The organism is Geodermatophilus sp. SYSU D01119 (assembly GCF_054049975.1).
Genome location: NZ_JBJGYL010000001.1, coordinates 170,149 through 227,819 on the forward strand (window position 1 = coordinate 170,149; position 57,671 = coordinate 227,819).

At 76.5% G+C, this 57,671-nt stretch carries 42 protein-coding genes and 1 tRNA gene (2 of these 43 only partly in view); 9 read left to right on the plus strand and 34 right to left on the minus strand.

The features are described from left to right. The 9 genes from ACI79X_RS00850 to ACI79X_RS00890 all read right to left on the minus strand — a co-directional run. Nucleotides 1-172, minus strand: the 5' end (the start) of a protein-coding gene (locus tag ACI79X_RS00850; protein ID WP_457023522.1) for an NAD-dependent epimerase/dehydratase family protein. 827 nt of this gene lie to the left of the window's left edge; the window shows 172 of its 999 coding nt (coding positions 1-172); it begins with the start codon at nucleotides 170-172; its stop codon lies beyond the left edge, outside the window. Continuing rightward, nucleotides 169-1,260 carry a Gfo/Idh/MocA family protein gene (locus ACI79X_RS00855; protein ID WP_457023523.1) on the minus strand — a complete coding sequence of 364 codons (1,092 nt, stop codon included), beginning with the start codon at nucleotides 1,258-1,260 and terminating at the stop codon, nucleotides 169-171. The genes ACI79X_RS00850 and ACI79X_RS00855 overlap by 4 nt, the downstream gene beginning before the upstream one ends. Before the next feature lie 106 nt (nucleotides 1,261-1,366). After that, nucleotides 1,367-8,239, minus strand: a complete 6,873-nt coding sequence (locus ACI79X_RS00860; RefSeq protein ID WP_457023524.1) for a DUF4082 domain-containing protein — start codon at nucleotides 8,237-8,239, stop codon at nucleotides 1,367-1,369. Continuing rightward, a complete protein-coding gene (locus ACI79X_RS00865; RefSeq protein ID WP_457023525.1) occupies nucleotides 8,239-9,753 on the minus strand; it encodes a sugar transferase in 1,515 nt (504 codons plus the stop codon). Before ACI79X_RS00865 ends, ACI79X_RS00860 begins: the two co-directional genes overlap by 1 nt. Nucleotides 9,754-9,987: 234 nt before the next feature. Then, nucleotides 9,988-11,052, minus strand: a complete 1,065-nt coding sequence (locus tag ACI79X_RS00870) for a hypothetical protein (protein ID WP_457023526.1) — start codon at nucleotides 11,050-11,052, stop codon at nucleotides 9,988-9,990. Further along, nucleotides 11,049-12,293, minus strand: a complete 1,245-nt coding sequence (locus ACI79X_RS00875; RefSeq protein WP_457023527.1) for an MFS transporter — start codon at nucleotides 12,291-12,293, stop codon at nucleotides 11,049-11,051. Before ACI79X_RS00875 ends, ACI79X_RS00870 begins: the two co-directional genes overlap by 4 nt. A gap of 97 nt (nucleotides 12,294-12,390) precedes the next feature. Next, complete coding sequence (locus tag ACI79X_RS00880) at nucleotides 12,391-12,846, minus strand: adenylyltransferase/cytidyltransferase family protein (RefSeq protein ID WP_457023528.1); 456 nt, start codon at nucleotides 12,844-12,846, stop codon at nucleotides 12,391-12,393. Nucleotides 12,847-12,958: 112 nt separating this feature from the next. Then, nucleotides 12,959-13,546 carry an arsenate reductase/protein-tyrosine-phosphatase family protein gene (locus ACI79X_RS00885; protein ID WP_457023529.1) on the minus strand — a complete coding sequence of 196 codons (588 nt, stop codon included), beginning with the start codon at nucleotides 13,544-13,546 and terminating at the stop codon, nucleotides 12,959-12,961. Further along, nucleotides 13,543-14,976: a polysaccharide biosynthesis tyrosine autokinase gene (locus ACI79X_RS00890; protein WP_457023530.1), complete on the minus strand. Its 1,434-nt coding sequence runs from the start codon at nucleotides 14,974-14,976 to the stop codon at nucleotides 13,543-13,545. Before ACI79X_RS00890 ends, ACI79X_RS00885 begins: the two co-directional genes overlap by 4 nt. 215 nt (nucleotides 14,977-15,191) lie before the next feature. Here ACI79X_RS00890 and ACI79X_RS00895 point away from each other — a divergent pair, with 215 nt between their 5' ends. Further along, nucleotides 15,192-17,381 (plus strand): hypothetical protein, encoded by a 2,190-nt coding sequence (locus ACI79X_RS00895; RefSeq protein ID WP_457023531.1) that lies wholly within the window; start codon nucleotides 15,192-15,194, stop codon nucleotides 17,379-17,381. A gap of 13 nt (nucleotides 17,382-17,394) precedes the next feature. On the opposite strand, the gene ACI79X_RS00900 is transcribed toward ACI79X_RS00895, so the two are convergent. Both ACI79X_RS00900 and ACI79X_RS00905 read right to left on the minus strand, forming a co-directional pair. Next, nucleotides 17,395-18,909 carry a lipopolysaccharide biosynthesis protein gene (locus ACI79X_RS00900; RefSeq protein ID WP_457023532.1) on the minus strand — a complete coding sequence of 505 codons (1,515 nt, stop codon included), beginning with the start codon at nucleotides 18,907-18,909 and terminating at the stop codon, nucleotides 17,395-17,397. A gap of 25 nt (nucleotides 18,910-18,934) precedes the next feature. Then, entirely contained in the window at nucleotides 18,935-20,008 is a 1,074-nt protein-coding gene (locus ACI79X_RS00905; protein ID WP_457023533.1) for a polysaccharide pyruvyl transferase family protein, read from the minus strand. 196 nt (nucleotides 20,009-20,204) lie between these two features. Here ACI79X_RS00905 and ACI79X_RS00910 point away from each other — a divergent pair, with 196 nt between their 5' ends. Continuing rightward, nucleotides 20,205-21,227 (plus strand): glycosyltransferase, encoded by a 1,023-nt coding sequence (locus tag ACI79X_RS00910; RefSeq protein WP_457023534.1) that lies wholly within the window; start codon nucleotides 20,205-20,207, stop codon nucleotides 21,225-21,227. Nucleotides 21,228-21,246: 19 nt separating this feature from the next. On the opposite strand, the gene ACI79X_RS00915 is transcribed toward ACI79X_RS00910, so the two are convergent. The 9 genes from ACI79X_RS00915 to ACI79X_RS00955 all read right to left on the minus strand — a co-directional run bounded on the left by ACI79X_RS00915 (nucleotide 21,247) and on the right by ACI79X_RS00955 (nucleotide 35,754). Beyond that, on the minus strand, nucleotides 21,247-22,203 hold the full coding sequence (locus tag ACI79X_RS00915; RefSeq protein ID WP_457023535.1) for a glycosyltransferase family 2 protein: 957 nt from the start codon (nucleotides 22,201-22,203) through the stop codon (nucleotides 21,247-21,249). Between the two features lie 87 nt (nucleotides 22,204-22,290). Beyond that, nucleotides 22,291-24,351: a glycosyltransferase gene (locus tag ACI79X_RS00920; protein WP_457023536.1), complete on the minus strand. Its 2,061-nt coding sequence runs from the start codon at nucleotides 24,349-24,351 to the stop codon at nucleotides 22,291-22,293. 89 nt (nucleotides 24,352-24,440) lie between these two features. Beyond that, nucleotides 24,441-29,651 (minus strand): PKD domain-containing protein, encoded by a 5,211-nt coding sequence (locus ACI79X_RS00925; protein ID WP_457023537.1) that lies wholly within the window; start codon nucleotides 29,649-29,651, stop codon nucleotides 24,441-24,443. Nucleotides 29,652-29,889: 238 nt separating this feature from the next. Next, on the minus strand, nucleotides 29,890-30,549 hold the full coding sequence (locus tag ACI79X_RS00930; RefSeq protein WP_457023538.1) for a hypothetical protein: 660 nt from the start codon (nucleotides 30,547-30,549) through the stop codon (nucleotides 29,890-29,892). Beyond that, a complete protein-coding gene (locus ACI79X_RS00935) occupies nucleotides 30,546-31,295 on the minus strand; it encodes a CDP-alcohol phosphatidyltransferase family protein (protein ID WP_457023539.1) in 750 nt (249 codons plus the stop codon). Before ACI79X_RS00935 ends, ACI79X_RS00930 begins: the two co-directional genes overlap by 4 nt. Next, a complete protein-coding gene (locus ACI79X_RS00940; RefSeq protein ID WP_457023540.1) occupies nucleotides 31,292-32,578 on the minus strand; it encodes a DUF1972 domain-containing protein in 1,287 nt (428 codons plus the stop codon). The genes ACI79X_RS00935 and ACI79X_RS00940 overlap by 4 nt, the downstream gene beginning before the upstream one ends. A 145-nt stretch (nucleotides 32,579-32,723) precedes the next feature. After that, nucleotides 32,724-34,226 carry a sugar transferase gene (locus ACI79X_RS00945; RefSeq protein WP_457023541.1) on the minus strand — a complete coding sequence of 501 codons (1,503 nt, stop codon included), beginning with the start codon at nucleotides 34,224-34,226 and terminating at the stop codon, nucleotides 32,724-32,726. Between the two features lie 164 nt (nucleotides 34,227-34,390). Further along, entirely contained in the window at nucleotides 34,391-34,948 is a 558-nt protein-coding gene (pth, locus tag ACI79X_RS00950) for an aminoacyl-tRNA hydrolase (protein ID WP_457023649.1), read from the minus strand. 101 nt (nucleotides 34,949-35,049) lie between these two features. Continuing rightward, nucleotides 35,050-35,754 carry a 50S ribosomal protein L25/general stress protein Ctc gene (locus ACI79X_RS00955; protein ID WP_457023542.1) on the minus strand — a complete coding sequence of 235 codons (705 nt, stop codon included), beginning with the start codon at nucleotides 35,752-35,754 and terminating at the stop codon, nucleotides 35,050-35,052. Between the two features lie 306 nt (nucleotides 35,755-36,060). Here ACI79X_RS00955 and ACI79X_RS00960 point away from each other — a divergent pair, with 306 nt between their 5' ends. Next, nucleotides 36,061-36,942, plus strand: a complete 882-nt coding sequence (locus ACI79X_RS00960) for a hypothetical protein (protein ID WP_457023543.1) — start codon at nucleotides 36,061-36,063, stop codon at nucleotides 36,940-36,942. A 15-nt stretch (nucleotides 36,943-36,957) separates the two neighbouring features. On the opposite strand, the gene ACI79X_RS00965 is transcribed toward ACI79X_RS00960, so the two are convergent. The 3 genes from ACI79X_RS00965 to ACI79X_RS00975 all read right to left on the minus strand — a co-directional run bounded on the left by ACI79X_RS00965 (nucleotide 36,958) and on the right by ACI79X_RS00975 (nucleotide 39,556). After that, complete coding sequence (locus tag ACI79X_RS00965; protein WP_073418578.1) at nucleotides 36,958-37,938, minus strand: ribose-phosphate diphosphokinase; 981 nt, start codon at nucleotides 37,936-37,938, stop codon at nucleotides 36,958-36,960. Nucleotides 37,939-37,951: 13 nt separating this feature from the next. Beyond that, entirely contained in the window at nucleotides 37,952-39,439 is a 1,488-nt protein-coding gene (gene glmU, locus ACI79X_RS00970) for a bifunctional UDP-N-acetylglucosamine diphosphorylase/glucosamine-1-phosphate N-acetyltransferase GlmU (protein ID WP_457023544.1), read from the minus strand. Between the two features lie 44 nt (nucleotides 39,440-39,483). Further along, a tRNA-Gln gene (locus ACI79X_RS00975) sits at nucleotides 39,484-39,556 on the minus strand. A gap of 204 nt (nucleotides 39,557-39,760) precedes the next feature. On the opposite strand from ACI79X_RS00975, the gene ACI79X_RS00980 reads away from it, so the two are divergent. Continuing rightward, complete coding sequence (locus ACI79X_RS00980; protein WP_457023545.1) at nucleotides 39,761-40,744, plus strand: acyl-CoA desaturase; 984 nt, start codon at nucleotides 39,761-39,763, stop codon at nucleotides 40,742-40,744. Between the two features lie 32 nt (nucleotides 40,745-40,776). Continuing rightward, nucleotides 40,777-41,400: a TetR/AcrR family transcriptional regulator gene (locus tag ACI79X_RS00985; protein WP_457023546.1), complete on the plus strand. Its 624-nt coding sequence runs from the start codon at nucleotides 40,777-40,779 to the stop codon at nucleotides 41,398-41,400. Nucleotides 41,401-41,407: 7 nt separating this feature from the next. Here ACI79X_RS00985 and ACI79X_RS00990 read toward each other — a convergent pair whose 3' ends face one another. The 8 genes from ACI79X_RS00990 to ACI79X_RS01025 form a co-directional block, all read right to left on the minus strand. Beyond that, nucleotides 41,408-42,367: a 4-(cytidine 5'-diphospho)-2-C-methyl-D-erythritol kinase gene (locus tag ACI79X_RS00990; protein WP_457023547.1), complete on the minus strand. Its 960-nt coding sequence runs from the start codon at nucleotides 42,365-42,367 to the stop codon at nucleotides 41,408-41,410. Next, entirely contained in the window at nucleotides 42,364-43,095 is a 732-nt protein-coding gene (gene rsmA, locus ACI79X_RS00995; RefSeq protein WP_457023548.1) for a 16S rRNA (adenine(1518)-N(6)/adenine(1519)-N(6))-dimethyltransferase RsmA, read from the minus strand. The genes ACI79X_RS00990 and rsmA overlap by 4 nt, the downstream gene beginning before the upstream one ends. 145 nt (nucleotides 43,096-43,240) lie before the next feature. Further along, nucleotides 43,241-44,344, minus strand: a complete 1,104-nt coding sequence (locus ACI79X_RS01000) for a ubiquitin-like domain-containing protein (RefSeq protein WP_457023549.1) — start codon at nucleotides 44,342-44,344, stop codon at nucleotides 43,241-43,243. A 313-nt stretch (nucleotides 44,345-44,657) separates the two neighbouring features. Next, nucleotides 44,658-45,497: a hypothetical protein gene (locus ACI79X_RS01005; RefSeq protein ID WP_457023550.1), complete on the minus strand. Its 840-nt coding sequence runs from the start codon at nucleotides 45,495-45,497 to the stop codon at nucleotides 44,658-44,660. Between the two features lie 26 nt (nucleotides 45,498-45,523). Beyond that, the gene (locus ACI79X_RS01010) at nucleotides 45,524-46,414 is read right to left on the minus strand and encodes a TatD family hydrolase (RefSeq protein WP_457023551.1); all 891 of its coding nucleotides are present in this window, start codon (nucleotides 46,412-46,414) and stop codon (nucleotides 45,524-45,526) included. Then, the gene (metG, locus tag ACI79X_RS01015) at nucleotides 46,411-48,207 is read right to left on the minus strand and encodes a methionine--tRNA ligase (RefSeq protein ID WP_457023552.1); all 1,797 of its coding nucleotides are present in this window, start codon (nucleotides 48,205-48,207) and stop codon (nucleotides 46,411-46,413) included. The genes ACI79X_RS01010 and metG overlap by 4 nt, the downstream gene beginning before the upstream one ends. A gap of 37 nt (nucleotides 48,208-48,244) precedes the next feature. Beyond that, the gene (locus ACI79X_RS01020) at nucleotides 48,245-48,859 is read right to left on the minus strand and encodes a hypothetical protein (protein ID WP_457023553.1); all 615 of its coding nucleotides are present in this window, start codon (nucleotides 48,857-48,859) and stop codon (nucleotides 48,245-48,247) included. Between the two features lie 102 nt (nucleotides 48,860-48,961). Beyond that, the gene (locus ACI79X_RS01025) at nucleotides 48,962-50,476 is read right to left on the minus strand and encodes an amino acid permease (protein ID WP_457023554.1); all 1,515 of its coding nucleotides are present in this window, start codon (nucleotides 50,474-50,476) and stop codon (nucleotides 48,962-48,964) included. Between the two features lie 135 nt (nucleotides 50,477-50,611). On the opposite strand from ACI79X_RS01025, the gene corA reads away from it, so the two are divergent. Further along, on the plus strand, nucleotides 50,612-51,706 hold the full coding sequence (gene corA, locus ACI79X_RS01030) for a magnesium/cobalt transporter CorA (RefSeq protein WP_457023555.1): 1,095 nt from the start codon (nucleotides 50,612-50,614) through the stop codon (nucleotides 51,704-51,706). A gap of 86 nt (nucleotides 51,707-51,792) precedes the next feature. Here corA and ACI79X_RS01035 read toward each other — a convergent pair whose 3' ends face one another. Both ACI79X_RS01035 and rsmI read right to left on the minus strand, forming a co-directional pair. Next, nucleotides 51,793-52,662, minus strand: a complete 870-nt coding sequence (locus tag ACI79X_RS01035) for an endonuclease domain-containing protein (RefSeq protein ID WP_457023556.1) — start codon at nucleotides 52,660-52,662, stop codon at nucleotides 51,793-51,795. A 131-nt stretch (nucleotides 52,663-52,793) separates the two neighbouring features. After that, nucleotides 52,794-53,633: a 16S rRNA (cytidine(1402)-2'-O)-methyltransferase gene (rsmI, locus tag ACI79X_RS01040; protein ID WP_457023557.1), complete on the minus strand. Its 840-nt coding sequence runs from the start codon at nucleotides 53,631-53,633 to the stop codon at nucleotides 52,794-52,796. A gap of 54 nt (nucleotides 53,634-53,687) precedes the next feature. Here rsmI and ACI79X_RS01045 point away from each other — a divergent pair, with 54 nt between their 5' ends. The 3 genes from ACI79X_RS01045 to ACI79X_RS01055 are packed head-to-tail and all read left to right on the plus strand — an operon-like array spanning nucleotide 53,688 to nucleotide 57,377. Further along, a complete protein-coding gene (locus tag ACI79X_RS01045) occupies nucleotides 53,688-55,214 on the plus strand; it encodes a dolichyl-phosphate-mannose--protein mannosyltransferase (RefSeq protein ID WP_457023558.1) in 1,527 nt (508 codons plus the stop codon). 42 nt (nucleotides 55,215-55,256) lie between these two features. Next, nucleotides 55,257-56,543 (plus strand): MFS transporter, encoded by a 1,287-nt coding sequence (locus ACI79X_RS01050; protein ID WP_457023559.1) that lies wholly within the window; start codon nucleotides 55,257-55,259, stop codon nucleotides 56,541-56,543. A gap of 42 nt (nucleotides 56,544-56,585) precedes the next feature. Continuing rightward, entirely contained in the window at nucleotides 56,586-57,377 is a 792-nt protein-coding gene (locus ACI79X_RS01055) for an enoyl-CoA hydratase/isomerase family protein (RefSeq protein ID WP_457023560.1), read from the plus strand. Nucleotides 57,378-57,381: 4 nt separating this feature from the next. Here the strand turns inward: ACI79X_RS01055 and ppk2 are convergent, their stop codons facing one another. Continuing rightward, on the minus strand, nucleotides 57,382-57,671 hold the 3' end of the coding sequence (gene ppk2, locus ACI79X_RS01060) for a polyphosphate kinase 2 (RefSeq protein ID WP_457023561.1). 895 nt of this gene lie beyond the right edge of the window; only the last 290 of its 1,185 coding nucleotides appear in the window; the start codon falls outside the window, past its right edge — the gene reads right to left on this strand; the stop codon is at nucleotides 57,382-57,384.

The following is a 57,671-nucleotide window of genomic DNA, read 5'->3' on the forward strand; positions in this document are numbered from 1 at the left end:
CGGCCCGCAGCGCCCGGTCGAGGTTGGCCAGCCGGCCGCGGACGAGGTTGTCCAGGACGACGACCTCGGCGGCGCCGGCGTCGACGAGCTGGTCGACGACGTGCGAGCCGATCGTGCCCGCGCCGCCGGTGACCAGCACCCGGCTGCCGGCGAGCTCCACCGCGGCGCTCATGCCGGCACCGCCACGGCGACCGGCTCGGCGACGACCGGCTCGACCGGGACCGCCACGCCGCCGGCACGCAGGCTCGCGCTGGCCGCCTCGAGCATCGCCAGCACCCGCAGGCCCGACCGCCCGTCGGTGAGCGGCGGCCGCCCCTCGGTGATCGCCGCCGCGAACTCGCCCATCATCGTGCGCAGTGCCTCTCTCTCGGGGAGGGCCGGGGCGACCATGTCCCCGATCCGGTAGGACACCCGCGTCTGGTTGCGGGCCTCGACGCCCAGCTCGGCGGGGTCGCGGGTCTCGATCGAGCGGTCGTAGACCGCCACCCGCTGCGTGGGGTTGAGGTCGTCCCAGACGACCGTGCGGCGCGAGCCGCCGACGATCGTCGTGCGGACCTTGGTCGGCGACAGCCAGTTGACGTGCACGTGCGCGAGCGCGCCGGAGCTGAGCTCGATCGACAGGTGGGCCACGCAGACCTGCCCGCAGCCGAGCGGGTCGGCGCCGTGCGCGGCCACGCTCACCGGCGTGACGCCGTCGGGCAGCAGCGAGTCGAGGATCGACAGGTCGTGCGGCGCGAGGTCCCAGACGACGTCGACGTCGGCCTGCACCAGGCCCAGGTTGATCCGCACCGAGTCCAGGTACTGCAGCGTGCCCAGCTCCCCGCCGCGGACGAGCTCCCGCAGGTGCGAGACGGCGGGCGTGTAGCAGTAGGTGTGGTCGAGCATGAGGACCAGCCCGGCCTCCTCGGCCGTGCGCACCAGCTTCGCCCCGTCCTCGAGGCTGGCCGCGAGCGGCTTCTCGACCAGCACGTGCTTGCCGGCGGCGAGCGCCGCCATCGCGATGCCGGCGTGCGTGGCGGCCGGGGTGGCGACGGCGACCGCGCCCACCGCGGGATCGGCGAGCACGGCGCCGAGGTCGTCGGTGACCCGCACGGTGCTGTAGCCGCCGAGCACGGCACGGGCCCGGGCGACGTCGAGGTCGCACAGGTACTCCAGGCGCAGGCCGGGGGTCGCCTGGGCGTTGCGCACCAGGTTCGGTCCCCAGTAGCCGGCGCCGATCACGGCGATCCCGACGGGTGCGGTGCCGATGCCTTCGCTCACTGCTGTCTCCCCGTGTCGTTCCTCGACCGGCCGCGGGCCGCGCCAGTCTGGTGTGCTCCCGGCCCCCGCGGGGGGCCTCTCGTCGCGCCTGTCCAGGTCCGCCCGATCAGGTGGTGACGGTCCAGGTCACCGGCCCGGCGAGGTCGTTGCCGGCCGCATCCCGGGCGGCACTCACCGTGACCGTCCAGGTGGTCCCGGGCTCGAGCACCTGTGCCGGCTCGAGCCGGGCGACGAGGGTGCGCGGGTCCCACACGAGCGCGGCGGGGACCTCGGTCCCGTCCGGCCCGGTGAGGGTCATCCGCACGCCCTCGACCGGCTCGCTGAACAGCGCCGTCGCCTCAGGGCCGGTGGCGGTCACGGTCGGGCGTGCCGTGTCGGCCGCGGCGCCGGGCGGCTCGACCGTGGCGGCGACGACGTCGACCCAGAAGGCCGCGCCGCCGGCGGGCTCGGTCGGGAACGCCCCGGCCGGCCCGCGCACGCCGTTGGGCGCGGACGCCCGGTCGGCCGGGGCGGTGAGCGGCCCGCTGGTGCGGTCGGTGGCCGCCCCGCCGGCCGTCTCCGTCCACCGGCCCTCCGGCGCGGTGTGGCTGACGACGTACTCCTCGCCGGCGCGCAGCGCGACCGGCTGCCCGAGGACGGCGGTCTGCCAGCCGGGCTCCGTGATGTCCGCGAACCGCACCGAGGCCAGGCGCTGCCCGTCGGCGGTCCACAGGCTGCCCACGAGCGTCCCCGTGGCGCCGGTCCCGGTGGCGACGCGCAGCGCGGTCACCCAGACGTCGGCCGCGGTGGTGAACCGCGTGCCGAGCTCGGCCGGCGTGGTGTCGTCGACCGCGCGCTCGGGTGGGACGTCGGCCTCGGTGAACAGCGAGACCGGAGCGGGCGCCGGCGCCTCCCCGGTCGAGGGGGCCGGTGCCGACGTCGACGGCGGAGCCGTGGACGAGGGAGCCGAGGACTCAGGCGCCGAGGACTCCGGCGCCGAGGACTCCGGCGCCGTGGTCTCCGGGGTGGAGGACGACGGTGCCGACGTCGACGGAGCCGACGAGGACGGCGGTGCCGTGGTCCCCGGTGCCGTGGTCTCCGGTGCCGTGGTCTCCGGTGCCGTGGTCTCCGGTGCCGTGGTCTCCGGTGCCGTGGTCTCCGGTGCCGTGGTCTCCGGGCTGGAGGACGACGGCTCGCCGGACGCGGCCGGCGCCTCGGACAGCGTCGGCTCCCCCGGTGCCGGGGTCGAGGTGCTGCCCGCCGGCTCCGGCGAGGGCTCCGGTGCGACCGCCGCGGCGGCCACCGGCGGCTCCTGCGGGGTGAACAGGACGTCGACGTGGTAGTTCGTGCTCGTCCCGCGGGTGGGCATCGCCGAGGCGCCGTAGACGTAGACGCCGTTGGGCTCGGTCGCCGTCGCCTGCGGCGCGTGCAGCGGCGCCCGGTCCACTCCCGCCGACTCGAACGCACCCCGCGTGTAGCTGTAGCGCCCCACCTCGGTGTGGTAGCTCGCCGTGTAGGTCACCCCGGCCGCCACCGGCACCGGCTGGTCGAACAGCACCTGCTGCCAGCCGCCCGCGGTCTCGGCCACGAACGTCGCCGTCGCCAGCAACGTCCCGTCCGGCGCCCACAGGCTGCCGGTGTGCGTCCCGGTGTTCCCCGGCCCCTTGAAGAACCGCACCCCGGTCACCACCCCGGAGGTGTCGGCCGAGAACCGGACGCCGAGCTCGACCGGCGACGTGTCCCCGTCGGCCGTGGCCGCGGGCACGTCGGCGTCGGTGAACAGCGTGCACGGGCACCCGCCCGCCGTCGGGGGGGACGCATCGTCCGCCGTGGTGAAGGCCCACGTCACCGGGCTCGCCATGGCGTTGCCCGCACGGTCGGCGGCGGCGAGCGCGGCGGTGTACTGCGTCGCCGGCGCCAGCGGCGAGGACGGGCTCGCCGTCACCCGGGTCCCGGTGGAGTCGAGGCCGACGACGGCCGGCACGGGGCCCGCCGGTCCCGACAGCGAGAACTGCAGCGACGACGCGGTCACCGGCTCCGTCAGCACGGCCGAGACCGGGGAGCCCGTGGGCACACCGCTCGCGCCGGCCGCGGGTGCCGTCGAGCTCACGGACGGAGGGGTCGTGTCCGCGCCGGGCGGCGGTGGCGGCGGCGCGCTGTTCTCGTCGGTCTCGAACACGACGTCGACGTGGTAGTCCGTGCTCGTCCCGCGGGTGGGCATCGCCGAGGCGCCGTAGACGTAGACGCCGTTGGGCTCGGTCGCCGTCGCCTGCGGCGCGTGCAGCGGCGCCCGGTCCACTCCCGCCGACTCGAACGCACCCCGCGTGTAGCTGTAGCGCCCCACCTCGGTGTGGTAGCTCGCCGTGTAGGTCACCCCGGCCGCCACCGGCACCGGCTGGTCGAACAGCACCTGCTGCCAGCCGCCCGCGGTCTCGGCCACGAACGTCGCCGTCGCCAGCAACGTCCCGTCCGGCGCCCACAGGCTGCCGGTGTGCGTCCCGGTGTTCCCCGGCCCCTTGAAGAACCGCACCCCGGTCACCACCCCGGAGAGATCCGTCCGGAAGCGGACACCCAGTTCCGCGGCGGAGGTGTCCGCCGCCGCGGCGACCTCGGGTGTCCTGCCGTCGGGGAAGAGGCTGCAGGGGCAGCCGGCCGCCTGGCCGGCCGCGGTCGTGAAGGAGATCGTGACCGGCGCGGCCAGCACGTTCCCGGCGGTGTCCTGCACCCCGCTGACCGTCGCGGTCACCGTGGTCCCCGGCGGGAGGGACGCCTCGGGGCGGAAGAGCAGCAGCCGCTGCCCGACCGCGGAGACCGTCCCCGGCACCGCCGCCCCCTGGGCCGTCGTCACCTGGACGACCGCCGTCGCGGGCTGGACCGCCTCGTCGAAGGAGAACTGCACGGGACTGGTGACCGCGACGTCGGTCCAGCCGTCGCCGGGCGAGGTCGAGACGACCTGCGGCGGCGTCACGTCGGCCGGCGCGGTGGTCACGAAGACCGCGTCCACCCAGTAGTTGGCGCTGCGGTGGCTGCGCTCGGGGAAGGACGACGCCGGCCCGTAGGTGAAGACGCCGTTGGGTCCGTCCTCGCCGTTCCGCAGCGCGTGCACCGGTGGGTTGCTGCGGCCGTCGGTGGCGAAGCTGTCCACGTCGACGGCGTAGTGGCCGTTCGGCGCGTGGTAGGAGGCCACGTAGGTCGTGCCGGCGGTCACGGGCACGGGGTTGGCGAAGCGCAGCTCCTGCCACCCGGTGGCCGTCTCGTCGACGAAGGTCCCGGTGGCCAGCCGCGTGCCGTCCGAGGTCCACAGGCTGCCGGTGTGCGTCCCGGTGTTGCCGGGCCCCTTGTAGAACCGCACGCCGGCCACCCAGCCGTCGGCGTCGAAGCGCAGACGGGTGCCGAGCTCCACCGCGCGGCCGTCGTCGGTCGCGGGCGTGCCCGGGACGGCGTCGCTGAACAGCGTGCACGGGCAGGCGGCGAGGCCCGCCGTGGTGAACGACCAGGTCCGCGCACCGGACATCACGTTGCCCGACACGTCGGCGACCCCGGAGACCGTGGCGGTGTAGCCGGTGGCGGCCGCCAGCGGTGCGCTCGGGGTGAATCGGACGGTGCGGCCGGCGGGCTGGTAGGTGGTCGTCCCGGGCACCGGCGCGCCGTCGGCGCCGGTCAGCGTCAGGGTCGCCGTCGCCGGGTCGACCGCCTCGCTCATCGTCGCGGTCACGACGGCGTCGACCGGCACGCTGCTCGCGCCCGCCCCCGGCGAGGTGCCGGTCACGGTCGGCGGCAGCACGTCCGGGGCCGGCTGGAAGACGAGGTCCACCCAGTAGTTGGCGCCGCCGGCCGGCTGCGTCGGGAAGCCGCCCGCACCGTAGGCGTAGACGCCGTTGGGTCCGTCGAGGCCGTCGGCGAGTGCGGTGAGCGGTCCGCTGGTCACGCCGCCGGACAGGCCGCCCGAGGTGACGGAGTACCACCCGGAGGTGGTGTGGTAGCTGACGACGTACGTCGTCCCGGCGGTGATCTCCACCGGCCGGTCGAGGGCGGCCTCCTGCCAGCCGCTCGCCGACTCCGACCCGAAGGTCGCGCGGGCCAGCACGCGGCCGTCGGCCGACCACAGCGTGCCGGTGTGGGTGCCGGTGTTCTGCGGTCCCTTGTAGAAGCGGATGCCGGTGACCGTGCCGTCGGTGTCGGCGCGGAAGCGGGTGCCGAGCTCGACGGCGCTGGGGTCGACCACGCTCACGACCGCGGGCACGACGGTGTCGTCCCAGATGCTGCACGGGCAGACGCCGGGCGTCGCCGGGGCCCGCATGGTGGTGAAGGACCAGGTGACCGGGGCGGCCAGCGCGTTGCCGGCGGTGTCCTGCGCCGCACGCACGGTGGCCGTGAACCGGGTGCCCGGGGCCAGCTGCTCGGCGGGGGTGAAGGTCGCCGTCCGGGTGCCGGGGTCGTAGGTGGTGGCCCCGGCGATCGGCGAGCCGGCCGCGCCGGTGAGCTCGAGCCGGATGGTGGTCGCCTCGACCGGCTCGTCGAACACCGCGGTCACCGCCGTGGTGGGGGGGACGCTGGTGCTGCCGTCGAGAGGGCTGCCCGCGGTGGCCACCGGCGCGCGGGTGTCCGGGGGCGCGGTGGCCTGGAAGACCACGTCGACCCAGTAGTTGGTCGCCTGGTGGGTGTTGTCGGGGAAGCCGGGACCCAGCCGGTACACCCCGTTCCCGGCCTGCGGCCCGCCGAGCGCCGTGAGCGGCTCGTTCGTCACGCCGGCGAGCTCGAAGGCGTTGGCGTCCGCGGCGTAGCGGCCGACCGGGGCGTGGTAGGAGGCCACGTACGTGGTCCCGGCCTCGACGGGCACGGCGGACGGGAAGGTCAGCGTCTGCCAGCCCGTGGTGGTCTCGTCGGTGAAGGTGCCGGTCGCGAGGAGCCGGCCGTCCGCGGTCCAGAGGCTCCCGGTGTGGGTGCCGCTGTTGCCGGGCCCCTTGTAGAAGCGCACACCGGTCACGTAGCCGGCGACCTGCGACTGCCAGCGGACCCCGAGCTCGACCGGCGTCGCGTCCGCGGTGGCCGGGGTCCTCGGCACGGCGGAGTCCGGCCAGATGGTGCAGGGGCAGGTGCGCTGCGAGACGGACCCGTCGTACGTCACGGGGGCCGACAGGCGGGCGCTGTCGTCGACGGCGCGGACCTGCAGGGCCAGCGGGCCGGAGGCGGCCGGCGTCCAGGTGTAGGACCACTCGGCCCGCCCCTCCGCGGGGTGCCAGGTGGCGCCGCCGTCGACCGAGACCTCGACGCCGGCGACGACGCCGCCGACGTCGGTGGCCGTGCCGCCGACCGTCACGGGGGACCCCACCGTCACGGTGTCCGCGGCCGGCGGCGCGGTGATGGCCACCGTGGGAGGAGTGGTGTCCGTGCTGGCGGAGGCCCGCCTCAGGTCGCCCTGCAGCGTGGCCGGCTGCACCCCCATGTCGGCGAACAGGTTCACCGTGGCCTGGCGCATCGGCGTGTTGGCCACGCGGCCGGCGCCACCGTGGTCGTCGTCGAGACCCCAGGTCCACTGGATGGTGCCGGCGCCGAAGACGAGCGCGCCGCTGCCCTGGTCGCGGTAGAGGGTCAGGTGGTGGGTGACGGTGTCCGGGGTGAGGGTGACGCCGAAGTCGTCCTGCAGGACGTCGGGCTCGGCGACGTCGACGACCGACTCCGAGAGGCGGGCCAGCCCCGCCGGCCGGAAGCCGTTGTCGAAGTCGGCGTCCCACTCGTAGCCGAGCGTGCCGGCACCGAAGGTGTAGGTCTGGCCCGCTGCCTGGCCGGCGACGGCGGTGTCCCGCCACAGCCGCATCGCGCCGAACTCGGCCGGGACCGCGATCGAGTCCGCGCGGGTGCCGACCCCGTTGCCGTTGACCTTGTACTGCTGTCCGGTGAGCGCGTTCTCGGGCTCGATCCCGGGCTGCCGGAAGCGCGGGTCGCGCCACAGGCCGGTCCACTCGCCGGACGGGTCGGTCCGGCGGCCGTCGAGGCTCTCCTTGTAGGACACCATCGTGCGGTGGCTCTGGCCCGAGCCGTCGATCGAGTCCTCCCAGCGGACCCGCCAGTAGACCTCGTTGCCGCTGAAGAAGGCGAGGTGCACGCCGGCTGCCCGGGCCGCCTCCACGTTGGCCCGCTGCGCCCCCGACCAGTACTCGTCGTGGCCGACCGACAGGAACGTGCGGTGGTTGGTGAGCAGCCCGCCGGAGCGGTGGGTGTCGATCCCCGAGATGTAGGAGACGTCGTAGCCGTTGGCCTCGAGGAACCGGATCATCGGGTACTCGAAGTACTTGAGCTCGCCGGTCTCGTGGCCGGCCAGCGGCCGGTTGTAGCTGACGGCGTAGGCGCGTCCGCCCCGGCCGGGGCCGTCCCCGGTGTAGAGGCTCGCGCCGCCCCAGACGTTGTAGGCGGCCCAGGTGGTGTCGGACGTCTGGAAGACGAGGTCGGAACGGCTGGCGTCGTCACGGACGACGAAGACGATCTGGTTCGCCGTCCCGGTGTCCGACCGCCGCAGGACGGCGGAGTACACGCCCGAGACGGCGTCGGCCGGCACGGCCCAGCTGGCCGACACCGCCCAGTTGCCGCAGTCGACGAGGCCGGTGGCCGGTTCACGCAGGCAGTCGGGCTGGGTCTGCGGGAGCGGGGCGCTCGGGCGCACGGAGTCCACCAGGCGGCCGCCGTCGCCGCCGTACCAGCCGAGCCGGTAGAGGTCGACGCGGTAGTCGGGAGCGTCGGTGCGGATCTTGAAGTCGATCCGCTGGCCGTTGTCGACGCTCATCTCGGTCGCGAAGCCCTCGATGCTGGTGTCGGGCGCCACGTACCAGTCGGTCGTGCCGGGCTTGCTGTTCTCGCACGCCACGGGGTTGACCGCCGGGGCGCAGGGGTCGGCGGCGAGGGCGCGGGTGGGCACGGTGACCAGGCCGACGGTGGCGAGGGCGAGGGCGACCAGGACCAGCCCGATCCGGGAGGGGACGGAACGTGCGCGGGAGGGATCCATCAGTACGCCCCCAGAGGCCGGGCCACCGCCCGGAAGGTCTTCCAGATGATCTGCAGGTCCAGTGCCAGCGACCAGTTCTCGACGTAGCGCAGGTCCAGCCGCACGGCCTCGTCCCAGGTGAGGTCGCTGCGGCCCGACACCTGCCACAGCCCGGTCAACCCGGGCTTCACCAGCAGCCGCCGGGCGGCCGAGTCGTCGTAGAGGGCGACCTCGTGCGGGAGCGGGGGCCGCGGCCCGACCAGCGACATGTGCCCGAGCAACACGTCGACGAACTGCGGCAGCTCGTCGATCGAGTAGCGGCGCAGCAGCCGCCCGACCCGGGTGATCCGCGGGTCGTCGGCGACCTTGAACATCGGCCCGTCACCGCAGCGGTTGCGGTCCTCCAGCTCGGCCCGGCGCTGCTCGGCGTCGGCCACCATCGTGCGGAACTTGAGCATCGAGAAGGTGCGCCCGTCCCGGCCCACCCGCACCTGGCGGAACAACACCGGACCGGGGCTGTCCAGCCGGATCGCGACCGCCGCGCCGAGGAGCACGGGCAGCACCAGGACGAGGGCCAGGGCGGCGCCCGAGCGGTCGATCAGCTCCTTGACCAGCCGCTTCGGCCCGGTGAACACCGGCTCCTCGACGTGCACCAGGGGCAGCCCGATGAACGGGCGCACGTGCATCCGCGGCCCTGCGACCTCCATCAGCCCGGGCGCCACGAGCAGCTCGATGCCGCTGCCCTCGAGCTCCCAGGACAGCCGCCGGAGGTAGGCCGCCGCCGTCTCGCTGGAGCTGGTGACCGCGACGGCGTCGACGTCGAGCCGGCGGGCGACCTCGGCCGCCGACCGCAGGTCCCCCTCGACCGGGACGCCGGTGTCGACCAGCGGGCCCGTCGGCGACCGGTCGGGGACACAGGCCGCGACGACGGCCATCCCGCAGTGGCTGTCGTGGTCGAGCTGCCGCACGAGGTCGGCGACGGCGTTCGACCGGCCGACGGCGACGACGGTGCGCAGGCAGCGCCCGCCGGCGCGCAGCCGGTGCACGACCCGCCGGAGCAGGTGGCGGCCGACCGCGCTGAGGACGACCGCGCCGGGCAGGGCCACCACGACCAGCCCCCGTGACAGCTGCAGGACCAGCGCGTAGGACACCAGGGCCACCAGGGCGAGGCACCCGACGCCGGCCCGGAGCACCGCCCGGTACTCCTCCGTCCCGGTGCCCAGGTACGCGGCGCGGTGGCCACCGGCGAGCGCCACGACCGCCACCCACACGACGGGGAAGACCACCGTCACCAGCAGCGTCGTCGAGGGGACGACCTCCGTGCCGAAGCGCACCACGTACGCGATCGCCCCGGCGAGCGCGGCGGCGAGGACGTCGGCGACGACGGCGGCCAGCCGGTACCGGCGCAGCCAGCGGGGGGCCGGACGGCGCCCCCCGCCGTCGCCGTGCTCGCGCCGCTGCACGCCCCGGCCGCGGGGCCGGACGCCGGCCCCGGCGGAGCCGGAGCGGTCCTGCTCGCGGGAGTCGTGGAGCACGGCGACCGCCCCCTGTCTGTTCAGGTCGGCAGGGGACGACGATGCGCCATCCCCGTTCCTCCCGCGTACGGACAGCGACCGCGAGGCCGGGTCCGCTCACCGAAGCGCGGCACAAGCAACCAGAGGCGGATGACGCAGCGCAACCCCTCTGCGCGCCGTCTCCGCAGGTCAGGACAAAGGTCCCCGGTCGACAGTGGTCAGCCGTCGACGGAGCGTGACGACGCCCAGGACGAATCAGTTCCCAGGGAGGACGACGGACGGTGACGAGGCGTCGGGCACCAGGATGGCGGGCTGCATGTCGCCTCCGGGGTCGGACACCCAGACGTCCGCCTCCCCGCCGTCGTCCAGGCCGCTCGCGATGCCGTACAGGACCCGGTCGCCCCACCAGGCCACCTGGTCGTCCACGGCGCGGCCCTCGGCCAGGCGCGTCCGTTCCCCGGTGGCCACGTCGTAGGTCGTCAGGACGGCCGCGCGGGAGACGGGGTCGGTCTCCTTCATGACGACCGTCGACCCGTCGGGCGACACGGAGGGGCAGGCGCCGTCCTCGGCGACCACCCTCAGCGTCCGCTCGTCGGCGTCGCCCCGGACGAGGTGGCGGGCACCGCCCGTGCCCAGCGTCGCGTAGAAGCCCGGCCCGTCCCCGACGAAGGACACGCCCCAGAAGTTGCGGTCCTCGGCGTCGACCCGGGTGCCGTCGGCCCACGTCGCCGTCCAGGACTCGAGGTTCCCGAGGGGCGCCGGGGCGCCGTCGCGGAGGTCGGTGACCACGGTCTCGGTGGAGAACTGGGCGTCGGTGTAGGCGTGCCCGGTGACGAAGACCGTCGTCGCGGCGTAGCTGCCGTCCGCGGAGACCCGGGCCCGGCTGGGGATGCCGGGGAGGTCGGCCGAGCCGGTCTCCCGGAAGTCGCCGTCGAGGAACACGGCGCGGTAGGCCGGCACGAGCCCCGGCAGCGTCTGCAGGCAGACCGCCGCCCCGCGCGCGGCGGCGACCCGGTCGCAGGCGAGGTCGACCACCGCGCGGGGACCGGACGGGTCGTCGAGCGGGACCAGCGCGACGGACCCCGACGAGGGCCCCGGCTCGGTGCTGCGGACGACGACGTGCGGCACCGCCTGCACGTCCGCGACGGCGAGCCGCTCGCGCCCGGCCTCGTCCACCGCCGCGGCGGCTGCGGCCTCGACGTCGTCCTGCCGCTGCACGAGCAGGTACCCGCCCGTGCCGCCGACGCACAGGACGACGACGGCGAGGAACACGAGCAGCCGGCGGCGGGCGGGCGCGGCGCGGCCCGGGTCGCCGGTCACGACGCCGGCCGGTGGAGACCGCGCAGCGCCCACCGGACGGCCGGCAGCGCGACGGCGAGGGCGACGGCGAACGCGGCGAGCGCCGGCCACTGCCCCGACGCGGTCCACAGGAGGCCGAAGAGCACCGCCGACGCCGACCGGCCGGCCGCGACCGCCGTCTGCACCAAGGCGATGCCCGACGTCCGGACGTCCTCGGGCGACAGCTCGGCGGCGAGCGCGGCGAGCACGCCGTCGGTGGCCGCGTAGTGGACGCCGAGCGCCCCGACCACGAGCGCGACCAGCCACGGCCCGGCGTCCGGGAGCAGCAGCAGCCCGCCGTAGGCGGGCAGCAGCGCCGCGTACCCCGCGAGGAGCACCGGCACGCGGCCGACGCGGTCGGCGAGCCGGCCCAGCGGGACGGCGAGCAGCAGGTACACCCCGGCGGTGCCGACGAACAGCAGCGGGAACAGCGCCGCCTCGACCGCGCCGCGCTCGCGCAGCAGCAGGTAGGCGAAACCGTCGGTGACGGTGAGCAGGCCGAGCACCGCACCGGCCGCGGCCACCCGCCGCACCGGCCGGTCGGCGAGCAGGGCGGTCACCTGCCGCCAGCGCACCGGCGGCGCACCGGCGACCCGGGTCCGCTCGGGGATGAAGGTGACCAGGACCGCGAGGCCGAGGACGGCGAACACCGCGCTGACCAGGAAGAGGCTGTCGTAGTCGCCGGGCAACCACAGCAGCAGGGCGACGGCGACGAGCGGGCCGAGCAGGGCGCCGGTGGTGTCCATCGCGCGGTGCACGCCGAACGCCCGGCCGAGGGCGCCCGGCGGCGCCGCGGCGGCGATGAGCGCGTCCCGCGGCGCGGTGCGCAGGCCCTTGCCGGTGCGGTCGGCGGCGAGGACGGCGCCGATGGCCGCCGCGCCGGAGGCCACCACCAGGCCGAGCTTGCACAGCGCGGACAGGCCGTAGCCCAGCACCGCGGTGGCCTTCGGCCGGCGCCACCGGTCGGCCGCGGCCGCGGCACCGAGCCGGACCAGCACCGACGTCCCCTGGTACAGGCCGTCGACGACGCCGAAGGCGAGCGGCGACAGCCCGAGGGTCAGCGTCAGGTAGACCGGCAGGACCGCCGCGACCATCTCCGAGGAGACGTCGGTGAGCAGGCTGACCGTGCCGAGGGCGAGGACCGTCCCGCCGACCCGCCTGCTGCCGGTCCCGGGCGTCCCGGGCGTCCCGGTCGCCGGGACGTCGCGCACGCTGGCGTACACCGGCCGCCTCCTCCCGCCGCGCGGTCCGGGCGCGGACGGTGCGCAGTATGGGTGCCCCACGGCCGTGCGCGGGAGGTCCCGGCTCCCGCCGCCGCCGTCAGGAGGTCAGGGCGGCCGCGCGCAGGCCGGGGTCGCCGGCCTCGATGGCGGCCAGCGCCCGGCGCAGCACGGTGCTCGAGGTGTGCATCGTGTACGGGAAGTACCGGACCTCGACGCCGACCGAGGCGAAGTCGCGCTCGAGCCGCTCACCCTTGGCCGTCCCGCGCCAGTCGTCGCCCTTGAAGATCACGTCGAACCCGACCTCGCGCCAGGTGTCGAGCTTGTCGGGGACGGTCTCGGCGTGCACGGCGTCGACGCAGCGCAGGCTCGCCACGATCTCCATGCGCTCGGCGAGCGGGATGACCGGCAGCCGGCCCTTGGTCTGCAGCAGCACCTCGTCGGCGACGACGCCGGCGATCAGCCGGTCGCAGTGCGCGGCGGCGTGCCGGAGGATGTTCAGGTGCCCGATGTGGAACAGGTCGTAGGCACCCGGCGCGTAGCCGATCACCGTCATGTCTCCCCCTGAGATGTGCTGACGTCCGTCCAGTCGACCAGCCGAGGTCACTGAGCGTCATCACTCGGACGGGTCGGACCGCACGGACGACACCCGGACAGGCGACCCGGGGTCACCCTCCGTGGCGGGTGAGGACGGCGCCGACGAGCGTGTCGACGGCGCCGGCGACGACGCCGAAGGACTCGGCGTACCGCTCCTCGGCACGCCGGTAGGGGTCCGGGACGTCCGCTCCCCCGGCCCCGCCCGTCGCCCGGGACCGCGCCGCCAGGGCCGGCAGCGCCGCCAGGCGCTCCCCCGGGTCCGCCGACGCACCCGGCCAGCCGGCCGAGGCGACCGCGGCCGCGACGGCCGCCGCGTCGGTGAGCAGCAGGACCCGTCGCACGGCCGCCGGGACGGTGGTCGCCACGGCCGCCCGGTGGTCGCGCGCCATGACCAGCACGAGGTCGGCCGACCGCACCTCCGCCGCCTGCAGCTGCCGGGCCGTGAACGGCGACGGGTCCAGCCCGGCACCGGCCAGCAGCCGCGCCATCGGCGGGTGCACCGGCTCGCCGGCCAGCGCGCGGGTGCCCGCGCTGGCGACCGTCACCCCGGTGCCGAGCAGGCCCGCGGCGAGCAGCAGCTCACCGGCGGGCGACCGGCACACGTTGCCGGTGCAGACGACCAGGACGCGTGCGCCGCCGTCGCGGACCACGGATGTCACCGCGCGGGCGTCCCGGCGGCCACGGGGTCGCCGGCCGCCCCGGCGGGGACGCCGGCGGCCTCGCCGGCTCCGGTGCCCTCGGGCCGGCGGTAGTCGTAGGGCGCCTCGTTGCGGCGCAGCCGGTTGACGACGACGCCGAGGACCCGGGCACCGACCTGGTCGAGCGCCGCCAGCGCCCGGTGCAGGTCGGTGCGGCGGACGCGGCCGGCGTGCGCGACGACGACGATGCCGTCGACCGCCGGCGAGAGGATCGCCGCGTCGGCGACCGGCAGCGTCGGCGGGGTGTCCACGACGACGAGGTCGTAGCGGCCGCGGGCCTCGGCGATCAGCGCCCGCATGGCCGGCGAGCCGAGGAGCTCCGCGGGGTTGGGCGGGACGGCGCCGGAGGTCAGGACGTCGAGGCCGCCGTCGCCCCAGGGCTGGACGAGGTCCTCCAGCGCGGCCTGGCCGCTGAGCACCGTCGTGAGACCGACGGACCCCTCGAGGTCCAGCACCCCGGCCACGGCGGGGCGGCGCAGGTCGGCGTCGACGAGCAGGACGCGCGCCCCCGTCTCGGCCAGCGTCAGGGCCAGGTTGACCGAGGTGCTCGACTTGCCCTCGCCGGGCAGGGAGGAGGTCACGGCGACGACGTGGGCTCCCGCCTCCGCGGGCGCACCGGCGGCGCGGAGGAACCGCAGGTTGGTCCGCAGCTGCCGGAACGCCTCCGCGTGGGTGCTGTGCGGGTCGTCGACGACGACGGCCCGCCGGCCGCCACCCGCCTGCCAGGTGCCGAGCGCACCCAGCACGGGCAGGTCCGTCACCTCCGGCAGGTCCGCCAGGTCGCGCACCCGCGTGTCGAGGACGCTGCGTCCCCAGACCAGGGCCAGTCCGCCGAGCAGGCCCGCGACCAGGCCGACGGCCAGGTGCAGGGGGACGTCGGGGGACGCGGGGCCGTCGGGCACCTCGGCCGGCGCGATCGTCGTCGCCCGCACCGTCGACTCGCCCTCGCCGTCGGTCGGGGCGATGTCCTCGACCACGGCCGACAGCTGGTCGGTCACGGCGTCGGCGATCCGGGCGCTGCGCTCGGGCGAGGGGTCGGTGACCGTCACCTCCACGATCACGGTGTCCACCGGGACGACGGCGGAGACCTGGGCGGCGAGCTCGCGGACGGTGACGTCGAGCTGGAGGCGCTCGACCACGGGCGCGAGCACGACCGGGGCGGTGGCCAGCTCGGCGAAGGACTGGACCTGGTTCTGCGCGTAGGTCGACCCCTGGACCAGGTCGGCGGCCGAGCTGCCGTTGGTCAGGGAGAAGAAGACACCGGCCGTGGAGCGGTAGGTCGGGGTGGTGGCCAGCCCGGTGACCAGCCCCGCGGTGAGACCCAGCAGCCCGCAGACCAGGACCGCCGCCCAGCTCCTCCGGACGACCTCGACCAGCGAACGCCTCTGCACCGCACCCTCCCCCACCCGGTCGCCCCGGGGTCCCGGGGCCGGACCGCGCGCCGAGACGGCGGCGGTCCTCGCCGGTCAGTCTGGGACGCGCGGCGGGTCCCCGACGACGTCCCGGCGGTGGGCGCCACCCGTTGGGGTCAAGCACCGGGCGCCGCGCGCCGATGACCTCCCGACAGGGTGTGCAGCCGCAGGACGCCCGCGGGAGGAGCCAGGACGTGCAGCCGGTCGACCACCTCGCCCTCCTGGCCCGCCGCTGGGGATGGCTGGTCCTCGCCGTCGTCGCCGGGGCCCTGCTGGGCGCCGGGAGCGGTGCACTGGCCCCGCCGGTGTACGAGGCCCGTGCCGGTGTCTACGTCACGGCGGCGCGGCTGACCGGACCGGCCGACCCGGCCCACGCCGCCCGCGTGCGGGACGACGTCCTGCCCTCCGTGGCCGCCCTCGTCGGCGGCGCCTCGGTGACCGCGGAGCTGCGGGAGGACACGAACGTCCTCGACCTGACCGTCTCCGCGCCGGACCCCGACCGCGCCGTCGCCGACGCCCGGGCCGTGGTGGCCGCGCTCGAGGCCCGCGCGGAGGAGCTCCTCGCCGGGGACGACGGGCCGCTGGTGACGGTGACCCTGGTGGACGAGCCGCGCCGCCCCTCCGGTCCGGCGGGACCGGCCGTGCACCCGGCCCTCCTCGGGGGCGCGGCCGGCGGCGCCGCGGCCGTCCTGGTCCTGGGCCTCCTGCAGCTGGCCCGCCCGCGACTGACGACCACCACCGACGTCCTCCGCGAGGCGCGGGTCCCGCTGCTGGCCGAGCTGCCGTCGGGCGGGGGGCTCCGCGCGACCGGGCTGGACCGGCTGCGCTCGGCCCTGGGGGGACCGGCCGGAGCCGGCCCGCTGGTGGCCGGTCCGGCGCCGGCCGCCGGGCGGCTGGCCGCCGAGCTCGGCGGCCGTGCGCTGGGCCCCCGGCACCGCCCCGGGGACGCCGGCACCGTCGTCGCCGTGGTGGACGCGCGGTCGACGACCCTCGCGGAGCTGCGCCGATCGCTGGCCGACCTCACCGGGCGCGGTCTCGAGCCCGCCGGGGTCGTCGTCGACGGGCTGCTGCCACCCCGGCCCGGGCTCCGCGCGCGGCTGCGCGCCGGGCTGCGCGGCGAGGCGTCCTGGCAGCGGGCGGCCCGGCCGGCGGGTGCCGGCGCGGCCGCGGTCGACCGGGCGGTGGCGGGGGCCGCGGTCGCCGCGCTCGGCTTCACGAAGGTCCTGCCCATGGGCCTGACCACCGGCCTGGTCGCCGTCCTCGCCCTCCTCCCGGTCTGGGCGCCGGTCGCGGCGCGGCAGCGGGGCGTCCGGGTGCTCGCGGCCCTCACCGGCGTGGCGTTGCTCTCGGGCGTGGCGCTGGCCCTCCGCGGGACCGGGCGCGGCCTCTCCCTCCACGAGGCGGTCACGGCGGGCGGGCTCGTCGTCACCCTGGCCGGCGGTGTCGGCCTGGTCCTCTGGGCGCGGACCCTCCTGCCGCTGCCCGCGGTCGGCGTCGCCTTCGCCCTCGGCCAGGTGGCCACCGGGCTGCTGCGCGTCGAGGACACCGCCAACGTCTACAAGTTCGCCGTCGCGGTGCCGCTGACCGTCCTCGTGCTGGCGCTGCTCGGCCACCGGCACCGGCCGTGGGTCGCCGCCGCGGCGCTGGGAGGCCTGGGTGTCCTCGCCGTCGCGAACGACTCCCGGAGCCAGGCAGGCTTCTGCGTCGTCGCCGCGGCCCTGGTCCTGTGGCAGGCGCGGCCGGGGACGGCCTCCGCCCGGTCGCCGTGGTCGGGGCTCGCCCTCCTCGGCGGCGCCGTGGCGGGCGGCTACCTGTTGCTCGCCGAGGTGCTGACCTCCGGGCTGCTGGGCGCCGACGCGGCGGCGCGCACCGCGGAGCAGGTGGCCCGGAGCGGCTCGCTGCTGCTGGGCGGGCGACCGGAGTGGACCGCGACCTGGGCGCTCGCCCAGCAGGACCCGCTCGGCTTCGGCCTGGGCGCGGTCCCGTCCTCCGGGGACGTGCTGGTGGCCGAGGCGGGCATGGCGGTGGCCCGCATCCCGACCGCGGAGGGCTACATCCAGAACTACCTGCTCGCCGGGCGCTTCGAGCTGCACTCCGTGGTGGCCGACCTCTGGGCGGCGACGGGTCCCGCGGGGCTCGCGGTCGGGGTGCTGCTGGCCGTGCTGCTCGTGCGGGGCGCCGCGCGGCTGTCCACCCAGCGGCAGGCGCCGCCCCTGGTGTGCTTCCTCGTCCCGCTGTCCCTGTGGTACCTGGCCTTCGGCCCGCTGCAGACGAACGGCGCGCAGGTGGCGGTCACGCTGGGCCTCGTCCTCGCGGCGCTGCCCGCGGTCCGCCCGGAGCCGGTGGACCGCACCCCCTCCCCCGTCCCGGCGCCGCGGGCCTGACGCGGCGGGACCCTCAGGGGCGGCCGCGCCGGCGCAGCCCGGACCGGATCGTCCCCGCGACCTCGGCGGCGTCGGCCCGCATCCGCGGCACGGCCGCGACGAGGACGGCGTAGCCCACGGCACCGGCGAGGACCGCGGCCGCGAGGACGAGCGCGGGCGGGGCGCCCGCGCAGGCGAGGACCGCGAGGTGCGCGCAGCCGGCGACGGTCAGCGTCAGGGCGAGGACCCGCAGCGCGCCGTGGACGAGTTCCCGGACCGGGAGCGGGGTGATCCGCGAGAGCCACCAGAACGACAGCGGCCAGCCGAGCGCCGGCGCCAGCGCGTAGCCGGCGGCCACCCCGACCGGCCCCCACGCGCTGCCGCCGACGACGCACACCACGCGGATCGCCGCCTGCACGAGGGAGTAGCGCAGCAGCGCGCCGGTCAGCCCCCGGGCCAGGTACACCCAGTAGCTGACGAAGGCGAGGGTCTGCAGGACCCCGGCCAGGGCGAGCCAGCGCAGCAGCGGCGTCGTCGACGACCACGAGCCGCCGAGGAACACGGCGGTCACCGGCCCGGCGGCGCCCAGGACCAGACCGAGCCCCGCCACCAGGGTGTAGCCGAGGGCGAGCTGGCCGCGGCGGACCGCCCCGGCGAAGCGGTCGGGCTCGTCCTGGAGCGTGGCGAGGACCGGCAGGGCCACCTGGGTGGTCGGGCCGCGGAGCTGGCCGAGCGGGGTCATGAGCAGCTGGAAGGCCCGGGTGTAGAGCCCCAGCGCCTCCGCGCCGAAGCGGGTCCCGACGGTCAGCGAGTCCGCGTTGTTGCCGAGGTAGCCGACCAGCTGGGTGCCCACCATGGTCCAGCCGAAGCGCAGCAGACCGCCCATCGGCGCCCGCCGGTCCGGGCGTCCCGGCAGCCAGCGCGCCGCGGGCACGACGACGGCGAGCATCACGGCGTACTGCGTGAGCTGCTGGCCGGCCAGCGCCCAGACGCCGGCACCGGACGCGGCCAGCCACACCGCGACGGCGAGCGCGACGACCGGCGACAGCACGTCGGCCAGGGCCAGGCGGGGGAACAGCATCCGGCGGGTGAGGTCGGCCCGGTACTGGGTGGCCATCCCGTTGAGCAGGAAGGTCCAGGCGAGCACCTGGGTGAGGGCGACCAGGTCCGGCTCGCCGTAGAGCGCGCCCAGCAGCGGCGCGCAGGCCAGCGCGGCCAGGGACAGCAGCAGCCCGACACCGGTGTTCAGCCAGAACAGGTTGGCCCGCTGCCCGGCGGTGAGCGTGCGCGCCTGGACCGCCGCCGTCGACAGGCCCATGTCCCGGAACACGTCCGCCACCCCGAGGACGACGACGACCATGCCGAGCAGGCCGTACTCGCGCGGGTCGAGCAGGCGGGACAGGAGCACGACCGACAGCAGCTGGACGCCGATCCGCGCGCCCTGGGCGCCGAGGGTCACCACCGCACCCCGGACGGCCCGCCGGCCCAGCCCCGGCGGCGCTCCCCCGGCGACGGCCCCCGGATCGGCGGTGGCCGGTCCGGCGCTCACCGGGTCCGCGGCCGCGACGCGCCGCTCACAGCACCGCCCGCAGTGCCGACCCGGCGGTCCCCAGCAGGACCCGCGCCCGCTGCCGCAGCGCCGGGACCTCCGCGGCCAGCGGGTGCCCGGTCACGAGGCGGAGGACCTCCTCCTCCGACCGGTCGTCGCGCAGGTCGGCGGCGTAGTGCCACCCGAGGTCGCCCAGCAGCGGGGCGAACTTGCGGGAGTAGGCCAGCGGCACGGCCGGCGTGCCGACCGACAGCGCGTTGAGGCAGGCGTGCATCCGCGAGCCGACGACGACCTCGGCCCCCGCGAGGACCTGCCGGACCTCCTCGAGCGACCGAGGGACGACGACCTCCGGGACACCGCCCAGCCCGGCGGCGAACTCCCGGACGGCCGGCACGTCGTTGTCGTGCGAGGGCGAGTCCAGGACGTGCGCCAGCAGGGTCACCTCCCGGCCCGCGGCGACCAGGCCCCGGTGCAGGCGGGTGACCGTCGCGCGGTAGGCGGCGGAGTCCACGTGCGGGTTGGGCCGCCACAGCAGCCCGGACACGTTGAGCACGACGTCGCGGCGCCGCTCCGGGCGGGGCACGTCGATGGCGAACACGACGTCGGTGGTCAGCGCGCCGACAGGCCGGCCCAGCTCCGCGGCGTAGGCGGCGCTGCGGGAGTCGCGGGCCATCGTGAGGGCCGCGCCGTCCATGCTCCACCGGGCCAGCAGCCGCCCGCGCCTGGTCCGGAACGGGCCGAGGGTCTGGGGGCCCAGCACGAGGGGCACGCCGGCGCGGCGCACCGTGCGCGCCACCGCCGACATCGCGGACAGGCGCTGCAGGCCGTAGATGTCGGCGAAGCTGTCGCCGGAGCGGGTGTCGACGACGACGTCGAAGCCGCGCAGCCACGGCAGCAGACCGCCCCGGCCGGTGACCCACTCGCGGGCCAGCACCCGGGGATCGCCCATGCGGACCGGGGCCGGGGAGTCCCCGTAGTCGGCCGTCACGACCTCCGCGCCCGGCCACGTCCGGCGCACCAGCGCGGCGGTGCCCTCGGCCAGGGCGCGCACGCCGAGGTTCGGCGACCCGGGGGCGGCCCAGAGGACGAGTGCTCGCATGGCGTCTTCCGTCGGAGGGGGCCGGCACAGGAGCGGCCGGCGGGCGACACCCGGGATGGGACCACGGGCCCGCGGGCGCGCGCCCCACCCCGACGGGTGTGCCTCCCCACGACGGGCGAGGCCCCCGCGGGCCCGCGCGCGCACGATGACCGCGTCCCGGCCGGCACCTCCGGCCCCCGACCCGACAGGGAGTCCCGTGCGACGGCTGCGGCGCGACGCCCCCCTGGTCGTGCTCCAGTCCTTCCCGGAGCCCCGGCCGACGACGAACCCCTACCTCGTGATGCTGCGGGAGGCGCTGGGGGCGCAGCCGGGCGTCGAGGTGCTGACCTTCTCGTGGCGCCGCGCCCTGACCGCGCGGTACTCCGTCTTCCACGCGCACTGGCCCGAGATCCTGGTCTCGGGGCACGGCCCGCTCAAGACCGCGGTCCGCCAGGCGCTGTTCGTGCTGCTGCTGCTGCGCCTGCGGCTGACCCGGGTGCCGCTGGTGCGGACCGTGCACAACCTCGAGCTGCCGTCGGGGATCGGCCGGCGGCAGACCGCGCTGCTGCGCTGGGCCGAGCGGTGGACGGCGCTGCGGATCCGGATCAACGAGAGCACCGGGCTCGAGGGTGGCCGGCCCGCGGCGACCGTGGTGCACGGGCACTACCGCGACTGGTACGGCGTGCACCCGCGCGCCGAGCGGGTCCCGGGCCGCCTGGCCTTCGTGGGGCTGGTGCGCCGGTACAAGGGGGTCGACCGGCTGGTCGAGGCGTTCGCGGACGCGCCCGAGGGGCTGACCCTGCGGATCGCGGGCCGGCCGTCGTCCGCCGAGCTCGCCGGGCTGCTGGCCGACGCCGCCCGGCGGGACCCGCGGATCTCGCTGCGGCTGGAGTTCCTGCCCGACGCGGCCCTGGTCGCCGAGGTGACGGCCGCCGAGCTCGTCGTCCTCCCCTACCGGGAGATGCACAACTCCGGCGGCGCGCTGGCCGCCCTCTCCCTCGGCCGCCCGGTCCTGGTGCCCGACAACGAGGTGAACCGGCGCCTGGCGGACGAGGTGGGCCCCGGCTGGGTGTGGACCTACCGGGGGGAGCTGACCGCCGCCGACCTCGCGGGGACCGTCGCCGCGCTGCGCGCCCGCCCGCCCGCGGCGGCGCCGGACCTCTCGCGCCGCGAGTGGGACCTGGCCGGGCGCGGCCACGTGGCCGCCTACCGGCAGGCGCTGGCCGCCGTCCGCGGGTGACGTCCGGCCGCCCGCGGCCTCAGCGGACGGCGGGGACGCGGGCGAACCGCCAGCGCCGCCCCTCGCGTGCGTACTCCTCGTAGACCAGTCCCAGCGCGGCCGCGGCCATCCCGGCACCGCGGAGCAGCGCCCGCAGCCCGCGCGCGCGGTGCCGGGCCGACCCGGTCACCACCCCGCCGGCCCAGCGCGCGCCGCCGCCAGCCACCCGGGCGGCGCCGCCCGCGAGCCCCCGGGCGCGCAGCCGCATCCGCGCCGCGGTCCCGGCGGTGAGCCGCAGGTCCGTGAGCAGCGCGGCGTTGCCGTGGCTCCAGGCGCGGACGAGCACCCAGCGGCGGGTCAGCCGCTCGGCGGGGACCTGGTCGACGACGACCGCCTCGTCGCACCACACGAGCCGGCGCCCGCTCCGGGACAGCGACCGGCTGAAGAGGGTGTCCTCTCCCCCGCCGAGGCCCAGGGCGGCCTCGAAGCGCACGCCGGACCCCCGCACCTGGTCGAGGTCGAGGAGCAGGTTGTTGGTCGCCGCGACCGTGACCGGGCTGCCGGTCGGCAGGGTGCGGCGGACGAAGAAGCCGCCGGCGAGGATCCAGGGGTCGGCCTCGCCCCGGTACTCCGGGACCACCCGCCCGGTGACCGCCGCCGCCCCCGTGGCGCGCCAGGTGCGCAGGAGGGCGGCCAGCCAGCCCGGACGGGGCCGCTCGTCGTCGTCGAGGAAGACCAGCAGCCGGGAGCCGGCCGCCTCGTCGAGCGCCCGGTTGCGCACCGCGGGGATGCCCGGCACCGGCTCGATGACGTGGCGGACGCCCGGTGCCACCGCCGTGACCGTCTCCCGCGCCCCGCCCGCGGGGTCGTTGTCGACGACGAGCACCTCGACGTCGGCGGACCCGCCGGCGGTGACCTCGGCGGCCTGGGCCACGAGCGCCGGCAGGAGTTCACGCAGGTGGTGCGGACGGCGGAAGGTCGGCACGGCCACCGTCACGCGCGGTGCGGTGGTACCCGCCGGCCCCGGGCCCGGCAGCGGGGTCGTCACGTCGGCGATCCCATCAGCCGCGGCGGTCCCCGCGCCTCATCCCCGCGAGCGAGGGGGAGGACCGAACGCCGGGGCGACGGCCGCGGCGAGCCGCTGCCGGTAGGCCGCCGGGGCGTGCCGTCCCGCGGCCACGGCGGCGTCGGCGAGCGCGGCGGAGCGCGCCCGCGGCCAGTCGGCCAGCAGGTCCTCGACCGCGTCGGCCCAGTCGGCCGGACGGTGCGGGTCCAGCGACCGGACGGCGCGGTACCCGGCGGTCGCCTCGACCAGCCCGCTGGTCCCGCTGACCAGCAGCGGCCGCGCGGCGAGCACGGCCTCGACCGCCGTGTTGCCGAAGGGCTCGTCGACCACGGAGGGCACGAGGACGCAGTCGGCCGCGGCGACCTCGGACCAGATGTCGGCCCGGAAACCGAGCAGGTCCACGCGGTCGGCCAGGCCGGCCGCGTCGACGGCCGCGCGCAGGTCGCGCTCGAACCACTCGTAGCCCTCGAAGACCGATCCGAGGAGCCCGAGCCGGGCGTCGACGCCGCGCCGGGTCAGCTCCTCCAGCACGGCCACGGCCACCTGCGGCCCCTTGCGCGGGGACAGCCGGCCGACGAACAGCAGCCGCACCGGCCCCACGACCCGTTCCCGCGCCGGGGTCACCTCGACCGGCCCACCGACGGCGTTGAGGACGACCTCGCTGCGGGCCGCCAGCCGCGGCGCCACCTCGGTGAGGACGTCGAGGCTGAACCGACTGTTGACCACGACCCGGGAGGCCAGGGCCGGCGCCGTCGCGGTGACCCGCCGCAGCAGCCGGGGGGCGCCCCGCTCGGCCTCGTGCACGTGGCAGACCACGGGGCGGCGCGCCAGCCGCGCCAGCACGACCCACGAGGGGATCGTCACGGTGTTGACGTACACGCCGTCCGCCCCGTGCCGGAGGACGAGGCGCAGGGCGGGGACGAGACCGCGGACGGCGTCGGAGAGCAGCCGCGCCGCGCCGCGGGGCCGCAGCGCCGCCTTGCGCAGCACCGGCACGGGGCACCGGACGACCCGGACGCCGCGGGCCTCCAGCTCCTCGACCAGCGGGCCGGGGCCGGGCACGGTGACGGTGACGTCGTGGCCGGCGGCGAGGCCCTCGACGCTCTCGAGCAGCACGCGGTCCGAGCCGTACAGCTCCGCGCCGGGATGGGCCACGAGCACGCGCGGCCCGGCCGGGCGCGTCCGCGGGCGCGGCCGGACGAGGGCGGGCAGCGCGAGGGCCAGCCCCTCGAGCGACCCGCGCAGGACCGCCCACGCCGGGCGGGGCGAGTGCAGGAGCTGGCGCCGGCCGCCCCGCAGCAGGATCTCCCGGCCCACGGCCGGGGTGCGCAGCACCCACGCGAGCAGCTGACGGCGGGAGAGGTTGGCCGCCGCGAAGGCGAGCCGGTTGCGGGCGTTGTAGCGGTAGTACAGGGCCGACTTGGCCCGTCCCCGGCGCGGGCCCTGGGTGCCACCCTCGTCGTGGACGGCCACCAGGTCGGACCGGACCCGCACCCGGCCGCCCGCGGCCAGGACGCGGTGGCTGAGGTCGACGTCCTCCCAGTAGAGGAAGTAGTCCTCCGCGAACCCGCCGGTGCGGTCGACCAGCTCGGCGGAGACGACCAGGCAGGCGCCGGTGAGCCAGTCCTCCACCGGCCCGGTCGACGCCGCGGCACCGCCGCGCGCGCCGGTGCGCCCGTCGCGCAGCCCCAGGGTGGAGCCCGCGAAGACGGTGGCGCCGGTGGAGTCCACGATCCGCGGGGCGAGCAGGGTCAGGGGCTCCGCCCGGCTGGCCGCGTGCAGCTCCGCCAGCACCTCCGCCGACACGGTGGCGTCGGGGTTGAGCAGGCAGAAGGTCGTGCACCCCAGCTCGCGGGCCCGGGCGATCCCGGCGTTGCTCGCGACACCGAAGCCCCGGTTGTCCGGCAGGGCCACGAGCTCCCAGCCGCGCTCGGCGGCCAGCCGCCCGACCGCGGAGCGCTCCGCGGCCGTGCTGGCGTTGTCCACGACGACCACCCGGACGCCGGGGCCGAGCGGTCCGGTGAGGTTGCGGGCGAGCAGCTCGCTGGACGCGTAGTTGACGACGACCACCGCGAGCACGGCAGGGACGGTAACCGCCGGTGCCCCCGGGACCGGCCGGACACGGCCGGGCCCGGGGACGCCCGCCGCCCGCAGGACGGGCGCGGCGGTCACGGGGCCGTGGGGGCGCTGCCGGCCGGGCCGACCCACAGGTCGTCGACCCGGACCGTGGAGCGTGCGGTGGCACTGCCCGACACGTACTGGTGCAGCAGCACCGCGCCCGGCCGCTGCAACCCGGCGGTCGAGTCCGTCCGGGTCAGGGCCCAGGCCGCCGGCTCGGCGGTACCGGCCGCCCACGCCTTGACGCGCAGGGTGGTGGTGCCCGACCCGCTCGTCTCGAACCGGACGGTCAGCGCCTGACCGGGGGTGTGGCCGCCGGGCAGGGTGTAGCCCCCGAGGATCGTCTCCGCGCCGTCGACGGTCCGGACGAGCATGACCTGCACCTCGCCGGTCGACCGGAACCACAGCTTGACGCGGTAGTCGCTCGTGCCGGCCCGCTGGGCCGCCAGGCTCAGGTACGTGCCGCCACCGGTCGGCGCCGACGGCAGGACCAGCGTGGCCTGCACGGCGACGTCGGTGCTGCTCAGGGCGCCCAGCAGCGCCGTCGTGGTCTGGCCCGGCGAGCCGGCCAGGGCCCCCGCCCCACCGCTCACCGAGGCGTTCGCCGCGGGGCCGCCGGTGGTCCAGGCGCCGCCCAGGTCGGCGGTCCCCCAGCCCTGGGCGAGCTCGCGGCCGAAGGCGTCCGCGGCCAGCGCCGCGTCGACGGGCTGCGGCTGCGGGTCGGGCTGGGGCTCGGGCTGCGGCTGCGGCTGGGGAGCCGGCGCGGGCGCGGTCACCGTCACCGCGCGGGTCGTCGTCCCGGTGGCGCCCCGGTCGTCGGTGACGGTGAGGCGCACGGTGTGGGTGCCCGCGGTGGCGTAGGTGTGCGCGGCGGTCGGGCCCGTCGCGGTCCCGCCGTCCCCGAAGTCCCAGGCGAAGGACCGGACCGACCCGTCGGGGTCCGCCGAACCCGAGCCGTCCGCGGTGACCGCCAGCCCGTCGGCCGCCACGGAGAACGCGGCCGTGGGGGCGGCGTTCGCCGGCGGGACGGGGGCGCCGGCCCCGGTGACGCGCACGTCGTCGACCTGCACCGTCGTCGCGGCGGTCGCGCTGCCGGACGTGTAGGCGTAGAGGTACACCGCGCCGGGGCGCTGCAGCTCGGCCGTCGCGTCGGTCCGCTCGAGCAGCCAGCCCGCGGGCTCGGCCGCTCCGGCGCGCCACACCGCCGCCTGCAGGGTGGTCGGGCCGGTGCCCGACGTCGCGAAGCGGACCTCCAGCGCCTGGCCCGGCGTCCAGCCGCCCGCGAGCGAGGTGCCCCCGAGGACGGTCTCGGCGCCGCCGACCACCCGCACGAGCATGACCTGCAGCTCACCGGTGGCGCGGTACCACAGCTTCAGCCGGTAGTCGGTGGTCCCGACGCGCTGGGTGGCGAGGCTCAGGTAGGTGCCGCCGCCGGTCGTGGCCTGCGGGACGGTCAGCGTCGCCCGCACCGAGACGTCGGTCCGGTCGAGGCCGGTCAGCGTCGCCGCGGCGTTCCGGCCCGCGGCGGCCGTCAGCCGGCCCCGGCCGTCGGTGACCGACGTCGTCCCGGTGGTCGTCCAGTCCCCGCCGGTGTCGGCCCGGCCCCAGCCGGAGGTCAGCTGCCGCTCGAAGGCGTCCGCCGCCAGGACGCCGGCCGCCGGCGGCCGGGGCGCGGTGACGGTGACCTGGCGGGTCGCCGTGCCGGTGAGGCCCAGGTCGTCGGTCACCGTGAGCCGCACGGTGTAGGTGCCGCCGGCCGCGTACGCGTGCGTGGCCTGCGGGCCCGTCGCCGTCCCGCCGTCCCCGAAGTCCCACGCGAAGGACCGGATCGACCCGTCGGCGTCCGCCGAGGCCGAGCCGTCCGCGGTGACCGTGAGCGCGTCGGCCGCCACCGAGAGGGCGGCCGTCGGCGCCTGGTTGACCACCACGACGGTGCCCGCGGGCTCGGCGCGCAGGTCGTCGACCTGCAGCGTCATCGGCGCGGTCGCGCTGCCGGAGCCGTACCAGTAGAGGTAGAGGCCGCCGGGCGACTGCAGCCCGGGGGTCCCGTCGGTCGCCGTGAGCGTCCAGGCGGCGGGCTCCGCCGCGCCGGCCCGCCAGACCCGGGCCCGCAGCGCGGTGGTCCCCGTGCCCTGGGCCTCCAGCCGGAGGGTCAGCTCCTGGCCCGCGGCCACCGGGCCGGGCACCTCGGCGGTCCCGAGCACCCGCTCGGTGCCGTCGACGACCGCGACGAGGGTCAGGGTCACCTCGCCGGTGGCCCGGTACCAGAGCTTGGCCCGGTAGTCGCTGGTGCCGACCCGGCGCAGCGCCAGGGAGGCGAAGGCGCCGCCGCCTGTCGGCAGGGCGGGCACGGCCAGGTCGGCCTGCACCGAGACGTCACCGCGGGAGACGCCGGCCAGCCGCGCGGCGGCCGCGCCACCGGGAGCGGCGGTCAGCCGGCCGGTGCCGGCGCTGACGGTGGCCGCCCCGGGGACGTCGGTGACGGTCCAGGCGCCGCCCCGGTCGGCGGTCCCCCAGCCCGTGGTCAGCTCCCGGCCGAAGGCGTCGGCCGCGATCGAGCCCACGCCGGCCGGCGGCGCCGTCACCGTGACCGGGACGCTGCGGGTGCCCGTGGCGCCCTGGGCGTCGGTGACGGTGAGCGTGACGGTGTACGTGCCCGCGGCGGTGTAGGCGTGCGTCGCGGTGCGGCCGGTGCCGGTCGTGCCGTCGCCGAACTGCCAGGCGTAGGAGGCGACGGTGCCGTCGGCGTCGGCCGAGGCCGAGGCGTCGAGGGCGGCGGTGAGGTCGGTGACCGAGGAGGTGAACGACGCCGTCGGGGCGAGGTTCACGGCCGCGCCGGTGCTGCCGGCCCGGAAGTGGTCGGCGACGCGCGCCGCCGGGAGGACCGTCCCGTAGACGGCGACCTCGTCGATGCGGCCGGTGAAGAAGCGCGCGCCGGACCAGGTGCTGTCCCCGCCGATGCGCCAGTAGCCGTAGCCGGGCTGCCCGCCGGTGGTGTCGGTACGGGCCCCGACCTCACGGCCGTCGACGTAGAGGGTCATGCCCGCCGCGCCGACGGTGGCCACGACGTGGTGCCAGCGGCCGTCGTTGTAGGCCGAGGGGCTGGTGACCACCCGCGTGGCGCCCGGCCACAGACCGAAGTTCAGCCGGCCGGAGGCGTCCATGTGGATGGCACGGTCGTGGTTGGCGCTCAGCGAGGTCGCCGAGTTGCCGAACCCGACGATCTTGCCGCCGGCGCGCGTCGTGGTGGAGAACCACGCCTCGAGGCTGAACGTCTGCGGGCCGAGGACGCGGGCCTGCGCGGCCGCGAAGCCGCTCGTGGAGCCGGAGAACACCGCGGCGGTGTCGGCGTCCTGCGCGATGGCGCCCGCGGCCCCCCGCGTCACGCCGGCGTTGACCGTGAGGTCGTTGCCGCCGACCGCGTCGTAGGCGGTGCCGGAGGCCTCGCCCAGCGACCACAGTGCGGTGGCGCCGTCAGCCCGGACCAGCTCGGCCCAGGACCGGGTGGCGGAGGTGCCCGCGGCCACGGTCACCGACGCGGTCGGCCCGGTGTTGCGGTTGCCCTGCGGGTCGACCACGCCGATCCGGTAGGTGTGCGTCCCGGCCGGCACGCCGCGGTCGGTCACCGCCTGCCGCGAGACGTCGTACCAGGTCGAGGACGAGGTGACCTCGGCGATCGGCGTCGTGCCGCCATCGCGGTAAACGCGGTAGGTGAGGTTCTCGTTGTCCGCGTCGGTGCTCTCGGTCCAGCTGATCCGCACGGTGCCGGGGGCGGTGCTGACCAGGGTCGGGGTGAGCCCGCCGGCGGTGGGGCCGACCCGGCCGGGCGCGGTGCCGGTGACGGCGAAGCGCACCAGGCCCTGCTGGGCGGTGCCGTTGGCCTTCGGGAACTCCCCGCCGTAGGACAGGTAGGTGCCGTTGCCGGTGATCGACCAGGCGGCCTGGCTCTGCCCGGTGGCCGTGCCGACGGCGAGGGTCGGGTGCCAGGCCAGCAGCTCCGGCGCCGGGGCGAAGGCGAAGTTGGCGTTGCTCACGGTGAAGCCCCAGCCGTTGCCGGCCGCCGCGCGGCTGAAGGCGGTGGCGTGCCGGTGCACCTGGGGGCTCTGCTCCGGGAAGCCGTCGATGACGTTGGCGCAGTCGTGGGCGTGCGAGGCCAGGTACAGCGCGCCGCCCATCGGGAAGCTGTTGTAGGTGTCACCGCGGCAGCTGCTGGCCCAGACCAGCCGGCCGCCGTCGGCGGTGGCGGCGAAGGCGCTCTCGAGGTTCCCGGGGCCGTAGTAGTCGTAGGCGGTGCCGTAGACCGTGGTGCCGTCGGTGGACAGCGAGTAGACGGCGGAGTTGACGCCCTGGTTGGTGATCAGCTGGTTGACCGCGAAGGGGCGGTTGGCGCCGCTGACCGGGTCGAGGGCGGCCACGCCGGTGGCCACGGCACCGTTCATCGAGTAGAAGCGGCCCGCCGCGACGACCTGGCTGCCGCCTCCGGTGACGGCGAGGGCCAGGACGTCGTTGCTCGTCCGGGCGTTGGCGGCGGTGTCGGAGGTGCCGGGGATCGGCTTGCCGGCGGCGTCGAACAGCGGCAGCCGGTTGCCGGTGGTGGGGCCGGTGCCGGGCACGGGCGCCCAGGGCAGGAGCGCGCCGGTGGCGGCGGAGACGGCGGCCAGGCGGGTGCGGCTGGCCGAGCCGACGGCGGCGAACTGGCCGCCGAGGTAGACCGTGGAGCCGGTGACGGCGATCGCGCGCACCTGGCCGGACACGCTGGGCGCCCAGTTCGCCACGAGCGCGCCGGTGGCGGTGTCGTAGGCGGCGACGCGGTTGCGGACCTGGCCGTTGGCGCGGGTGAAGTCGCCGCCGACGTAGACGCGCCGGCCGTCGGGCGAGGCGGCCACGGTGAGCGCCTGCCCGTTGAGGTCGGGGGCGAAGGAGGTGACCAGCGCGCCCGTGCGGATGTCGTAGGCGAGCAGGTTGTTGCGGGTCGTCAGCTGCGTGCCGGGGGCGGCGCCGGCGGGCCGGGCGGTACCGAACCTCCCGGCGACGTAGACGGTGTCGCCGACCGTCACCTGCGACCACACGACGCCGTCGACCTGGACGGTCGGCAGCGCGTCGGCGGTCACCGTGGCCGGGGTGGCCGGGTCCAGCGGCGCGGGGTCGGCGCGGGCCGCGGCGGGCACCAGCAGGCCGAGGACGCCGGCGACGAGGAGCAGGCTGAGCGCTCCGGCGACGGCGCGCAGGGGTGCGGCCGCACGGCGCACGGGTGCTGACATGTTCGTTCCCCCAGGTCTCGCGGACGGCGCGGAGCCGCCTGTACCGAGAGTGACGATGACAGGCAGTGACCGGCCTGACGATCACCCGATCCGGCGATCAAGCACGTCAGGGGCCCGCCGCTCACCCCGAGGGGTCACTCGGTGTGACCGGCCCCGCCCGGGCCCCGGGCACGACGAACGGCGCCCGCCGGCCCCTCGGGAGGGACCGGCGGGCGCCGGGTGGGTCGACGGGGAGGGCTCAGTCGGCCGGGCCGGTGAACACCAGGTAGGGCGCGCCGGCCTGGTAGCCGACGGCGACGGTCAGCGCGTCGCGGCGGTCCTCCGGGACGGTGAACACGTAGACGCCGACGGCGGACTCCCCCGGGCCGGCCGTGCCGGCGAAGGGAGCGGCCGAGGGGTCCTCGAGCGGTGACGCCGGGGTGGCGTCGGGCCCGGAGGTCACGTCGACGGCGACCGCGTCGAGCGACAGCGGCGCGTCCGTGCCGTTGACGATCCGCACCGTCACCCGGACGGCGGGGCCGGCGACCTGGCCGGGGCCCTGGGCGCTGCCCCGCACCGCCTCGAGGTCCTCGACGGTCGCGGTGACGCCGTTGCCGACGGCGGCCACCTCGGTGAAGGCGACCGGCGCGAGGCTCGGCGGCAGCGCCGTGGCGTCCTCGGTGGGGCCGGTGGGCTCGGGGGTGGGCGGCGGCGCGGGCACCGGGGCGGTGGGCCGGACGACCTCCGTCGGCACGCTGGCCGTCGGGGTGCCCGGGGCGGCCGCGGCGCTGCCGTCGTCGCCGCGGCCGGCCAGCACCACGAGCGCGGCGAGGGCGGCGCAGAGGACCGCGGCCACGGCGCCGGCGACCAGGCGGCGGCGCGTCGGCGGTGCCGGCCGCGCGGCGTCTCGGGGACTCATCGGGGCAGTGCTCCCATCTCGCGGTACCAGCGGCCCAGGGCGAGCACGACGTAGCCGGCCGTGCCGAGGGCGAGCAGCCCGTACGCCCCGAGGAAGACCGCGGGGGCGCCGAGCAGGACGAAGACCAGGCAGAGGACGCCGTAGTCGGTGGGCGCCACGAGCAGCGAGCGCAGCACGCTGGGCCGGTCGTCCGAGCGGGCCGCCCGGGTGCGCACGCCGTGCTGGGCGCGCAGCGCCTCGTTGAGCAGGGTGGCCGAGAAGTGCACGACCGCCACGACGGAGAACGCCAGCGGGACCAGCAGCCAGCCGCGGCCGATCCCGTCCACGCGGGACAGGCCGAGGAACACCGCCAGGTGGATGCTGGCGATCTTGGCGCTGTCGACGACGTGGTCGAGCCACTCCCCCGCCGGCGACCCGCCGCCGCGCAGCCGGGCGAGCTGCCCGTCGGCGGAGTCGAGCGCGTAGCCGAGCACGAGGCAGGCGGTGACCGCGGCACCCGTGGCCCACCCGAGCGGCGCGACGGCGACGAGCGCGATGCCGGCCGCCGTCCAGACGGCGCTGACCGCCGTCACCGCGCTGGGGGTGAGCCCGGCGTGGAAGGCCAGCGCGGCGAGCACCCGGCCCAGCGGCCGGTTGACGAACCGCGAGTAGGCCGGGGCGCCCTGGGCGCCCTTCTGCGCGCCGGCCAGCCGGCGGACGGTCGCGGCGACCGTCTCGCCGGAGGCGGGCAGGACCGCGGCGGTCACTGCTGGCCCGCCGGGAGGGTGCCCCAGCCCGGCGCCGGTGCCGGCACCGGCGCGGTCGGCAGGACCACCACGTTGTCCGGGACCGCCGGGGCGGTCGGGCGGGCCGGGACCGGCGGCGGGGCGAGCGGCAGGTCGGCCGCGGTCGGGCGGCGGCGGCCGCTGGGCCGGCGGCGCGGGACGTCGCGCGCGGCCAGCCGCCGGGCGAGCTCCTCGTAGCCGCTCGCCACCTCGTCCCAGTCGTAGCGGGCGGCGAGGATGCGGGCCCGGCGCCCGGCGCGGCGGGTGCCCTCGGGGTCGGCCTCGACGGCGGCGAGCTCCCGCGCGACGTCCTGGGGCGTGCGGAAGAACCGGCCCGAGTCACGGACGACCTCGCGGTTGAAGTCGACGTCGAAGGCGGTCACCGCGGCGCCGGCGCCGATGGCGCGCAGCAGCGAGGGGTTGGTGCCGCCCACCGAGTGGCCGTGCAGGTAGGTGGCGCAGTGGGCGTAGAGCTGGTCGAGCAGCTCCTGGTCCCAGACGCCACCGAGGAAGCGCACCCGGTCGTCGGCCAGCGCGTGGATGCGGCGGGTGTGGGCGTCGGCGTAGGGCGCCGAGCCGACGACGACCAGCGGCTTGGCGGCGTCGCTGGCCACGTACCCCTCGACGACCACGTCGACGTGGTTCTCCGGCTCGAAGCGGGCGACGGCGAGGTGGTAGCCGCCGGGCTCCAGGCCCAGCTCGGCCAGCCGGTGCGACCCGGGCGCGATGAGCGGGGCGCCGTAGGTGAGCAGCGTCGTCGGGGCGGCGAAGGCCTCGCGGTAGTACTCCGCGATGCCCTCGGCGTCGGCGATGAGGACGTCGGACCAGCGCACCGCCAGCGCCTCGGCCACCCGGTAGTAGCGGCGGCCGACCGGGCCCCACTTGGCGCGCTTCCACTCCAGGCCGTCGACGTGGGTGGCGACGGGGATGCGCGCGGCGCGCAGGGCGGGCAGCAGCGGCGCGTTCGCCGAGTTGAACACGATCGCGGCGTCGGTGCGGTGGGCGACCAGGTGGCGGACCGACAGCGCCGTGTGGCTGAGCGTCTCCAGCGCCCGGCGGCGCGCGGCGGGCAGGTGCACCAGCTCCATGCCGAGGTGCTCGGCCGGCGGCTGCCCCTGCGCGCCCGGCGTCGTCCGGCAGTAGACGACGACGCGGTGGCCGCGGTCGGCGAGCCGGCGGCCCACCTCCTCGACCGCCGTCTCGAAGCCGCCGTACCGCGCCGGCACCCCGCGGGTCCCCACCAGGGCGATGCTCAGCTGGCTCATCGGTTCCGTCCTCGGGTCGGTGGCTGCGGAGGGGTGCGTCGGGCCGGCCCCGGTGCGCAGCCGTCCCTCGATCGTGCGGAGTGCGGGGGTCGCCCCTCCTCCCCCGCGCGGGTGGCGCGGGGGTGAGACGAGGGGGACGGGGCGGTCAGTAGGCGCCGGAGCGGCTGAGCACGGCGCGGAAGGTCTTGGCGACGATCAGCGCGTCGAGGGCCAGCGACCAGTTCTCGACGTAGCGCAGGTCGAGGCGGACCGACTCCTCCCACGACAGGTCGCTGCGGCCGGAGATCTGCCACAGGCCGGTGAGGCCGGGCCGGACGAGCAGCCGCCGGCTGACCGAGGAGTCGTAGCCGGCGACCTCGCGGGGCAGCGGCGGGCGCGGGCCGACCAGCGACATGGAGCCGCCGAGCACGTTCAGCAGTTGCGGGAGCTCGTCGAGCGACAGGCGGCGCAGCCACCGGCCGACGCGGGTGACCCGCGGGTCGGTGCGCATCTTGAACAGCAGCCCGTCGGAGATGTTCTGCGCGCGCAGCGCCTCGATCTGCCGGTCGGCGTCGACGACCATGCTGCGGAACTTGAGCATGGTGAAGCGCGCGCCGTTCACGCCCACCCGCTCCTGGCGGTAGAGGACGGGGCCGGGGCTGTCGAGCCGCACGGCCAGGGCGAGCGCGAGCATCAGCGGGCCGAGCAGCAGCAGGCCGAGCGCGGCGGCGAGCCGGTCGACGCCGCCCTTGACCAGCCGGCCCCAGCCCTCGAAGCGGGGCTGCTCGACCGACAGCAGCGGCAGGCCCTCGAACGGGCGGATGTGCAGCCGGGGTCCGGCGACCTCGATGAGGCCGGGGGCGACCAGCAGCTCCACGCCGGTGCCCTCCAGTTGCCAGGACAGGCGGCGGAGGTACTCGGCGGCGGTCTCGCTGGCCGAGGTGACCGCGACGGCCTCGGCGCCGAGCCGGGCGACGGTCGCGGCGACGTCGTCGAGTCCCCCGACGGGCACGCCGAGCGCGTCGGCGACGCGGGCCCGGCCGTCGGGGGTCACGCACGCGCCGACGATCTCCAGCCCGGCGTATCCCTCCCGCCGGATGGCGCCGGCGAGCTCGACCACCGCGCCGTCCCGGCCGACGACGACCACGCGCCTGGTGGCCGCGCCCCGGGCCCGCATCCGGCGCAGGACGCAGCGGGCGGCGACCCGGCCGGCGAGGGTGAGCACGGTGAGGGCGGGGACGGCGCCGAGGACGAGCGCGCGGCTGAGCTCCAACTGTGCGGCGAAGGAGACCACGGCGGCCAGCGCCAGGAGCAGGAAGCCGGCCCGGCCGACGGTGCGGTACTCGTCGCTGCCGGTGCCGAAGACGCGCTCCTCGTGCGCGCCGGTGCCGAGGAGCAGCAGCGGCCAGGCGACGACGAGCGCGGCGGCGGTGAGGACCAGGGGCGAGCCGGCCGTCAGCGGCAGCGGCGAGGCCAGCAGCACGGTCCCGGTGGCCAGGACGGCGGCGCTCCCGTCGAGCAGGTGCAGCGCGGCGCTGTAGCGCCCGGCCCAGCGGCGGGCGGGGACGCGGCCGACGGCGCGCAGCGGGCGCGCGGTCCCGGGGGCCGGGCGGGGCACCGGCAGGGTCCGGGTGGCCCCCCCGGCGGGTGCGGAGTGGTCCAGCAGCACGTCTCCCCCTCGTCACGCTCAGTGCGTGGGAGAGACGATCGTCACTGACCGTGCATCGTCGCGCCGCCGATCCCGGCGTCACGTCCCCCGACGCACGAGGAACACTCACAGAGCGTCACGGGTGGGTCAATGCGGAGAGTGACCCTTCACCCGAAGGGGAGAGATCAGGTGCGGGGGTGGACCACGTTCTGCGCCGCCTCGAGGCCGTGCGCCAGCAGTTCCTCGGCGGCGTCGGCGGCCTCGGCGACGAGGAGGTCGAGCTCCTTGCGCTCCGTGGCGGAGAAGTCCTTGAGGACGAAGTCGGCGGGGTCCTGCCGGCCCGGTGGCCGGCCGATGCCGACCCGGACCCGGAGGTAGTCGCGCGTGCCGGTGGACCGGCTGATCGAGCGCAGCCCGTTGTGGCCGCCCTCCCCGCCGCCCCGCTTGAGCCGCACCGCGGCGAACGGGATGTCGAGCTCGTCGTGCACGACGACGAGGTCGGTGGCGGGGATCGAGTGGTAGTCGAGCAGGCCGCGCACGGGGCCGCCGGACTCGTTCATGTACGTGGTCGGCCGGGCGAGGACGACGCGGCGGCCGGCCAGGCGGCCCTCGCCGAGCAGCGTGCGGGCCCGCTTGCCCTTCCCCGGGGACAGCCGCGTGCCGATCCGGGAGGCCAGCTCGTCGAGCACCATGGCGCCGACGTTGTGCCGGTTGCCCGCGTAGGACGGGCCGGGATTGCCCAGCCCGACGACGAGGAGGGGTCCCTCCGACGGCGGGGACGCCGCAGGGGCGCCGGCGGTCGCGCCGGCGCCCCTGCGGGACGTGCTCTCGGTCAGCGGGGACCTCAGCTGTTCTCGGTCGACTCGATCGACTCGCCGCTGCCCTGGTCCAGCGGCTCGGGGACGACGTCGCCCTCGCCGACGCCCTCGGCGGCCGGCGCGGACTCCTCGCGCTCGATGCCGGCCTCGGCCTCCGCCTCGGCGAGCTCGGCGTCGAGCTGCTCGGCGGTCGGGGCGGCCAGGACGTTGACGACCAGCGCCTCGGGGTCGGTGAGCACGGTCGCCCCGCCGGCGAGGGACAGCTCGGCGGCGGTGACGCCGTTGCCGGCCTCGCGGCCGGTGACGTCGACCTCGACCGTCTCGGGGATCGCGGTGGCGTCGGCCTCGACCGAGACGGTGTTCAGCTCGACGCTGACCAGGGTCTCGGCGGCGGCCTCGCCCACGACGGCGACCGGGACGTCGACGGTGACGCGCTCGCCGCGGCGGACGACGAGCAGGTCGACGTGCTCGTGCACGCGGGTCAGCGGGTCGCGCTGCACGGACTTGGTGAGCGCCAGGTGCTCCTGGCCGTCGAGGACGACGGTGATCAGGGCGTTGGTGCCGCCGTTGCGCAGGACCGCGGCGAACTCGCGGGCCGGCAGCGACAGGTGGACCACGTCCTGGCCGTGCCCGTACAGGACGGCGGGGATGCGGCCCGCGCGGCGGGTCCGGCGGGCGCTGCCCTTGCCGAACTCGGTGCGGGCCTCGGCGACGAGGCGGAAGTCAGCCACGGTGTGTGCTCCTCAGGTGGTACGGCCGGTGTGCCGGCGGCCGGGCGCGGCACACCTCGCGGGGAGCACACGCACGTCGATCACGGAGTGCGGACGGGCCGCCTCCCTCGCCGGGCGACTGCCCATCCTACGCGACGCCGTGACGGACCCACGCCGTCCGGTACCGGCGGGTTCCTCGATCCCGGCTCTGACCTGCGGGTTCCCTCGCCGGAGGGGGTTCCGCCGGTGGTCGGGCAGCGCTACCGTCCCGCGCGGCGCCGGTCGCCGGACGCCACCGGGACACCCCACACCCCCTCAGGAGGGACCGTGCTCCCCGTCCTCACGCGCGCCCGCGACCGTGCCAGGCGCGAGCTCGTCGGCCGGGTCCCGGCCGCCCGGTCCCTCGCCCACCGGCGCTGGCAGCGGCGGCTGCGCCGGCACGAGCCGCTGCTCCCCTCCCTGCCGCCCGCGCACGCGTCGCTGGTGACCACCCTGCGCGAGCAGGGGGTCGCGATCACGACCCTCGACGGGCTGGGGCTCCCCCGCACCGCGGAGCTCCGCGCGGGCCTCACCCGGCTGGCCGACGGGCTCGCCCGCCGGCCGGCCGACGGCGACACCGTGCGCCCGCCACTGGAGGCCGTGCTGTCCTGTCCCGAGGTGTGGCAGTGGGGCCTGGCGCCGGAGGTGCTCGACCTCGTCGAGTCCCACCTGGGCCTGCCGGCCCGCTACCACGGCGCCGACGTCCGCCGGGAGGTCGCCACCGGCCGCACGGTCGGCGTCCGCCAGTGGCACCGCGACATCGAGGACCACCGGGTGTTCAAGGTCCTGGTGTGGCTGGACGACGTCGACCTCGACACCGGCCCGTTCGAGTACGTCCCGCGCGACGCCACCCGGCGGCTCACCCGGGAACTGCGCTACGTGACCGGCTTCGTCGGCGACGACGACGTGCGCGCCCACGTGCCCGAGAGCGAGTGGCGGCAGGCGACCGGGCCGCGGTGGACGGCGGTGGTGGCCGACACCCGGGCGGTGTTCCACCGGGCGATGCCGCCGCGGCGGCGGGACCGCTACTCGGTGACCTTCACCTGGACGTCGCGCACGCCGACGTCGACGATCCCGGTCCCCCCGGTGGAGGAGCCGCTGCGCTCCCTCGCCTGGCGCGGGCTCGACGAGCGGCAGCGGCGCACCCTCGCGCCCGCGTACGCCCGGTGAGCGCGGGCCCGCTGACTAGCTGGCGCCACCGAAGAGGCTGGTGACCGAGCCGTCCTCGAAGACCTCCTTGATCGCCCGCGCGAGCAGCGGGGCGATCGACAGGACGGTGAGCTTGTCGAACAGGCGGGCCGGCTCGATGGGCAGCGTGTTGGTGACGATGACCTCGCTGACCTGGCTGTTCTTGAGCCGGTCGACGGCGGGGCCCGACAGCACGCCGTGGGTGGCGCAGACGATGACGTCGGAGGCGCCGGCCTCGAACAGCGTCTCGGCGGCCTTCACGATCGTGCCGCCGGTGTCGATCATGTCGTCGACCAGGATGCAGACCCGGCCCTCGACGTTGCCGACCACGCGGTTGGCCTTGACCTCGTTGGGCCGCATGGGGTCGCGGGTCTTGTGGATGAAGGCCAGCGGGACGCCACCGAGGGCGTCGGTCCAGCGCTCGGAGACCCGGACCCGGCCGGAGTCGGGCGAGACGACGGTGATGTCGCGGTCGCCCCAGCGCTCCTTGACGTGGCCGACGAGCAGCTCGAGGGCGAAGAGGTGGTCGACCGGGCCGTCGAAGAAGCCCTGGATCTGCGCGGTGTGCAGGTCGACGGTCATCAGCCGGTCGGCGCCGGCGGTCTTGAACATGTCGGCGACCAGGCGGGCGGAGATGGGCTCGCGGCCGCGGTGCTTCTTGTCCTGGCGGGCGTAGGGGAAGAACGGCGCGACGACGGTGATCCGCTTGGCCGAGGCGCGCTTGAGCGCGTCGACCATGATCAGCTGCTCCATGAGCCAGGTGTTGATCGGCGCCGTGTGGCTCTGCACCACGAACGCGTCGCAGCCGCGGACGGACTCCTCGAACCGGACGAAGAGCTCCCCGTTGGCGAACTCGTAGGCCGCCGTCGGCGTCGGCGTGACCCCCAGGTGGCCGGCGATCTCCGCCGTCAGCTCGGGGTAGGCCCGGCCGGAGAAGAGCATCAGGCTCTTGCTGGTGGTCTGCCGGATCGCGCTCATCGGCTGTGTGCCCTCACTGCTCGGAGTTGGCCGCGGAACCGGCCCCGGCGTCCGCAGGCCCCTGCTGGCCGGCCGCGCCCTCCGCCGCCGCTGCGGCCCGCGCCGCGGCGGTGCCGGGACGGCGTCGTCGCACCCAGCCTGCCACATTGCGCTGTGCGGCCCGCGCCACACCCATGGCCCCCGGCGGGACGTCCTGGGTGATCACCGAGCCGGCGGCGGTGTAGGCGCCGTCGCCCACGGTGACCGGCGCCACGAGCATGGTGTCCGAGCCGATGCGCACCTCGTCGCCGATCGTCGTCCGGTGCTTGGCCACGCCGTCGTAGTTGACGAAGACGGTGGCCGCGCCGATGTTGGCGCCGCGGCCGATGGTCGCGTCGCCGACGTAGGACAGGTGCGGCACCTTCGATCCCTCGCCCACCTCGGCGTTCTTCGTCTCCACGAACGCGCCGACCTTCGCGTCCGCCGCCAGCCGGGTGCCCGGCCGCAGGTAGCTGAACGGCCCGACCGAGGCCCGCGGGCCGACGGCGGCGCCGAGGACGTGCGAGCGCACGACGGCGGCGCCCTCCTCCACGGTGGTGTCGACGAGCGTGGAGTCCGGGCCGACGACGGCGCCGGCGGCCACCGACGTCGTCCCGCGCAGCTGTACGCCCGGCTCCAGCAGCGCGTCCGGGGCCACGGTGGCGGTGACGTCGACCCAGGTGGTGGCCGGGTCGACGACGGTGACGCCGGAGCGCATCAGCCCGTCGAGGACGCGGTCGTTGAGGGTGCGGCGGCGGGCGGCGAGCTCGCGGCGGTCGTTGCAGCCGAGCACGTCGGCGGGGTCCTCGGCGCGGACGGCGGCCACCGGGGCGCCGCCCTCGACCAGCGGGGCCAGCGCGTCGGTGAGGTACTGCTCGCCCTGGGCGTTGTCGGTGGCGAGCCCGGCGAGCACCCGCCGCAGGGTGCCGGCGTTGGCCACGTAGACGCCCGCGTTGACCTCGCGGATCGCCCGCTGCTCCGGCGTCGCGTCGCGCTCCTCGACGATCGCCCGCGGCGCGCCCTCGGCGTCGCGCACGATGCGCCCGAGCCCCGTCGGGTCCTCGACCTCGGCGGTCAGCACCGTGAAGACGCTGCCCGCCTCGGCGTGCGCGCGGGCGAGCTCCGTGAGGGTCCGCTCCCGCAGCAGCGGCGCGTCCCCGTTGACCACGAGCACGGCGCCCTCGAGGTCGGGGACGGCGTCGAGGGCGACCCGGGCCGCGTGCCCCGAGCCGAGCTGCTCGGCCTGCACGACGGCCCGCGCGCCGGGCGCGACCGCGGCCAGGTGCTCCTCGACCGCCTCGCGCCCGGAGCCGACGACCACGAGCGTCTCGCCGGCCCCCAGCGGCGCCGCGGCCGCCAGCACGTGGCCGAGCATGCTGCGCCCGCCGAGCTCGTGCAGGACCTTCGGCGTGGCCGACCGCATCCGGGTGCCCTGCCCTGCGGCGAGGACGACGACGGCGGCGACTGCCTGCTGGGCGCTCACGGGACTCCTCCGACGCTGGGACGCCGGCGGTCCCACCGGCGCTGCTGGGGGACTCGGACTCGAACCGAGACTTCCCGGCTCCAAAGGCCGGCGGGCTGCCGATTACCCCATCCCCCACCGCGGCGCCGCGCGGCACCACACCCCGACGAGCGTAGGGGGCGCGCCCGCACGGGGCACGGCTGTGGTGACCCGGGCCCCACCTGCGGCTCCGCGGCCCGGGCGGCGGGCCTCCCTACGGTGCCGTAGGTTACGGCGCACCCAGCCCAGCGGTCGTCCAGAGGTGTGCGACCGGGCCGGCCGACCCCAGGAGGCAACCGCCCCGTGTCCGCCCCGTCCCTCACCCGGCCGACGGCCTTCCGCCCCGCCGACCCCGACGCCGGCCTCCCGGCCACCGCTTACGGCAAGGAGAAGGGCCACCTCGAGCAGCTGGTCCTCTACGTCTTCGTCGTCGTCCCGTTCCTGGCGCTGGCCGCGATCGTGCCGGTGGTGTGGGGCTGGGGCCTGTCCTGGCTGGACGTCGCGCTCGCCGTGGCCTTCTACTTCGTCCCCCTGCTCGGGGTGACCGTGGGCTACCACCGCTACTTCACGCACGGCTCGTTCAAGGCGCGGCGGCCGCTGCGGATCGCGCTGGCGATCGCCGGCTGCATGGCGATCCAGGGCCCGGTCGTGCAGTGGGTGGCCGACCACCGCCGCCACCACGCCTTCTCCGACCGCGAGGGCGACCCGCACTCGCCGTGGCGCTACGGCACCGACGCGCGGGCGCTGCTCAAGGGCATGTGGCACGCCCACCTCGGCTGGCTGTTCGACCGCCGGCAGACCAACGCCGCCCGCTACGCCCCCGACCTGCTCAAGGACCGCGGCCTGCGGATCACCAGCCGGCTGTTCAGCCTCTGGGCCTTCCTCAGCCTGGCGCTCCCCGCGGTCATCGGCGGGCTGGTCACGCAGAGCTGGGCCGGCGCCTGGACGGCGTTCTTCTGGGCCGGCCTCGTGCGCACCGGGCTGCTGCACCACGTCACGTGGTCGATCAACTCGGTGTGCCACGTCGTCGGCAGCCGGCCGTTCGCCTCGCGCGACCGGGCCACCAACTTCTGGCCGCTGGCGATCCTGAGCGCCGGCGAGTCGTGGCACAACCTGCACCACGCCGACCCGACCTGCGCCCGCCACGGCGTGCTGCGCGGGCAGATCGACATGAGCGCCCGGGTCATCTGGGTGTTCGAGAAGCTGGGCTGGGCCCACTCGGTGAAGTGGCCCGACCCGGTGCGCCTGGCCGCGAAGCGCCGCGCGGCCGAGCCGGCCGCGGCCTGACCGGGGCCCGGCCGGCCGTGGACGCGCACGGCATGCCCCGCCCGCGCGTCCGGATGACGGGCGCGCAGCGGCGCGAGCAGCTCGTCGCGGTCGGCCGGGCGGTCTTCGCCGAGCGGGGCTACGACGGCACGTCCATCGAGGAGCTCGCCGTCCGCGCCGACGTCAGCAAGCCGGTGGTCTACGAGCACTTCGGCGGCAAGGAGGGCCTCTACGCCGCCGTCGTCGACCGCGAGATGCAGCGGCTGCTCGACCGGTTCACCGCCGCGCTCGCCCAGGGCGGCGGCCCGCGCGCGCTGCTCGAGCGGGCGGCGCTGGTGCTCCTGGACTACGTCGAGGGCGACACCGAGGGGTTCCGGGTGCTCTCCCGGGACTCCCCCGGCTCCGGCGCCTACTCCTCCCTGCTCGGCGAGCTCGCCCGGCGGGTCGAGTCCCCCCTCGCCGAGCAGCTCGGCGCCCGCGGCCACGACCCGGCGCTGGCCGGCCTCTACAGCACCGCGCTGGTCGGCATGGTGGCGCTGGTCGGGCAGTGGTGGCTCGAGCACCGCTCCCCCGGCAGGGAGGAGGTCGCCGCGCGGCTGGTCGACCTCGCCTACTCCGGGCTGGCCCACCTCGACCCCCACCCGGTCCTGCGGACGACGGGCGGCGCCCCGGCCTGAGGCGTCCTCAGCCGACGAGGCGGGCGCCGGGCACCGGCCCGTGCACCACGCGGACGGTGCGGAACACGCCCTCCCCGGCCAGCACGGCGGCCAGCCGCAGCGCCGCGTCCTCGCCGTCGGCGAGCGCGGCGACGGTCGGGCCGGAGCCGCTCACCAGCGCCGCCGCGGCGCCGGCGTCGGTGGCCGCCCGCAGCGCCCGCCGCAGCGCCGGGCGCAGCGAGATCGCCGGCGCCTGGAGGTCGTTGGCCAGCGCCGCCGCCAGGGCCGCCGCGGGCCCGCTGCGCAGTGCGGTGAGCACCGGCTCCGGCGAGGGGGTGTCCGTGCCGTCGGGGACGCGGCCCGCGGCGCGCAGCCGGTCGAGCTCGGCGTAGACCGCCGGGGTGGACAGCCCGCCGTCGGCGATCCCGAGCACCCAGTGCCAGGGCCGGCGGGCGAGCACCGGGGTGAGCTGCTCGCCGCGGCCGGTGCCGATCGCGACCCCGCCGGCCAGGCTGAACGGCACGTCGCTGCCGAGCTGCGCGGCGAGGGCGGTGAGGTCGCCGCGGGTGGCGTGGGTGCCCCACAGCGCGTCGAGGGCGACGAGGGCGGCCGCGGCGTCGGCGCTGCCGCCGGCCAGCCCGGCCGCGGCGGGGATGGTCTTGTCGACGGCGATGGCGGCGTCGGCGGGCACCCCGGCGTGCTCGGCGAGCAGCTCGGCGGCCCGCCAGACGAGGTTGCGCCGGTCGGTGGGGACCGGGTCGGGCCCGCCGGCGCCCTCGCCGGTGACGGTGACCGACAGCCCCTCGCCCGGCCGCACCGTGACGGTGTCGAGCAGGGACACGGCGAGGTACACCGTCTGCAGCGCGTGGAAGCCGTCCTCGCGCAGCGGCCCGACCGCGAGGGAGACGTTGACCTTCGCCGGCGCGTGCGCGGCGACGGCGCCGTCGCCGCGGGTGTGGCCGGGCCCGCCCGGCGAGGACCAGCTCACGGCCCGGTCACCGGGGCGGTCGCCGCCAGCCGCGCGAAGTCGGCGACCGAGAGCCGCTCGCCGCGGGCGGCCGGGTCGATGCCGGCCGCGCGCAGCCGCTGCTCGGCGGCGGCCGGGCTGCCGGCCCAGCCGGCCAGCGCCGCGCGCAGGCCCTTGCGGCGCGTGGCGAAGGCGGCGTCGACGACGGCGAAGGTGGCCGCCCGGTCCCCCGGCGGGGGGTCGTGCCGGTCGAGGGCGACCAGGCCGGAGTCGACGTTGGGCTCGGGCCAGAACACCCGCCGGCCGACGTTGCCGGCGCGGCGGGCGGTGCCGTACCAGGCGGCCTTGACCGAGGGGATGCCGTAGGCGGCGCTGCCGGGCGGGGCGGCCAGCCGCTCGGCGACCTCGGCCTGGACGAGCACGAGCGCGCGCCGGAGGGTGGGCAGCAGCTCGAGCAGGTGCAGCAGGACGGGCACGGCCACGTTGTACGGCAGGTTGGCCACCAGCGCCGTGGGAGGCGGCCCGGGCAGCTCGCGCACGCGCAGGGCGTCGGCCTCGACGACGGTCAGCCGCCCGGCGAGGTCCGGCCGGCGCGCGGCCACCGTCCGCGGCAGCAGGGCGGCCAGCCGCGGGTCGATCTCGACGGCGGTGACGGCCGCGGCGGCGGGCAGCAGGCCGAGGGTGAGCGAGCCCAGCCCGGGCCCGACCTCGAGGACGACGTCGTCGGGGCGCAGCCCGGCGGTGCGCACGATGCGCCGGATCGTGTTGGCGTCGTGCAGGAAGTTCTGCCCGAGCGTCTTGGTGGGACGCAGACCGAGCTGCTGGGCCAGCTCGCGGATCGCGGCCGGGCCCAGCAGCCCGTCGGTCTGCTCGGGGGTGCTCAGCGGCTCGTGCTCAGGAGAACAGGCGGGGGCCGCAGTGCGGCCACTGGCCGGCGCCGGAGCGCGCGTAGAGCATCTGGGCGCGCATGGTCTGCTCCTCGGCCGAGGCCTGGGACGGGACGCCGCTGCCGCCGACGGCCTGCCAGGTGGCGACCGAGAACTGGTAGAGGCCGTGGTACTTGCCGGTGGAGCTGACCGCGTTGGCCCGCCCACCGGACTCGCACTGGGCGAGCGCCGCCCAGTTGAGGCCGTCGGCGGTGGCCGGGACGCCGCCGGAGGGCGCCGGGCGCTCCTTGGTGCCCACGGTGACCAGCTCGTCGACCGACGGGACGGTGACGGCGGTGTTGAGCTGCTCGCGGGAGGTCTCGACGCCGTCGGTGACGGTCACGCGGAACGTCGTGGCCTGCTCGCCGGCGACGCCCTCCTGGGTGACGGCCTCCTCGCCCTCGAAGGCGTTCGGGTCCTCGGTCTCGACCGTGCGGAACGGCACCGGGGCGGTCACGACCTGCTCGGTGACCGAGACGCGGAACACCTGCAGGCGCATGGCGCCCAGCAGCGGCTGGGTGGCGAAGAGGCTGGTGCGGTCGTGCGCGCCGAGGACGACGCCCTGCTCGGCCAGCAGGTCGCCGGCGGTGGCGGCGGTCGTGGTGACCACGCGGGTGGCGCCGTCGACGACGAGGGTGACGGCCTTCGGGGTGGTGATCGACAGCGCCATGCCGTCGAGCGGGAGGCGCTCGCTGCGGCTGGCGGACAGGACCATGCCGTCGGCGCGGTAGCCGAGCTGCTCGAGCGCCTCGTCGACCGACAGCGCGGTCACGTAGACCTCGCTGCTGACGCCGTCGACGGTGAGCTGCAGCGGGCGGGCGCGGTTGACCACGACCGTGTCGCCGTCGGCGACCGCGGCCTCGGCGGCCGGGAGGACGACGTCGTGCGCCTGCGTCTCGAGCCCCTCCTCGGCGAGCACCTCGCCGACGGTGTCGGCGTAGGTGCTGACCTCGCGGGCCTGGCCGTCCACGGTGAGGACGAGCGACTTCTGCGCGGCGTACCACGCCACCGAGCCGCCCACCAGTCCGGTGAGGACCAGGGCGAAGAGGGCGAGCTTCAGCGTTCGGGACACGGGTCTCTTCCGAGGTCGGGGGCCCGGCACGGGTCGCCTCGGGCGGCAGCCGGCTCCGAGGGGACCCCGGGGCCGTGGCGCCACCCGGGAGGGTCCCCATCCCGGTCGGTCACGTCACGATAACGAGCCTGGTGCGTGTGGCAACGGTGCGCACGGAGTCAACCACCGGGGCGAGATGTCGATACGCCGCCGCGCCGACACGGCGTGTGACGGACGCGCCGCGTGGGACGGGTGTGACGACTGCGTTCTGCGAGATCAGCGCGTGACCGAGGTCACGGTGTGGCGGCCACCGCTCCGGGGCACCGGGGCCGGTTCAGCCGGCCAGCGCCCGCTCGCTGACGCGCACCGGCCGCAGCCAGGTGAGCAGGAACCCGGCGACCGCGAGGCCCGCGGCCAGCCCGGCGAAGCCGCCGGCGACGAGGGCGACCGGCACCAGGTCGACGTTCTCGGTGACCCGGTCGCCGAGGTCGATGCCGCCGACCAGCAGCAGCGTGCCCAGCGGCAGCAGCGCGAGCACGCTCGTCGCCGCGGTCACCAGGTGCGCGGTCCAGGTGCGCAGCGCCTCGTCGACCGGCACGTCGGCGCCGTCGGCGGGCAGGGGGCGGGTCAGCGCGCGCAGCAACGCCACCTCGGCGAGCAGCCAGGCGGCCAGCGGGACGGCGAGGGCGGTCCAGCCGACGGCGTCGCGCAGGTCCCCCTGCTGCCAGGTGACGACGGCGGCGACGACCTCGGCGACGACGACGGCGCGCATCGTCCACAGCAGCCACAGCGAGATCTGCTCGCTGCGCCGCGGCCGTCGGGCGGGCTCGGCCAGGCGCCAGCGCGGCCGGGGGCGGGTGGCCTCGGCGAGCACGACGCCGACCAGCAGGCCGATGATCAGCGCCGGCAGCCACAGGAACACCGACGCCTCGGCGAACACGGCGATGCTCGCGCCGATCGCGACCAGGCCGAGGAGCAGGCCCAGCCGGCGCACGCGCCGGCCGTGCTGCGCCTGCCGGTGCAGCGTGGCCACGCCCTCGGCCGTCGGGGTGGTGAACTCGATCGCCGCGGACGCGACGGCGCGCCGGCCGGCGGCCAGGGCCCACGCGCGGGCCAGCAGCACGCCGGGCACCAGCACGGCGATGAAGAGGACGACGGCGATGAGGCGGCCCACGGGACCAGTGTGCCTCGCTCCGGCGCTCAGCCGGTCGGGCCGGTCCCCCACGATCCGAAGACCCGCTCGGCGTTCCGGGTGAGGGCGTCGCACAGCTGCGCGAGCTCCACCCCGGTGACCTCGGCCAGCGCCCGGACGGTGTGCGGCACGAGCCGGGAGGCGTTCGGCCGGCCGCGGTGCGGCACCGGCGTGAGGAACGGCGAGTCGGTCTCCACCAGCAACTGGTCCACCGGGGTGAGCGCGGCCGCCTCGCGCAGGTAGCCGGCGTTGCCGAAGGTCAGCGTGCCGGCGAAGGACAGCAGGAACCCGCGCTCGACGCAGGCCTGCGCGAACGCGGCGTCGCCGGAGAAGCAGTGCATGACCACGTGCTCCGGCGCGCCCTCGTCGTCGACGACCCGCAGCACCTCCTCGTGGGCGTCGCGGTCGTGGATGACGAGCGCGACGCCGTGCTCCTTCGCGATCCCGATGTGCGCCCGGAAGGAGGCCTCCTGCGCCGCCCAGCCGTCGGGGCCGGTGCGGAACCGGTCCAGGCCCGTCTCCCCCACCGCGCGCACCCGCGGCAGCGCCGCGAGCCGGTCGATCTCGGCCAGCGCGTCGTCGTCGGCGAGCCCCTCACCGGCCTCGTTGGGGTGCACGGCGACGGCGGCCAGCACCCCCGGGTGCCGGGCCGCCAGCTCCGCCGACCAGCGCGAGGAGGCGACGTCGACGCCGACCTGCACCAGCCGGGTCACGTTCACCGCCGCCGCGGCCGCGATCTCGGCGTCCACCGCGGCGTCCTCGGCGGGCTCGTCGGTGCGGAAGCCGTCGAGGACGATGTCGAGGTGGGTGTGGCTGTCGATCGCCGGCGCCGGCAGCGGCTCCGGGGACGGCGGCGGCTCGCCCCGCCGGTTGGCGCGGGACGCGGCCGAGCGGCTCACGGGGCGTTGCCCTCCAGCCGCGCCAGCTCCTCGGCCACGATCGACTCGTCGAGCTTGCGGAACACCGGGGTGGGCGGGGCCAGCGGCGTGCCCGAGGGCAGCGGCCGGGAGGCCCACACCGCCTGCGCGTCGCCGTAGTCGCCGGTGATGACCGGGTAGGGCGAGCCGTCGTCGAGGTCGGTGACCTCCTCCACGCGCGGCGCCGGCGACCACACGCCGGTGCCGCCGAGCAGCTCGTGCACCTTCTGCGCCGAGTGCGGGAGGAACGGGGTGAGCAGCGCGTTGCAGTCGCTGACCGCCTGCAGCGCGGTGTGCAGCACGGTGTCCCGGCGGGCCGGGTCCTCCTTGAGCTTCCACGGCGCCTGGTCGGACAGGTACTTGTTCGCCTCGCCGACCACCCGCATCGCCTCGGTGGCCGCGGCCTTCTGGCGGTTGCGGGCCAGCAGGTCGCCGATCGGGCCGAACGCCGACGACGTCGAGGCCAGCAGGGCGCGGTCGGCGTCGGTCAGCTCGCCCGGCGTCGGGACGGCGCCCACGTTCTTCGCCGCCATCGACACCGTGCGGTTGACCAGGTTGCCCCAGCCGGCGACGAGCTCGTCGTTGTTCCGCCGGAGGAACTCCGCCCAGGTGAAGTCGGTGTCCTGGGTCTCGGGGCCCGCGACGGCGACGAAGTAGCGCAGCGCGTCGGCGTCGTAGCGGGCCAGGAAGTCGCGGACGTGGATGACCACCTGGCGGCTGCTGGAGAACTTGCGGCCCTCCATGGTGAGGAACTCGCTGGAGACCACCTCGGTGGGCAGCGCCAGCCGGCCCAGCGAGCCGGGACTGCCGCCCCTGTCGCCCTCGCCGTTGTAGCCCTGCAGCTGCGCGGGCCAGATCTCGGCGTGGAAGACGATGTTGTCCTTGCCCATGAAGTAGTAGGCGTCGGCGTCGGGCGACTGCCACCACTGGCGCCACGCGTCGGCGTCGCCGGACCGGCGGGCCCACTCGATGGACGCCGACAGGTAGCCGACGACGGCGTCGAACCAGACGTAGATGCGCTTGTCGGGACGGTCGCGCCAGCCGTCGAGCGGGATCGGCACGCCCCAGTCGATGTCGCGGGTGTAGCTGCGCGGCTTCAGGTCCTCGAGCAGGTTCTTGGCGAAGTTGAGGACGTTGGGCCGCCAGCCCCGGCGGCTGTCGAGCCAGTCGCCGAGGGATCGGGTGAAGGCCGGCAGGTCGAGGAAGTAGTGCTCGCTCTCGACGAAGCGCGGCGTCTCGCCGTTGATCCGGCTGACCGGGTTGATCAGGTCGGTGGGGTCGAGCTGGTTGCCGCAGTTGTCGCACTGGTCGCCGCGGGCGCCGTCGTAGCCGCAGATCGGGCAGGTGCCCTCGATGTAGCGGTCGGGCAGGGTGCGGCCGGTGGACGGGCTGATCGCGCCGAGCGTCGTCTGCGGGAAGACGTACCCGTTCTTGAGCAGGCCGAGGAAGATCTCCTGGCTCACCTGCGCGTGGTTGACCGTGGTGGTGCGGGTGAACAGGTCGTAGCTCAGGCCGAGGGCCTGCAGGTCGCCGACGATAATCCGGTTGTTGCGGTCGGCGATCTCCCGTGGGCTCACCCCCTCCGCGTCGGCGGCCACGGTGATCGGCGTCCCGTGCTCGTCGGTGCCGCTCACCATCAGCACCCGGTCACCGGCCATCCGGTGGTAGCGGCTGAAGACGTCGGAGGGGACGCCGAAGCCGGAGACATGGCCGATGTGCCGCGGGCCGTTGGCGTAGGGCCAGGCCACGGCGGTCAGGATGTGCCGATCACTCACGTGTCGAGAGTAGTGAGGCCCGGCCACCCGCCTCCCGTCAGGAACCGGGGGCGGTGCTCGACGCGGGGGCGCCGGCGCCCGCGTCCGCGCCCGCGGGCGTGCTGACGGCGAGCGCGCCGAGGGCCAGACCGATGAGCACCACGGTGACCAGCCGGGTGCGCGGGTGGGTCACCGGCCGCTCGGCCGGGCGGCGGCGCGGGCCCGCCGCGGTCCAGGCGGCCGTCGCCGGCGCCGAGGTGAGCATGAGCTTGCCGACCGGCACGGCCAGCGCGAGCAGCAGCAGGGCGGGCAGCGGCAGCGTCGTCGGCAGGACCACGTCGCTGCCGACGGCGAGGACCGCCAGCGCGGCGAGCAGCGCGATCTCCCCGCAGGCGACGCCGGCCGGGAGCCGGTGGCCCGAGCCGTCGACCGCCGCCAGGCCGCCGGCCGCGCACAGCACGATCCACGCGGCCAGCCCGCCCAGCGCGGCGGCGACCAGCAGGCCCGGGGGCCGCGACGTCGCCGTCAGCAGGCCGTCGAGGCCGGTCAGCCCGCCGGCCAGCAGCCCGACCGCCTCGAGCAGGCTGACCGCGGCCAGCAGCAGGACGGTCGCCGGCCGCCGCTGCGGGTCGGCGGTGGTCGGGAGGGGGGCGTCGAGGACGCTGGTCGCCACGGGGTCGCTCCTGGCCGGGGACGTCGGTCACCGGTCAGGTCGTCGCGCGGGCGGCCCGGCAGGAGGGCGCGCGCCCCCGCCCTCACCCCTCGGGGGGAGGGATCAGCGGCGCGCCTCCCGGTCCGCGGCCAGCCGCCGCGCCGCGGCCTCGCCCTCGGCGCCGCTGAGCCGGCTGTGCCGCCGCCCGTAGGCGAAGTAGACGACGAAGCCCAGGGCCATCCAGACGGCGAACCGCAGCCAGGTGTCGGCCGGCAGGTTGAGCATCAGGTAGAGGCAGGCCAGCGCCGAGACGATCGGCAGGACCGGCACGAGCGGGACGCGGAACGCGCGGTGCAGGTCGGGCCGGGTGCGGCGCAGCACGATCACGGCGATCGACACCAGCACGAAGGCGAACAGCGTGCCGATGTTGACCAGCTCGGCGAGCGTGCCGAGCGGCAGGAAGCCGGCGAGCAGGGCGACGGCGATCCCGGTGCCGATGGTGATCTTGTACGGCGTGCCGTAGCGCGGGTGGACGGTGGCCATCCCCGGCGGCAGCAGGTGGTCGCGGCTCATCGCGAACAGGACCCGCGACTGGCCGAGCATCAGGATCATCACGACCGAGGTGAGGCCGGCCAGCGCGCCCACCGAGATCAGGCTGGAGACGAACGACAGCCCGACGCTGCTGAAGGCCTCGGCCAGCGGCGCCTCCGTGGACAGCTCGCCGTAGGGCTGCATGCCGACGACGACGAGGCTGACGGCGACGTAGAGCAGCGTGCAGATGACCAGCGAGCCGATGATCCCGCGCGGCAGGTCCTTGCGCGGGTCCCTCGTCTCCTCGGCCGCCGTCGCCACGATGTCGAAGCCGATGAAGGCGAAGAACACGATCGAGGCGCCGGCGATCACGCCGCCCCAGCCGAAGCTGCCCTGGCTCCAGCCGAACAGGGTCTGGATGAGCGGGGCGTGCCAGCCGCTCGCCCCGGCCGCCGCGGGCTCCGCCGGCGGGACGAAGGGCGTGTAGTTGGCGGCCTTCGTGTAGAAGAACCCGAGCACGATGATCAGCAGGACGATGGCGACCTTGATCGCCACGATCACGCCGGTCACCCGGGACGAGAGCTTGATGCCGAGCACGAGGACGCCGGTCATCACCAGCGCGATGACGATCGCCGGGATGTTGACCGTGGCGGTCTCGCCGGCGATGGAGGTCGGCAGCGGGATGCCGATGTCACCGAGCAACTGGTTGAGGTAGCCCGACCAGCCCACCGAGACGGTGGCCGCGCCGAGCGCCAGCTCCAGCACCAGGTCCCAGCCGATGATCCAGGCGACGAGCTCGCCCATCGTGGCGTAGGAGAACGTGTACGCCGACCCGGCCACCGGGACGGTGGAGGCGAACTCGGCGTAGCAGACCGCCGCCAGCCCGCAGACGACGCCGGCGATGACGAACGAGATGGCCACGGCCGGGCCGGCGGTGGTCTTCGCGACCTCACCGGTCAGCACGAAGATGCCGGTCCCGATGATCACCCCGACGCCGAAGACCGTGAGGTCGAGGCCGGAGAGGTTCTTCTTGAGCCGGTGCTCGGGCTCGTCGGTGTCGCGGATGGAGTCCTCGACGGACTTGATCCGCCGCGTGCCTGCGGCCACGCCGTCCCCCTCGCTGTCACCCGGCGGTCCCGCCCGGCGCCGGTCCTCCGGGGAGCGTGGCACGGGCACCCGGTGCTCGCACGCCTACGCTCCTGGACGCCCGCCACGGCGGCGGGCCGGGAGGAGGCGGTCCGGGTGAGCGAGGAGCAGGCGGGCGCCGCACCCGGCCCCTACGTGCCCACGACGCGACCCCGGCCGGCCGGTGCGCCGCGCCCGGTGCGGCTGCGGCCCGAGGGGGTGGGCGCCGTCGTCGACTGCGCCGTCTACGTCGAGGGCCGCCGCGAGCCGCCGGTGGACCCGATGGAGGCGCTGGAGACCGCCGTCGAGCGGGGCGGGTTCGTGTGGCTGGGGCTGTACGAGCCCACCGAGGAGGAGCTCGGCGCGATCGCCGAGCGCTACGGGCTGCACCCGCTCGCCGTCGAGGACGCCGTCTACGCCCACCAGCGGCCCAAGCTCGAGCGCTACGACGACGACCTGTTCATGGTGCTCAAGACCGCCACCTACATCGAGCACGAGCAGCTGACCGCGACCAGCGAGGTGGTCGACACCGGCGAGGTCATGGTGTTCGTCGGCACGCACCACGTGATCACCGTGCGGCACGGGCAGCACGGCGACCTCGCCGACCTGCGCCGCCGGCTCGAGGACCAGCGCGACCTGCTGTGCCAGGGCCCGTCGGCGGTGCTCTACGCGGTGGCCGACCTCGTCGTCGACTCCTTCGTCGAGGTGGCCGAGCAGGTGCAGGACGACGTCGACGAGCTCGAGGCGTCGGTGTTCAGCCCGCAGCGCACCGACGACATCGGCCGGCTCTACCAGCTCAAGCGCGAGCTGATGCAGCTGCGGCGGGCGGTCGGGCCCCTGGAGCTGCCGCTGCAGAAGCTCTCGGAGCGGCAGATCGACGTGGTGCCCGAGGCGATGCGCTCGTACTTCCGCGACGTCCTCGACCACGCGATCCGCGTGCGCGACCAGGTGGGCTCCCTCGACGAGCTGCTGTCGTCGATCCTGCAGGCGTCGCTGGCGCGGACGTCGATGAGCGACAACGAGGACATGCGCAAGATCTCGGCGTGGGCGGGCATCATCGCCGTCCCCACCGCCATCGCCGGGATCTACGGCATGAACTTCGAGTGGATGCCCGAGCTGCAGTGGCGCTGGGGCTACCCGATGGTCTGGCTGGTGATCGTCGTGGCCTGCTCGCTGCTGTACCGCGGCTTCAAGCGCAACGGCTGGCTCTAGCCCTCTCGCTCTTCCCGCGCCTCCCCGCGCTGTGTGCACCCGTCGCGATCCGCACCGCACCGCGGGCGCGCTGAGTGCACGAGGGGTCATCGGCGCAGCGCCGCACCGATCATCGCGAGCACGCGCGCGGGCTCGCGGAGGTCCGCAGCCGTCACGAAGACCACCGTCCACCCGGCCGCCTGCAGTGCGTTGAGACGCCGCCGGTCCCGCGCGAACTGGCCGGGCTCGGCGTGCCACGCGCCGTCGTACTCGACGGCGACGCGGAGCTCCGGCCAGGCGAGGTCGACCCGTGCCACGAACCGGCCGCCGTCCGTCACCACGTGCTGGGCCACGGGCGCCGGGAGTCCGCCGTCGACGACGAGCAGCCGCAGCCTGGTCTCCTGCGGGGACCCCGCCAGGCCGTCGGCGCGTGCGCAGGCGCGACGGACGCGCGCCGATGCAGCTCCCGGGAGCGCGACCCGGTCCCGCAGCTCCGCCAGGCCCACGACGCCGGCCGCCACCATCCGGTCCACCGCCACGACCGCCTCGTCGGCCTCGAGCAGGGCCGCCGCCCGCACGGTGGCCGCCGCGGGCGACAGGACGCGGACCCTCTGCAGGACCCGGACGTCGGCCGGGTCCAGCGCGAGGCGGCGCACCCGGACGCCGGGGACGCGGCGCGGGTGGGAGCCCGGGGGCAGGACGAGCTCGACGTCGTCCCGCTCGTCGGCGAGGTCGACGCCCCGGAGGACCGCGGCACTCGCGCCCGAGACGACGGCCCCCGGCAGGAGCAGCCGTGCGGCGGCCCGAGCGCGCAGCCGGTGCGAGCCGGGGACGGCGGCGTCGACGTAGACGTCCCGGAACAGCCGCCGGCAGGACGGGCCGCGCAGGCGGGCAGAGGTCAGCAGGCCGCGTCGGACCACGTCGGTCCCGCGGAACATCCGGCCGCGGAGGGCCTCGGGGAGTCGGGTGCCGGGCACGGGACGCAGACTCGACCGACCCGACGACGCGCTGCGCCGCGGCGTCCCCAGGCCGCGATCCGTGCACAGATCGCGCCGCGCCGGTGTGACGAGGAGCGGTGTGTGCACACACCGCTCCGCAGCGCGCGCGGTCAGGAGCCCTTGGTGGCGACGACGGCGTCGTAGACCGTGCGGCGCGGGAGGCCGGTGCGGGCGACGACGGCGCGGATCGCGTCCTTGCGGGTGGCCCCCGCAGCCTCCTCCCCCGCCACCAGCGCCGCCAGCTCGTCGGTCGAGAGGGACACCGGCTCGGGCACCGCGCCCGCGACCACGAGGGTGATCTCCCCGCGCACGCCCTCGGCCGCCCACTCGGCGAGCGAGGACAGCGGCCCGCGCCGGACCTCCTCGTGCGTCTTGGTCAGCTCCCGGCACACCGCCGCCTCGCGGGCGGGACCGAACGCGCCCGCGCAGTCGGCCAGCGCGTCGGCCAGCCGGTGCGGCGACTCGAAGAAGACCATCGTGCGGCGCTCGTCGGCGAGCGAGGCCAGCCGCGACCGCCGCTCCCCCGGCTTGCGCGGCAGGAACCCCTCGAAGCAGAACCGGTCGACCGGCAGCCCGGACACGGCGAGCGCGGTGACCACCGCCGACGGCCCGGGCACCGAGGTCACGTCGACGCCGGCGTCGATCGCCGCGCGCACCAGCGTGTAGCCGGGGTCGGACACCGAGGGCATGCCGGCGTCGGTGAGCAGCAGGACGGTCGCGCCGTCGGCCAGCGCGGCCAGGAGCCCCGGCAGCCGCTGGCGTTCCACCGACTCGTGGAAGGTCACCACCCGGCCGCTGAGCGTCACCTCGAGGTCGGTGGCCAGCCGGTGCAGCCGCCGGGTGTCCTCGACCGCGAGGACGTCGGCCGTCGCCATGGCCTGCCGCAGCCGCGGGCCGACGTCGCCGGGCTGGCCGAGGGGTGCCCCACCGAGCACGAGCCGTCCGGTCACGACGGCGAGCCTGTCACGCCGGTCCGCGCAGGCGGCCCACATACCCTGAGGCCCATGGCGGTCCTGGCTCCCGAGCGCACGGCCGAGGGACCGCCCGCCGGCCCGCCGCCCGCCCGGAGGCGGTGGCCACTCCCCCGCCCACGGGTCGACCGCGTCCCGCCGCTGCCCGCCGACGCGAGGCTGTCCTGGCTGCTCACGGGGCTGCTGGGCCTGCTCACGCTGGTCAGCCGGCTGGTCGGCATCAGCTACCCCCGCACGCTGCTGTTCGACGAGGCGTACTACCCGCCCGAGGCGTGGGACCTGCTGACGTGGGGCCACGAGTACAACCGCGGCTACACGTTCATCGTCCACCCGCCGCTGGGCAAGTGGCTCATCGCCTCGGGCGAGCAGCTGTTCGGCTACACCAGCCTGGGCTGGCGGTTCCCGTCGGCGGTGGCCGGGGCGGTGACGGTCGTCGTCCTCGTCCGGCTGGCCCGCCGGCTCACCGGCAGCACCCTGCTCGGCCTGGTCGCGGGCCTGCTGCTGGCCCTCGACGGGTTCGCCTTCACGGTCTCGCGGATCGGCCTGCTCGACGTCTTCCTGCAGGTCTTCGTCGTCTCCGCCGTCGCCTGCCTCGTCGTCGACCGCGAGCGGGTGCGCGCCCGCGTGCGCGCGCACCTGCCCGTGCCGGCCACCGGGTCCCGGCTCGGCCCGCGCGGCTGGCGGATCGCCGCGGGCCTGCTGTTCGGCTGCGCCTGCGCGGTGAAGTGGAGCGGCCTGTACTTCCTCGCCTTCGCCGCGGTGCTCTCCCTGTTCTGGGACCGGGCGGCGTGGCGGGAGGCCGGCGTCCCCAACCCGACCGCGACGACGCTGCGCCGCTCGCTGCCCGGCGCCACCTGGGCGCTGGCCGCGGTCCCCGTGCTCACCTACGTCGCGAGCTTCACCGGCTGGTTCCTCGGCGAGACGGCGCAGGGGCGCTGGTGGGCGCAGCGCAACCCGGAGACGGCGTTCCCGTGGGTCCCGGACGCGCTGCGCTCCTGGTGGCACATGCACACCGAGTGGTGGACGTTCCACAACGGCCTGTCCACCCCGCACCCGTGGGAGTCGGGCCCGTGGACCTGGCTGGTCAACGGGCGGCCGATCCTGCTGTGGAACCCGCAGGGCCTCACCGACTCCGCCGGCGAGCAGGTGATCCGCTACATCCTCATGGTCGGGACGCCGACCCTCTGGCTGGCGTTCGCGCCCGCCCTGGCGTGGACGGCCTGGCGGGTGGTGGCCCGGCGCGACCCGGTGGCGATCCTCGTCGCGGTCATGGTCGCCGCGGGCTGGGGCACGTGGTTCCTCAACCCCGAGCGCACGATGTTCGTCTTCTACATGGCGCCGGTGCTGCCGTTCTTCGTGCTCGCCGTCGTCCTGGTGCTGCAGGACGCGCTCGGCCGCCCGGACGCCCCGCCGTGGCGCCGCTCGGCGGGCCTGGCCGCCGTCAGCGGCTACGTGGCCGTCGTCGCCGGCACGTTCGTCTTCTTCTACCCGGTGCTCGCCGGGCTGCCGCTCTCGCACGCGGAGTGGGTGGCCCGCATGTGGTTCCCCTCATGGTTCTGAGGACGTGAGCCGCCAACTGGTTGCGGAGTACAACCGGAGGACGTGAGTTCCTCAGCCAGCACGTGGAAGCAGCCGAAGGCCGTCTACGCCGTCGCCTTCGCCTGCGTCGTCAGCTTCATGGGCATCGGCCTCGTCGACCCGATCCTGCCCGCCCTCTCCGAGCAGCTCGACGCCTCGCCGAGCCAGGTCAGCCTGCTGTTCACCAGCTACCTCGTCGTCACCGCCGTGGCCATGCTCGGCACCGGGTGGGTGTCCAGCCGGATCGGCGCGAAGAAGACGCTCGTCACCGGGCTCGCGGTCATCGTCGTGTTCGCCGCCCTCGCCGGGCTGTCGGGCTCCATCGACGGGATCGTCGGCTTCCGCGCGGGCTGGGGCCTGGGCAACGCCCTGTTCATCGCGACCTCGCTGGCGGTCATCGTCGCCTCGGCCACCGGCGGCTTCGCCGGGGCGATCGTGCTCTACGAGGCGGCCCTCGGCCTCGGCATCGCGGCCGGCCCGCTCGTGGGCGGGCTGCTCGGGAACGTGAGCTGGAGGGGGCCGTTCTTCGGCGTCGCCGTCCTCATGGCGATCGCCCTGCTGGCCACCGTCGTGCTGCTCGACGAGACCCCGCGGCCGGCGCAGCGCACCCCGCTGTCCGCGCCGCTCAGGGCGCTGCGGCACCGCAGCCTGCTGACCATGAGCCTCACCGCGCTCCTCTACAACTGGGGCTTCTTCACGATGCTGGGCTACGCGCCCTACCCGATGGAGCTCGGCGCCGTGGACCTCGGCTGGGTCTTCTTCGCCTGGGGCCTGCTGGTCGCCCTGTTCTCCGTCGTCGCCGCACCCCGCCTGCAGGCCCGCTTCGGCACCGCCCCCTCGCTCTACGGCGCGCTCGGCACCTTCGCCGTCCTGCTCCTGCTCATCGGCCTGTGCACCGACGTCCGGTGGGCGCTCATCGCCTGCGTCGTCGCCTCCGGCGCCGTCGTCGGCGTCAACAACACGCTGACCACCCAGGCGGTCATGCTCGTGGCGCCCGTGGAGCGCCCGGTCGCCTCGGCCGCGTACGGCTTCGTGCGGTTCATCGGCGGCGGGCTCGCCCCGTTCGTCGCGGGGCAGATGGTCGACGCCTGGGACATCCACGTGCCGTTCCTGGTCGGCGCGGGCGCCGTCGCCCTCGGCGTCGCGGTGCTCGCCCCCGGCCACCGCGTGCTCGCCGCCTCGGACGCCGGCCTCGCCCGCGGCCACGAGCGGCCCGACCCCGCCGACGTCGCCGGCGAGGTGGCCGACGAGTTCGGCGGCGCTCCGGCCGCGGTCGACGGCGAGGTGGCCGCGCAGCACGCCCGCGCCTGAGCAGCCCTACGGTGGGCGGCACCGGCACCGGGGAGGACGACGATGACCAGCCCCACCGACCGCCCGCGGGTGGCCACCGAGCTCGACGGCGACGTCTGGACGGTGACGCTGGACCGCCCCGAGGCCGGCAACGCGATCGACCCCGCCCTCGCCGCGCAGCTCGCCGCCGCGCTGGACGCGCTCCCCGCGGGCGCCCGGGCGGTGCTGCTGCTCGGCCGCGGCGAGCGGTTCTGCGTCGGCGGGGACGTCCGGGCCTTCGCCGGCACCGACGACCTGCCGGGCTTCGTCGGGCGCCTGGCCGCCGACTGGCACGGCGTCGTCCGCCGGCTGCTCGGCTGCCCGGTGCCGGTGGTCGCCGGGGTGCAGGGCGCGGTGGCCGGCGCCGGGGTGGGGCTCATCGGCGCCTGCGACGTCGTGGTCGCCGCCCGCTCCACCCGCTTCCGCCCGGCCTACAACGCGCTGGGCCTGTCCCCCGACGGCGGCAGCTCCTGGGTGCTGGCCCGCACCCTGGGCGCCCCGCTGGCGCTGGACCTCGTGCTCACCGACGGCACGCTCACCGCCGTCGAGGCGCACCGCCACGGGCTGGTGGCGCGGATGGTGGAGGACGAGGAGCTGCCCGGGGCCGCCGTCGAGCTGGCCCGCCGGGTGGCCGCCGGGCCGGTGCGGGCGATGGTGCGCACCCGCGGGCTGGTGCGCCGGGCGGCCGTGCGCACCCCCGCCGAGCAGCTCGACGACGAGGCGCGCCTCATCGCGGAGTCCGCCGCCGACCCGGAGGGCCGGGAGGGCGTGCGCGCGTTCGTCGAGAAGCGGGCGCCGGACTTCCGGTCGGCCTGACCCCTCAGGCGAGGACGGCCGACACCCCGGCCGGCTGCACGATGAGCGGGTCGGGCGTGCCGACGACGTCGTCGCGGCGGCCGGCGTAGTCGAGCACCGACAGCACGTGCCGCATGGCCTCGAGCCGGGCGCGCTTCTTGTCGTTGGCGCGCACCACGGTCCACGGGGCGTGCGGGGTCGACGTCGCCGCGAACATCGCCTCCTTGGCCGCGGTGTAGTCGTCCCAGCGGTCGAGGGCGGCGAGGTCGGTGGGCGAGAGCTTCCACTGCCGCACGGGGTCGCGCTGGCGGACGG

Bases quoted from the DNA above. Each gene is read 5' to 3' on its own strand.
- ACI79X_RS00860 (WP_457023524.1), bottom strand. From the start codon at position 8,239: ATGGATCCCTCCCGCGCACGTTCCGTCCCCTCCCGGATCGGGCTGGTC.
- ACI79X_RS00880 (WP_457023528.1), bottom strand. From the start codon at position 12,846: ATGACGGTGATCGGCTACGCGCCGGGTGCCTACGACCTGTTCCACATC.
- ACI79X_RS00905 (WP_457023533.1), bottom strand. From the start codon at position 20,008: ATGCGAGCACTCGTCCTCTGGGCCGCCCCCGGGTCGCCGAACCTCGGC.
- ACI79X_RS00925 (WP_457023537.1), bottom strand. From the start codon at position 29,651: ATGTCAGCACCCGTGCGCCGTGCGGCCGCACCCCTGCGCGCCGTCGCC.
- ACI79X_RS00930 (WP_457023538.1), bottom strand. From the start codon at position 30,549: ATGAGTCCCCGAGACGCCGCGCGGCCGGCACCGCCGACGCGCCGCCGC.
- ACI79X_RS00940 (WP_457023540.1), bottom strand. From the start codon at position 32,578: ATGAGCCAGCTGAGCATCGCCCTGGTGGGGACCCGCGGGGTGCCGGCG.
- ACI79X_RS00965 (WP_073418578.1), bottom strand. From the start codon at position 37,938: ATGAGCGCGATCCGGCAGACCACCAGCAAGAGCCTGATGCTCTTCTCC.
- ACI79X_RS00985 (WP_457023546.1), top strand. From the start codon at position 40,777: ATGCCCCGCCCGCGCGTCCGGATGACGGGCGCGCAGCGGCGCGAGCAG.
- ACI79X_RS01045 (WP_457023558.1), top strand. From the start codon at position 53,688: ATGGCGGTCCTGGCTCCCGAGCGCACGGCCGAGGGACCGCCCGCCGGC.
- ACI79X_RS01055 (WP_457023560.1), top strand. From the start codon at position 56,586: ATGACCAGCCCCACCGACCGCCCGCGGGTGGCCACCGAGCTCGACGGC.